Here is a 54749-nt window from a genome sequence, read left to right as displayed (position 1 = left end):
CTCGTGAAGGGCACCCACACCGGAGACCCAGAACTCGACAAGGCCCTCACCTACTCGAAGAAGCATGGATACGAGAACGGCGACCTAAAGGTGGCCATGCGCAACTTCGAGTTTTCCAAGATCGACGTCAAGGGCGGGACGGGGCTAAGCGTCGTGAATCATGTCGAGTTGACAGCGGACTTGAACCGGCCACTGCCAAAGAAGTCTTAGTCACTTCCCGTAGGGAGTTCCCGTCAGCCGATCAGGGAGCCGGAAGTTGTAGATCCGTCCACATTCCTTATCGCTGATGACGTAACTACCGTCAGGCAGGTGCGCCACGCCCCCAGGGTCGGACGCCGCCACGGATGCCAGTGATCCATCGAAGCGATCGCACGGTACGGCCCGTCCGAAGGAGGCCGTCACCACGTCTTCCGTCGGCCGCACCAGTCCAACTCTTGGCTCCTTCTCCTGAGCCGAGTGCCCTCCGAGCAGAAGCGTCGACCCATCGGCGAGCGGGACAGCGGTCGTCCACATTTGGAATCCGCCCACAGTGGGCGGAATCGCCACCTCACGAAGCTCCCCATTGTCGTCGATGCGGATGAGTCCGCCTTCTCCGAGTATCAATGCACCTTGGCGCCCAAGGGGAACGATGTCAGTCGGCCGCAGCTTCGCCTTCTTGGTTAGGCGCCTCAGAGCAGCAGGGTAACCCTTGGGTTCCCATTCCCTGAAGTCGTTCTTCTCCTGCACTTCCAGCAAACGCCCCTCCCCCGAGACGATCACTGGCGTCCCGTCACCTCGAATCATGAATCTCGCGTCACGCCAATCCTTACTCCACTCCTCTCGTATCGTGGTCGCCACAGGCGCACCCTTGGCGTCGAGCATCTTGACCCCGTGCTTGAAGTCACTGAGATTGACGATTTCAGTCTTCGCATGAGTCGCGATGGAAACTCGCGTCATGAGCAGACGGAATGACGATGACATGACCCACAAGCCGTCGCCCTGGAGTGCGATCTCGTCACCCGGGTTCCCACTTCGTATACCCGTGATTCGTCCATCCCGCTCGATTCGCTGCACACGTGGATCATCGTCGTCGAGCGCAGGGAAGTAGATCTGACCGCCAATGGGGTCTACGGCCAGTCCTCCATCGGACCTAGCGCTGGCCTGCACCGCGTATTCGCCGTCACGGGCCGCACCCGCAAGCTCCGGCTGGCCAGCGATCACAACAACCTCGCCAGCCCGAACGGCTCTGGGAGTCGGATCGAAATCGGACCCTCCCTGGCAGGCGGTCAGGGCCGCGACGATGGCTACAGCGGCGATGACCCGGTTGTAACGCACCTGTCGATGATGCCAGCAGCACCCGTCCCGGACGAGCGTTCTGGGCTCGAACCGCTCCTCGGGGCAAGGTTCGCGTGGCGCGGCTGATCAGGGAACTGCTTCCTGAGGGCCGACTCAGAGCAAGTCGTGGTCTCCGCGATTGATCTCGGCCCTCAGGGTGGGCCACGCGGTGAGGCTCATGACGCGGACCGCGCCGTCAGGGTCCTTCGAATCGCAGACCGCCAACGACGGGCTCGCGGCCGCCACCTCGACGTACTCCGTGCCGCCGGCCTGAGAACGGCTGCTCTTACGCCAGCCGAGGCGGGACGGTCCGATGCGGGTCATCCGGTCCCTTCCGACCCACAGTCGTTGGGATCAATTGGATCGCAACGTTGGGGAGGTCTGACATCGTCAGGAGGTGGCGCTGTTGACGCTCACGGATGATGGTGTCCACGATCCTGGCGAGTGCGTTCTCGTCGATGACAACTTCCAGGCGGCACGGGTCCTGCGGCCTGACGAGGATCTCCTGCCGCGTGAGGCGTGCCTCCATGTGTCGCCTGATCTTGGCCGGGTCCTCGATGCCCACGATCGGCGGCAACGCCTCGCAGTACGACTGTTCTTGCAGTAGGCCGGGCAAGAACGTACTGGTAGGTGCGTATGACGGAAGCGGCGATCTCGAAGCCGGGGTACTCGTTGCGGAAGACGTCGTCGTAGCGCGTCCACCACCCGCGCTGTCGTGCCGCACGCGCCAACTCGATCAGGGCGTCTTGGTCCCGCCCTTCGACGCCGTACAACTCGCAGAGGTGGTCTACGGCCTCATCGGTCGGCTCGATCCACTTCGCCTTCTCGATGTAGTTGAGCTTGCTCGGACTCCACCGTAGTTGTCGGCACACCTCCGTCGTCGTGAGCAGGAGTGGAGGAGGTCCGACGCATTGTCCCGACATGTCGCCGTGATCGACTGGGCGGCTGGTTATGGGCGGCTGCGTCGCGTTCCCGCTGCCGGGGGATGAGCGAGGGGCGGCGGTGGCTCTGGGCGTGCGGGGGCGGTGTTGCAAAGCCCGGCGGCGCGGGACGTCGTTGTGGACGATGCCGTCACGATCGTGTCTGAGCTCGCTACCAACGCGTTCGTGCATGGGGTTCCTGGGCGGCCGCCGGACGGCCCGGGCCCGGAGTTGGTGATGTACGTCCGGCGGGCCAGGACGGAGATCGTCACGCAGGTCTTCGACAGTGGGCCTTGGAAGGGGCGGCTGCCTCGGACGTGCGTCCGGTCCGATCTTGCGACGGAGAGTGGGCGTGGGCTGCAACTCGTCGACGCGCTGACCGCCGAGCATGGCGGCTCCTGGGGTGTTCACCGGAGTCGGTCGCGTTTGGCCACGGTTCCCGAGGTCGCCTACTTCGTTCAGCCCGTGCCGGAGGGTGGGCGCAGCGGTCAGGTCGACTTGGATTCGGGGGGGCGGGCGCTGGGGGCTGCGTTGAGGGCGCGTGGGTTGGGGCCGCTGCATGGGTGTGAGGGGTGGGACATGGCGGTTCTGTCTGTGCGGGCTGCGATCACGGTGTGGGTGCGGTCTTCGACGATCTCGTTGATCACGCCCTTGACAGGGACGGTCCGGTATCCGCTCGTCGATGTCGCGGACGTGGTCGAGGGCATCGTCCGGTGCAACGAAGATTTGGACGCTTGTTGAGCGGCGCGGAGGAGTTGCCCGAGTTGCTGACCGTCCGGGAGGTCGCGGGGGTGTTTCGGGTTTGGCGGTCGATGGTGACCGGGTGGTCAAGCGGGGTTGCTGCCTTGTGCTCGGACGCCGACGGGGCGCATCCGCTTCTTGCGGGTGGACGTCTTCGTCACGCGAAGTAAGGCGGGCTAGCGGGGGGAATGGGTGGGTAGGAGGCTGGGGGGAGGGGTTGCGGCGTGGGGTGTGATGTCTGCCACCATGGGCGTTAGCGGCTTTTGTCCCTTACCGGGGCCCGGAGGTCGCTGACACCGGCCGGCGTGCGGCGATCCCGCGGTCCGGCCCCGAACGAGGAGTGTCATCGATGACGATCGACTCCGTGCGCGGCGCGCCAGGCACCCCTGGGGTCGCCGAACCCGAGCTCATCCAGCTGCTCACTCCCGAAGGGGAGCGGGTCGAGCATCCCGACTACCCGCTGGACCTGTCCGCCGAGGAGATCAAGGCGCTGTACCGCGACCTCGTGATCGTGCGGAAGATCGACCTGGAGGCGGTGGCCCTCACCCGGCAGGGGGAGCTCGGCATCTGGGCGTCGCTGCTGGGGCAGGAGGCGGCGCAGATCGGGTCCGGGCGCGCGCTCGGCGCGCATGACATGGTGTTCCCGACGTACCGGGAGCACGCGGTGGCGTGGTGCCGGAACGTGGAGCCGCTGAAGCTGCTCGGGCTGTTCCGCGGCGTGAACCATGGCGGGTGGGATCCCGCGGAGCACGGGTTCCACCTGTACACCATCGTGATCGGCAGCCAGACGCTGCACGCGACCGGGTACGCGATGGGCGTCCAGCGGGACGGGGTGCTGGGCACGCCGTCGGCAGGGGCAACGATCGCGTACTTCGGGGACGGGGCGACCTCGCAGGGGGACGTGAACGAGGCGTTCGTGTTCGCGTCTGTTTTCAACGCGCCCATCGTGTTCTTCTGCCAGAACAACCAGTGGGCGATCTCGGAGCCGCTGGAGCGGCAGTCGCGCATCCCGCTGTACAAGCGGGCTCAGGGGTACGGGTTCCCGGGGCTGAGGGTGGACGGGAACGACGTGTTCGCCTGCCTCGCGGTCACCCGGAAGGCGCTGGAGAACGCGCGGACGGGGCAGGGGCCGACGCTGGTGGAGGCGTACACGTACCGGATGGGCGCCCACACGACGACGGACGATCCCACGCGGTACCGGCTGAAGGCCGAAGAGGAGGCGTGGAAGCTGAAGGACCCGATCGAGCGGGTCAAGGCGTACCTGGTGCGCAACGACCTGGCGGACGCGGGGTTCTTCGAGGGCGTCGAGGACGAGGCGAAGGGGCTGGCGAAGGAGCTGCGGGCGGCGTGCCTGGCGCTGCCGGACCCGCGGCCGCTGTCGATCTTCGAGCACGTGTACGCGGAGCCGCATCCGCTGATGACCGAGGAGCAGGAGCAGTTCGCCGCCTACCTGGCGTCGTTCGAGGACGAAGGGGTGGCGTCGTGACCGCTGAGACGCTGACGCTCGGCAAGGCGATGAACGCGGGCCTGCGGAAGGCCATGGAGAAGGACCCGAAGGTCCTGGTGATGGGTGAGGACGTCGGGAAGCTCGGTGGTGTCTTCCGGGTGACGGACGGCCTGCAGAAGGACTTCGGCGAGGAGCGTGTGATCGACACGCCGCTGGCGGAGTCGGGGATCATCGGGACGGCGATCGGGCTCGCGCTGCGGGGTTACCGGCCGGTCTGCGAGATCCAGTTCGACGGGTTCGTGTTCCCGGCGGCGGACCAGATCATCACGCAGCTGGCGAAGATGCGGATGCGGTCGCTGGGGGCGGTGTCGCTGCCCGTGGTGATCCGGATCCCGTGCGGTGGCGGCATCGGCGCGGTGGAGCACCATTCGGAGTCGCCGGAGGCGTACTTCACGCACACGGCGGGGCTCCGGGTGGTGGCGTGCTCGAATCCGGTGGACGCGTTCTCGATGATCCAGCAGTCGATCGCGTCGCCGGACCCGGTGGTCTTCTTCGAGCCGAAGCGGCGGTACTGGGAGCGCGCGGACGTCGACGTCGACGGGACGGACTGGACGCCGCTGCACGACGCGAAGGTCGTCCGGGCGGGCGAGCACGTGACGGTGCTGGCGTACGGGCCGTCGGTCAAGACGTGCCTGGAGGCCGCGGAGGCCGCGGCCGGGGAGGGGCGGTCGATCGAGGTCATCGACCTGCGCTCGCTCAACCCGCTCGACATCGGGACCGTCGTCGAGTCCGTGGAGCGGACGGGCCGGTGCGTGGTCGTGCACGAGGCGCCGGTGTTCGGCGGGTTCGGCGCCGAGCTGGCCGCGCGGATCACGGAGCGGTGCTTCTACCGGCTGGAGGCGCCGGTGCTGCGGGTGGGCGGGTTCTCGACGCCGTACCCGCCGTCCCGGGTCGAGGACCAGTACCTGCCCGATCTCGACCGCATCCTGGACGCGGTCGACCGGACCTTCGCGTGGTGACGCCGGTGAGCCAGCAGCAGTTCAAACTCCCGGACGTGGGCGAGGGCCTGACGGAGGCCGAGATCGTCAAGTGGCACGTCCAGCCGGGCGACCAGGTCGAGGTCAACCAGACCATCGTGGAGATCGAGACGGCGAAGGCGATCGTCGAGCTGCCGTGCCCGTTCGAGGGCGTGGTGGCCGAGCTCCTGGTCACCGAGGGGCAGACCGTGGACGTCGGGGTGCCGATCATCACGGTGGACGCGGGGGCGGAGGGCGGTGTCGCGACGCCGGTGTCCGAGCCTCCGGCGCAGGCGGCGGCGCTGAAGCAGGATGTCGTGCCGTCGGTCGCCGAGCCGGGCATGGTGTCGCCGGACAAGCCGAAGCGGCAGCCCGTCCTCGTCGGGTACGGGGTGAAGGAGGGTGCGACCAGGCGGCGTCCGCGGAAGGCGGCGAACGGGGCGGCCCCGTCCGCCGCGGCCCCCGCGCCCACGCCCACGGCCCCCGCGCCCGCTCGTCCACAGCCTGTGGACGGCGGGTTGCCGCTGGCCAAGCCGCCGGTCCGCAAGCTGGCGAAGGACCTCGGCGTCGATCTCGCCGGGATCACCGGGACGGGTCCGAAGGGCTCCATCACCAGGGACGATGTGCTGGCGGCGCAGGCCGGGCCCCGGCCGGCTCCGGCGGCTCCCGGCGTCCGCGAGGAGCGGGTGCCGGTGAAGGGCGTCCGGAAGGCGACGGCGGCGGCGATGAGCGCGTCGGCGTTCACCGCGCCGCATGTCACCGAGTTCCTCCAGGTGGACGTCACGCGGACGGTGGAGAGCGTGCGGCGGCTCCGCGAGCTGCCGGACTTCGCGGACGTGAAGGTGTCGCCGCTGCTGCTGGTGGCGCGCGCGCTGCTCACGGCCGTGGCGCGGAACCCGATGGTGAACTCGTCGTGGGCGGACGGTCCGAACGGCGCGGAGATCGTGGTCAAGCATTATGTGAACCTCGGCATCGCGGCGGCGACCGAGCGGGGTCTCATCGTCCCGAAGGTCAAGGACGCGCAGGACCTGAGCCTGCCGGCCCTCGCGCGCGCGCTGAACGAGCTGACCGCGAAGGCGCGCGCGGGCAAGGCGACTCCGGCGGACCTGTCCGACGGGACGATCACGATCACGAACGTGGGCGTGTTCGGCGTGGACACCGGGACGCCGATCATCACTCCCGGCGAGGCCGCGATCCTGGCGTTCGGCCAGATCCGGGACATGCCGTGGGTGCACGAGGGCGAGCTGGCGATCCGCAAGGTCACCACGCTGTCGCTGTCGTTCGACCACCGGATCGTGGACGGCGAGCTGGGGTCGCGGGTGCTCCGCGACGTCGGGGACATGCTGGAGGATCCGCTCCGCATGCTCGCCTGGGGATGAGCGCGTCCGGCGGCCGGGCCGCGGTTCGGCCCGGCCGCCGGGGCGGCGCTCAGAGCTTGGGCGGGTTGTCCCCGTCGTAGAGGCGGCCGCGGCGGTCGTCCTGGCCGGACCGGCTCGCCCGGCTCATCAGCAGGACCTGGAGAACGAACGTCACCCCGCCGACGATGATCAGGATGACGCCGATCACGTGGATGTCGACCGGGTCGTTCATGGCGTCCGGACGGATGGCGAACTTGAGGATCAGCCCGAGCGTGATCGTGAAGATGCTGACGCCGACACCCATGCGATGACCTCCCGGCCGCGGGCGGTGTTCCCTCAACTATCCGTTCAGCCAGGCGGTCACGCCAGAGGAGGCGGCCGGTCGGGAGCCTGTTCAGGAGACCGGGACGCTGTTCACCTTTCCGAAGGGACCGGCGTCAAAGACCACCGAGGAAGGGTTGCCTGGCGGCGCGGGTAGGTACATGAAGCCGCGGGACGGGGCGTTGACCGCCGTTCGGAAGGTCGCGAGGCCGGGGTCGACGTACGGCGCGGCTCCCTGGTCGTCCGGCGTGCCGACGCGTACTGCCCGGTAGACGTCCTTGCCGCCCGAGACGGACACGGAGAACGCGGAGAACACGCCTCCCGGGTAGTCCTTGTGGGCGTAGTTCGCGGTGGGGGGTGTGGTGCCGGGCCCCTCGTTGACGATGTCGAACACGGCGACGATGTAGGCGCCGTCCCGGTAGAAGGGCTTGACCTCCAGGCGGCGCTTGTCGTTGCCGAACTTGGCGCTGCGGCTCGTCACGGTGGCGCCGTCCTGTGGACGGAACGCGGCAGGCGCTCCCACTCCACCGGCGCCGCTGGAGGACGGCGCCGGGCTCGCGCTGCCGGATGCCCCAGGAGTCGCAGTGCTGGACGTCCCAGGCGTCGCCGTGCTGGACGTCCCAGGGGTCGCAGTGTTCGACGATCCAGGGGTCGCTGTCCCGGGGGACGAGGTCGTCTGGGTCACCTTGTAGGAGATCTCGACACGGCGGTTGCGGGCCTTGGCCTGGGCGTCGTCCGAGCCGCCCTCCTTGGCCACGGGGCCGCTCTCGCCCTTGCCTTCGGCGGAGTAGGTGTAGGAGCCGCCGAGCCTGGCCTTCATCTCCTTCTGGACGGCCTCGGCGCGGTCCTTGGACAGCGCGAGGTTGTGCGCGTCGTCACCGCCGCTGTCGGTGTGCCCGGTGAAGGTCAGCGTCCGCTTCGCCGGGTCCACCGCCGACTTGATCTTGTTGGCGGTGGCGTCCAGGATCTGCTTGGCGCGGCTCGACAGGGTGGCGGTGCCGCCGTTGAACAGCACGTCCGTGCGCAGGCTGATGGTCGCGTCGGCATTGCCGGCCGTGACGTCCTCCACCTCGCCCTCGGTGATCTCGTAGAGGTCGGCGGGGTTGCTGCCCGTGGCCTGCGGGATGCTCGGGGTCGCGGAGGCCGTGGTGCCGGGGCTCGGCGAGGACGAACCGCTCGGGCTGGGCGACGAGCCGGTCGTCGACGAGGTGGTCGAGGTCGGAACGGTGAGCGGCTGCCCCGGCGCGGGTGAGGACGAGACGCTCGCGCTCGGGCTCATTCCCGGGACCGTGGTACCGCTGCCCGCGCCGAGCGACGCGCTCGGGCTCGGGCTCGGCGCGCCCGTGCTGGGCGCGTCGCTGGTGACGGGGACGCCCGTGAACTCCCCGGCGGTCCCGGTCGTCAGCACCGTGAGCTTGGTGACGCTCGTGGGGATCTCCGGGAACTCGGCCGTCATCTCGCGCGCCGCGTTCGGCTGGAACTGCTCGCCCGTCTGGCCGCCCTGGGACGTCTGCCGGTACAGCTTGCGCCCGACCGGGTCGAGCAGGCGGACGGTGAACGGCACCGTCTTCGGCGCGGTGTCCAGCGAGGTCACCGTGTAGCGCAGCACCGACCGTCCGGCCAGCCGCTGGACTCCGGCGATCTGGACGCGCGCGTGCAGGCCGTCCGCCGCGCCGAAATAGCCCTCCTTGATGAGCAGGGTCGCGGCCGAGGGGGTCGCGCTCGGGCTCGGGGCGGTCGCGGTGACCGTCGGCGGGTCGGCCTTCTCCGCCTTCGCGGAGTCCGCGCAGCCCGCGGCGAGCAGCAGGATCGCGGCGGACGCGGCCACCGAGACCGGCCAGGGGACGGCACGAACGGCGCCGCGCGGCATGACGTGCGGCACGACGGCGGCGCGCGGGACGACGCGCGGGACGGCGTGCGGGGCGGCGGCGTGCGGGGAGCGCGGTGATCGGCCCGGCATCGGCTTCTCCGGGGGGTGGCTGGAGGAGACGGGAGGAATGCTCCACAGTAGTGATCCGGCCCCGGGAGCGCAGCACCCCGGCTCCAGGCCATCCCGCGAGCGCAGCGGCCCCGTCCCGGGAGCGCAGCGGCCCCCGCCACGTGGGCGTGGCGGGGGCCGACCGCATCCAGCCCGCGGGAGGCGAGGCAGGACTCAGGCGCCGGACGGGGCCCCAGGCGGGCAGGCGAGAGGCCGCGTCCGGCGGACGATCAGAAGGCCTCTTCGGGCAGCTCCATGATGTCCAGGTTGGTGGCCTCGGTGACGGCGCGGTCCGACGCCAGGCGCGGCAGGACGGTCTGGCAGAAGAACTGCGCGGCCGCGACCTTGCCGGTGTAGAACGCCTTGTCGGAGTCGGAGACGTCACCGCCGAGCGCGGTCAGCGCGACGTCGGCCTGGCGGCACAGCAGCCAGGCGACGATCAGGTCGCCGAGGGCGATCAGGAGCCGCGAGGAGTTGAGGCCGACCTTGTAGAGCTCCTTCGGGTCCTCCATGGAGCCGAGCGCCCACCCGATCATCGGGTTCAGGATGCCCTGCACGTCGTCCAGGCCCTTGGCGAGGAGAGCGCGCTCGTTCTTGAGGCGGCCGTTCCCGGCCTCGCTCTCGGCGAACGCCTTGATCTCGCCGGCCAGCACCTTCAGCGCCTCGCCGTTGTCCCGCAGGATCTTGCGGAAGAACAGGTCCTGGCCCTGGATGGCGGTGGTGCCCTCGTACAGGGTGTCGATCTTGGAGTCCCGGATGTACTGCTCGATCGGGTACTCCTGGAGGAAGCCCGAGCCGCCGAGGGTCTGCAGCGACTCGGCGCCGAGCAGGGCGTACGCGCGCTCGGAGCCGAAGCCCTTGACGATCGGCAGCAGCAGGTCGTTGACCTTCTCGGCCTGCTCATCGCGGCGGCCCTCGTGCTCGGCGATCTGCACGGCGTCCTGGTAGGACGCGGTGAGCAGGACGAGCGCCCGCATGCCCTCGGCGTAGGCCTTCTGGGTGAGCAGGCTGCGCCGGACGTCCGGGTGGTGGGTGATCGTGACGCGCGGGGCGGTCTTGTCCGTCATCTGCGTCATGTCGGCGCCCTGCACGCGCTCCTTGGCGTACTCCAGCGCGTTCAGGTAGCCGGTGGACAGGGTCGCGATCGCCTTGGTGCCGACCATCATCCGGGCGTACTCGATGACGAGGAACATCTGCTTGATGCCCTGGTGCACGTCGCCGACGAGGTAGCCGACGGCGGGGTGCTTCTCGCCGAGGGTGAGCTCGCAGGTCGTGGAGACCTTGAGGCCCATCTTCTTCTCGACGTTGGTCACGTAGGCGCCGTTGCGCTCGCCGAGCTCACCGGTCTCGACGTCCACCAGGTACTTGGGGACGAGGAACATCGACAGGCCCTTGGTGCCGGGGCCGGCGCCCTCGGGGCGGGCCAGCACCAGGTGGAAGATGTTCTCGGCCATGTCGTGCTCGGCCGAGGTGATGAAGCGCTTGACGCCCTCGATGTGCCAGGTGCCGTCGGGCTGCTGGACGGCCTTGGTGCGGCCGGCGCCGACGTCGGAGCCGGCGTCCGGCTCGGTCAGCACCATCGTGGCGCCCCACTGGCGCTCCAGGGCCAGCTCGGCGAACTTCTTCTGCTCGGGGGTGCCGATGTGCCAGAGGATCTGCGCGAAGCCGGGGCCGGAGGAGAACATGTAGACGGCCGGGTTGGCGCCGAGGACCTGCTCCGCGACGGCCCAGGTCAGCGAGCGGGGGGCGCCGCTGCCGCCGAACTCGGGGGCGAGGTCCAGGCGGTACCACTCGGCGTCCATCCACGCCTTGTACGACTTCTTGAAGCTCTCCGGCATCGCGACGGTGCCGGTGGCCGGGTCGAACTTCGGCGGGTTGCGGTCGGCGTCCTCGAAGGAGTCGGCGAGCGGTCCCTCGGCGAGGCGGTTCACCTCGTCGAGGATGCTGCGCACGGTGTCCTCGTCCAGTTCCGCGTACGGGCCGCTGCCGAGGAGGTCCTGGCGCCTGAACACCTCGAAGAGGTTGAACTCCAGGTCCCGGAGGTTGCTCTTGTAGTGCCCCATTCGAGACTCCGTCTGCTCCAGCGGCGGCCGGGGGCCCCGCGCTTAGTACTGGTCAGTAACTCGACATCATGCTACCCGCTGGTAACCAGTGGCAACCACCCAAAACCCCCTAACTACGGGAGGCGGGCCACATCCTCCTGGCCGCGCGACCCCAGAGGTGACACAACTCACATTCGGTTGCGGAGGTGTGACCGGAAGGCCGCGGACGCCCGCCCAGGGACACAAGAAAGCTCCCTTTAGGTGACATTCAGGACGAACAGCCATAAAAGGCGTACCGACCATCTGATCGGGCCTTTATGAAACAGGTCGCGGCATGCCCGGGACCCGGCCGGACGTCCGCGATCCGACATCTCCGACAGCTCGGACGGCTCCGGCACGGCACCCGGCGCGGGGCCGCGGCGGGACCGGCCGGGCACCGCTCACGACACCGCCACCTGCGCGACTTCACCCGGCACGACTCCGTCGAGTACAACAAGATCTACAACGCCGGACCGCCTGTGGCGGCGGGAGCCCGGACGCCCGCCCACGACGTGGGGACCGTGCTCCCAGAGCCTGCGGGAGTGCCACTTCCGTCACAACGGAGAAGGAGAAGCGCGAATGAACCCGACAGGGTCCCCGAGGCTCACCGTGATCGGCACCGGTTACCTCGGCGCCACGCATGCGATCTGCATGGCCGTCCTCGGCTACGACGTCCTCGGGGTGGACGTCGACCGGGGCAAGATCGACAAGCTGGCCTCCGGCGAGGTCCCGTTCTTCGAGCCCGGCCTGCCCGAGCTGCTCGCCAAGGCGCTGGAGTCGGGCCGCCTGCGCTTCACCACCTCGTTCGAGGACGCCGGCGCGTTCGGCGACGTCCACTTCCTCTGCGTGGGGACGCCGCAGCAGCCGGGCTCGGACGCCGCCGACCTGTCCTACATCGACGCGGCCGTGCGGAGCCTCGCCCCGCATCTGGACCGCCGCGTCCTCGTCGTGGGCAAGTCGACCGTGCCCGTGGGAACGGCGAAACAGCTCACCGGGCTCCTGCACGAGCTCGCCCCGGCGGGCACCGACGTCGAACTCGCCTGGAATCCCGAGTTCCTGCGCGAGGGCTTCGCCGTGGACGACACGATGCGTCCCGACCGGCTCGTCTTCGGCGTCGCGTCCGACTGGGCCGAGGAGCGGCTGCGCGCGGCGTTCAAGCCCGTCCTGGACCTCGGCACCCCGGTCGTGCGGACCGACCTTGCCACGGCGGAACTGGTCAAGGTCGCGGCCAACTCCTTCCTCGCCACGAAGATCTCCTACATCAACGCGATGGCGGAGGTCTGCGAGGCGGTCGGCGCCGACGTGAAGGACCTCGCCGACTCCCTCGCGCTGGACGACCGCATCGGCGGCAAGTTCCTCAAGCCGGGTCTCGGGTTCGGCGGCGGCTGCCTACCCAAGGACATCCGGGCGTTCGCCCACCGCGCCGAGGAGATCGGCGTGGGGCAGGCCGTATCGTTCCTCCGCCAGGTGGACGACATCAACCGCCGCCGGCGCGCGCGCACGGTGGACCTCGTCCGGGAGCTCCTGGGCGGTGAACTGTCCGGCAAGCGGATCGCGGCGTGGGGTGCCGCCTTCAAGCCCAACTCGGACGACATCCGCGACGCCCCCGCACTGGACGTCGCACGCACGATGCACGGTCTGGGCGCCCACGTACGGGTCTACGACCCGGTAGCCCTCGACAACGCCCGACAGGCGTATCCCGAGCTGCGCTACGGGGACAGCGCGCTGGACGCGGCCGAGGACGCCGACGTGGTCGTCCTGCTGACCGAATGGTCGGACTTCCGGCGGATCGAGCCGGACGCGCTGGCCCGGGTCGTCCGGCACAAGCGCATCGTGGACGGGCGGCACGCCCTCGACGCGGCGCAGTGGCGCGCCGCCGGCTGGGAGTACCGCGCCCTGGGTCGTTCCTGATCAGGAAGGGAACACCGACCGACAGGGGGTCGTTGACGCATGGTGAGGGCCGTGCGGCGTGAGAGCCGGGTCCTCCCGGACGAGGTGCGCCGTACCCGGTAGGCGAAGACGACGCGCGACCGTTGCCGTCTCGTCTTTCCGGAGGAAACCACCATGGCTTGGATCCTCGTCATCGTCGCGGGCCTGTTCGAGGTCGCGATGGCCCTGTGCCTCAAGGCGAGCAAGGGCTTCTCCGCGCCGCTGCCGTCCGTCGGCTTCCTCGTCTTCGCGGTGACCAGTTTCGGCCTGCTCAACCTGGCCCTGCGGACCCTGGAGGTCGGCACCGCGTACGCGGTCTGGGTCGGCATCGGCGCCGTCGGGACGGCGGCGCTCGGCATGCTGGTCATGGGCGACGACGTCTCCGCCGTCAAGATCGTCTCGCTGTCGCTCATCATCGTCGGGGTGGTCGGGCTGAACCTCGCTGGCGGCGGCGCCCACTGACCGGCGGGCCGCCGGGGGCGCCCGACCGTCCCTGATCCCGTCGGATCGCAGGTCATGGAGCCGGACTGGAACGTAACCTCCCGTGAGGGCGTCTAGTGGACGAGAGCGCCCCCGAGGCGCTCGATCACGGGAGGACAGGCCACATGGTCTTCAAGAAGCTGCGGCAGGCGATGGGCATCGGCGGGCCGTCGATCGAAACGGTCCTGCACGACCCGAACACGACGCCGGGGGGAGTCGTCACGGGGGAGATCGCCATCATCGGAGGCCAGTTCAACTCCGACATCCTCGCGGTGAACCTCGCCCTGCGGACGAGGGTCGAGGTCGAGTCGGGCGACAGCGAGTACAGCTCCAACCTGGAGTACGCCAAGATGCCCGTCGCCGGGCACTTCAAGCTGGAGGAGGGCGCCCGGCACAGCGTCCCGTTCCAGTTCCCCATCCCGTGGGAGGCGCCGCTCACCCACATGTACGGGCAGCCCCTGCACGGCACCACGGTCGGCATCGCCACCGAGCTGGAGGTCGCCGGGGCCATCGACCCGGGCGACCTGGACCCGATCGCCGTGCACCCCCTGCCCGCGCAGGAGCGCATCCTGGCCGCGTTCTCCAATCTCGGGTTCCGCTTCCGCAACGCCGACTGCGAGAAGGGGCGCATCTGGGGCGTCCACCAGGAGCTGCCGTTCTACCAGGAGATCGAGTTCCTGCCCCCGGGGCAGTACGCGCGCGGCATCACCCAGCTTGAGGTGACGTTCGTGTCGTACCCGCAGTCCATGGAGGTCGTGCTGGAGCTCGACAAGCGCGGCGGGGTCTTCACCGAGGGCCACGACGCCTTCAGCCGCTTCACAGTGGACTACGCCACGGTCGGCAACGTGGACTGGGAACGGCAGCTGGACGGCTTCCTCCAGGACGCTGGGCGCCGCCGAGGCTTCTTCTAAGACGACCGGTAGAGCCGCCCTGCCACCCGGTGGGGCGGCTCTGTCGCACGTGAGGACGGCTCTGCGCCGTCCGGGGGGTTACCAGGCAGTCACCCCGCCGCCGATCGGGAGCTTGATCGGTAGCGAGGGTCTCACCTAGAAAGGGTCTCCGTGCCCCAGCCCCCCGGACTCAACGACGCCGAACGCCGCCTCTGGGCCGCGTTCCCCACCGGCACCAAGGTCGTGCTCGGCGACGACCGTCCCACCGGACCGCTCCCTGACCGGATCGTCCGCGCCGAGGTCGTCACGCAGCTGCTGCTCGGCGCGGGCGAGACCCGCCCCGGCGCGGTCGCGGCCCTGCGCCTGCGCGGCGCGTACATCATCGGGCACTTCGACCTGAAGGGCGGGACGGTCGAGCACGAGCTCCGCCTGGAGCGGTGCCGCATCGTGGAGGAACCGGACTTCTCCAACGCGCAGACCCGCCAGCTCCGCTTCTACGAGTGCCGCATGCCCGGCTTCGACGGCGGCGGCCTGCGCGCGGACGGCTACCTCAGCCTGTCCGGATCGGTGATCGAGGGCGAGGTGCGGCTGCCCCGCGCCCAGCTCGGCGGCGGGCTCCGGATGAACGAGGTGACGATCACCGCCACCGCGCCGGAGAAGTGGGCGCTGTTCAGCGGCGGGCTCGTCGTGGACGTAGGCGCGTTCATCCGGAATTCGACGATCACCGGCGGGGTCCGCCTCGTCGGCGCCCGGATGAACGGCGGCCTCTTCATGGAGGGGACGACGCTCGACAACCCGGGACGCATCGCCCTGGACGGCCAGAACATGGTCGTCGAGGACACCGCCGAGTTCAGCCACGGCTTCGTCGCCCGCGGCACCGTCCGGCTGCGGAGCGCCCGCTTCAACGGCATCCTGTCGTTCTCCCACGGGACGCTCGACTCCGGCGATCCCGGCCGGATGGCGCTGCACGCCAGCCACCTGCAGGCCGACGAGCTGCTCCTCCTGCCCGAGGAGAAGATCAAGGGACGGATGTCGCTGTCCTACTCCCGGATCAGCCTGATCATGGACGACCGGCGGGCCTGGCCGGACGAGCTCTACCTCGACGGCCTCACCTACGAGACCCTGCGTTTCCACGGCACGTTCAAGGACCGGCTGAGCTGGGTGTCGCGCGACCCGCAGTTCCACCTCCAGCCGTACGAGCAGCTCGCTGCCTGGTACCACAGCGTCGGCTCCGACGACCTCGCCCGGAAGGTGCAACTGGCCAAGCTGCGCGCGCGCCGTCGCAAGCTGAACCCGATAGGCCGCATCTGGAACCACATCCTCGACTGGACGGTCGGCTACGGCTACCGCCCATGGCTGGCGTTCGCGTGGTTCGCCGCACTGCTCGCCGTAGGCACCACCGTGTTCTCCATCGACCCGCCCAAGGCCATCAAGCAGCCGGACGAGCGGCCCGCCTTCCACGCCCTCGTCTACAGCCTCGACCTCCTCATCCCGCTCGACACCTTCGGGCAGCAGCAGGCGTTCGACCCCACCGGCTGGTCCCGCTGGGTGGCCTACGCGCTGGTAGCGACCGGCTGGGTCCTAGCCACCGCCCTTATCGCCGGGGTCACCCGCGTCCTCCGCCCGAACTGACCTGGCACGTCCCCGTCCGGCCCGGAACCGGCGGCCCGGAAGCGAACCGATGGGACGTCCGGTGCGTCCACCCGGTTAGGCGGGCGGGGACGAGATCGACGAGAATGGGGCCTCATGGGCACGTATCTGATCACGGGGGCGACCGGCGGCATCGGCACCGCGATCGCCGAGCTGCTGCGCGAGCGCGGCCACGACCTGATCCTCACCGGCCGCGCTCAGGACCGCCTCGACGCGCTGGCCGGCAAGCTGCGGACCGGCGCGCACGCCGCCACGCAGCTCATCAGCACGGCGCCCGGCACGCGGCCCTCCGCCGCGTCCGGCGCCTCGATCCGGACGATCCCCCTCGACCTGACCGAGCCGCGCCGCCTGGAGGCGTCCCTCGCGTCCGACGTGCTCCCGGACCGGCTCGACGGCGTCGTCCACGCCGCGGGGGTCGTCCACCTGTCGCCGGTCGCCGAGCTGGAGGCCGACGAGTGGATCGACCACCTGTCGGTCAACCTGGTGTCGGCCGCGGAGCTGACCCGGCTCCTGCTGCCCGCCCTGCGCGCCGCCGCCGGGCACGTCGTCTTCGTCAACTCGACCGCCGGGCTGCGCGCCAACCCCGAGTGGTCCGCGTACGCCGCGAGCAAGTTCGGCCTGCGCGCCCTCGCCGACTCGCTCCGGGCCGAGGAGCCCTCGATCCGCGTGACGACCGTCTACCCGGGCCGCACGGCCACCGAGATGCAGCGCAGCGTCCGCGCCCAGGAGGGCCACCCCTACGCCGAGGACGACTTCGCGGCCCCCGCGACCGTCGCCCGCGTCCTGGTCGCCGCGCTGGAGACGCCCCGCGACGCCGTGGTGTCCGACGTCACCGTCCGCCCGAGCTGATCGCCGGCCGGTCGGCGGCCGTGTCGCGGCGCAGGAACCACGCGCCGAGCACGCCGCCGACGAGCCCGAACAGGTGGCCCTGCCAGGAGATCGCGGGGTCGCTCGGGATGACGCCGAGCAGCATCGTCCCGTACACGGCGACCACCGCGACGGCGATCGCGATGTCCAGCAGCCGCCGCTCGAACAGCCCGCGCCCCACCAGGTAGCCGAAGAAACCGAAGATCAGGATGCTGGACCCGAGCGTGTTCGCCGAGCTGGTGAACCACACGCCGAGGCCGCCGACCACGATGACGATCAGGCTCGCGGCCAGGAACTTCGCGATTCCCCGGAACGCCGCGAGGAAGCCGAGCACGAGGAACGGCACCGTGTTCGCCGCGATGTGCGAGATCCCCCCGTGCATGAACGGCGCCGTGAAGATGTCCGGAAGGTCGTTGACGTCCCGCGGCTGGATGCCGAACCTGTCCAGCCGGTTGCCGTCCGCGTAGACGTCGAAGAGCTCCAGCGCCCACATCACCGCGGTCACGATGCCGATCAGGACGATCGCGGACAGCGCCCGCGCGCCGTGCCGGACGATTCCCTCGCTGCGACGCCTGTCGGGGGTATAGCTCATGGAAGCCACCGTAGAACTGCTCGACCCTGCCGTCACCGGGACAACGGACACACGCATCGGAAGGTGCCCATCCGACATATCGGGGATGGGCGTCTTCGGTGCGATCTGACCGTTCGGCATAGTGGTCGGATGCGCGCAGCGATCTGTGAAGAGCTCGGCTCCGTCACCGTCCGGGAGACCGAGCCCCCCGTCCCCGGTCCCGGCCAGGTCCTCGTCACCGTGGAGGCGGCGGGCGTCAACTACGTGGACGCCCTGTTCGTCCAGGGCAGGTACCAGATCAAGCCGCAGACCCCGTTCATCCCCGGCAGCGAGGTCGCCGGGACGATCGACGGGACGCGCGTCCTCGCCATGTGCGGACTGGGCGGTTTCGCGTCCCACGTCGCCGTCCCGGCCGAGGCCGCCGTCCCGATCCCCGACGAGCTGACCGCGGCCCAGGCCGCGACGTTCACGCAGAGTTACAGCACCGCTCTCTTCGCCCTGAAGGAACGGGCGTCCCTGCGCCCTGGGGAGACGATCCTCGTCCTCGGCGCCGGCGGAGGCGTCGGCCTGGCGGCGATCCAGGTGGCTAAGGCCCTCGGAGCACGCGTCCTGGCCGCCGCCTCGTCACCGGAGAAGCGCCGAGCGGCCCTGGAGGCCGGCGCGGAAGAGGCGATCGACCTCTCGGACGTCAAGAAGGCCGCCCGCGACTGGTCGTCCGGAGGGGTCGACCTCGTCTACGACCCGGTCGGCGGATCCCTCGCCGACCCGGCCCTGCGCGCGCTCCGCGAGAAGGGCCGCTACATCGTGATCGGCTTCGCGTCCGGGGACATCCCGTCCCTGCCGCTCAACCAGGTCCTCCTGCGCAATCGCGCCATCATCGGCGTCGACTGGGGAGCCTGGGCGATGGCGAACCCCGCGGAGCAGCGTCCTCTCCTGGACGAACTGCTCGCCATGGTGGCGAAGGGCACGCTCGCCCCGGTCGCCCCCCGCACGGCCCCCCTGGCCTCGGCGGCCGAGATCCTGGACGATCTCCTCGGCCGCCGCATCGTCGGGAAGGTCGCGCTGATCCCCTGAGCGCTCAGGCCGCGGACGCGTGCTCGTTCTCGGAGGCGTCCCCGCGGACGACGATCACCGGCAGCCGCCTCCGGGCCGGCGCCTCGGCCGTCCGGCGCAGGTAGCGGCGCTCCTCCGGCGTCGTCCCGCCCCAGATGCCGTCGGGCTCGCCGACGCGCAGCGCCCACGCCAGGCAGTCGGCGACCACGGGGCAGTTCGCGCAGATCGCCTTGGCCGCGTCCTCCTGCGCCTGGAGCACCGGCGCGGAGTATCCGATCGGGAAGAACAGGTCGGGATCAGCCCCGCGGCAGATGGCGTGGTCGGTCCAGTGTTCCTCGTTCTCATCGTTGTGCATGGCTTCTCCCTGCGGCGGCGCGTCGATGAGCCCACCGGCAGTTCGCGGGTGAGGGGTGGTACCCACACAACGTAGTACTACAGGTCGTAGTACTACAAGTCGGAGTGAGCATTGCAACCTAGCGTGCGGATAGCCTGGTCGTCGTGCAGCGTGATCAAGAAGTGACCTTCCGCGAGGCGACGGCGGACGATCTACCGCGAATCGTCCGGCTACTCGCCGACGATCCCCTCGGAATGACCCGCGAAACACCGGGCGAGGTGATCCCGGAGGCCTACTTCACCGCCTTCGCCGCGATCGACAAGGACGCCAACAACGCCCTCATCGTGGCCGAGATCGACGGCGAGATCGCCGGCACCCTCCAGCTCACCTACATCCCCGGCCTCACCTACACCGGCGGCGAGCGCGCCCAGATCGAGGGCGTCCGCGTCGCCGCCGAGCAGCGCGGCCGCGGCGTCGGCCAGGCGATCATCACCTGGGCCATCGAGCAGGCCCGCGCCCGCGGCTGCCGCGTCGTGCAGCTCACCACCGACCGCCAGCGCCCCGACGCGATCCGCTTCTACCAGAAGATCGGCTTCCGCCCGTCCCACATGGGCATGAAGTACCACCTCAGGTAACGCCCACCCACCGCAGGCCCGCTCCGACCCGCGCACGCACCCGCGAGGTCATGACACGGCGCCAGGGGACTCCCACCCTGGACGACCACGCCCAACTCGACGTACTCGACCCGCCCGCTCATCGACACCACGACCCGCCGCTGTGCTCACCTGGTCACTGTCAGTGAAGCGGTGACGCGTGCCGCAGGTCATCGTGATAATCGCTGGTAAGCGAGGAAGCGGGCCGTCTCCGCGAATATCCGAGGTGCTTCGGGATGTCCGGCAGCAAGCGTGTGGGCGAGCGGCTGCGGGCCGAGCGCAAGAAGCGCGGTCTGGTCGTCTCCGACCTGGCCGAGCTGTTCCGCGAGGTCGCACCGGCCCGGGTAGCGCAACGGCTGTGCCCCGCCGCCGGGACCTCGAACGCACGATCCGCGGCCACGAAGCGGGCGAACACGCCGTCGGCCCCCGCTATCGCTCTCTCTACGCCCGCGCCTTCGACATGGCCGAGGACGAGCTCTTCGGCACCGGCCGGCCGCCTATCGCGGACGGCACCGACGACGAGTTCGAGGCGCTGGAGTTGGCGCGGCGTGCGGCGGCGAGCGATGTGGGCGGGGAGACGCTGGTCACCCTCGAAGGCGTCGTGGACGAGCTCGCGTCCGCCTACCCGCGGTCGGCGCCGGATGAGCTGCTGGTCCGGACGCGGCGGCAACTCGGCTACGTGTGCCGTCTGATGGACGCGCGGATGACGCTGAGCGAGCGGCGGCGGCTCGTGGCCGTCGGAGGATGGCTGTCGCTGCTGGCCGCCACCTGCGACATCGACCTCGGGCGGCGTCCCGAGGCCGCGGCGCGGCTGCGGACGGCGGCCCAGCTCGCCGAGCACGCCGAGCACCCGGAGATCCTCGCCTGGACGCTGGAGACGCACGCCTGGCAGGCGCTCACCGACGGGCGCTACCAGCGGGCCGTCACGCTGGCCCAGGGAGCGCAGCAGGCCGCTCCCAAGCGAGGCTCGGCCTTCATCCAGGCGACGGCTCAGGAGGGCCGTGCGTGGGCGCGCCTCGGCACCGGCCGCGAGACCCGCGACGCGCTCGGACGGGTCGAGAGCCTCGTCGCGCCGCTTGCGACGCCCGAGCGTCCAGAGCACCACTACCGGTACGACCCCGCGAAGAGCGACGCGTACACGGCGACGACGCTCTCGTGGCTCGGCGATCCCGCGGCCGAGTCGTACGCGCGGGGCACCCTGCGGCGCCTTGAGGGCACGGCACGTCCACGGCGGGTCCTCGCGGCGCGGCTCGACCTGGCGCTCGCCCTGCTGGCGGCGGGCCAGCCCGAGGAGGCGATGGACACCACCATGCAGGTCGTGGCCAGCGGTCGGCTCGTGCCCTCCAACCACTGGCGCGCGGCGGAGATCATCATCGCGCTCGAAGCCCTCGGCCTGCCGGAAGCACGCCCCCTCCGCGAAGCCTCCCGCACCACGTACGCCGATCAGAGGAGCGCGGGGCCGCCGCGCGGAGGTGCGGCAGGCGTGCGCTGACCCCCGGTGGCGGTGTCCGGGTGGGTGGGATGTACGTCACTGCTGGTGGGGTTGGGGGTGGTCAGTGGTTCGGGGGAGGGTGGGAGTGTCGCGCTTGGTGGCATGACGTGCGGTTTTGCGGTTTAGATGGCTCTATTCCCTGCCTTCGGACGTTCTGTGGTTGTTCACCTTGCCGTGGAATGCTGGCCACCTGGGTGTGCCCCCACCGCCGTCCGACCCCGTCGCCTGAGGAGTAGATCGTGCCCGTGAAGCATCTGGAGATCGAGCACAAGTACGACGCCGCCGCCGACTTCGAGCTGCCGGATCTGGACGGGCTGCCGGGCGTGACCGCGGTCGGGGAGCCCGCGGTCCACGAGCTGTACGCGAGCTATTTCGACACCGCCGACCTGCGGCTCGCCGCGCACGGGATCACGTTGCGGCGCAGGCGGGGCGGCACGGACGCGGGCTGGCACCTGAAGATGCCGGTCGGGCCGGACAGCAAGCAGGAGACGCGGGCGCCGCTCGGGCGGCCGCGGATCGTGCCGGCGCGGCTGGCGGCGCTGGTGGCGGCGTACACGCGGGGTGAGGAGCTGCTGCCGGTGGCGACGCTGGAGACGCGGCGGACGGTGGTGCGGCTGCTGGACGGGAACGGGGCGATGCTCGCGGAGGTCGCGGACGACCTGGTGACGGGACGGGACGTCCGGGGTGCCGTGGGGGCGCCGGAGATCGTGGCGAACGGGGCGGTGCCGGTCGCGGACGAGCCCGCGCCCGGCGTGCGGTGGCGCGAGGTGGAGGTCGAGCTCGGCGAGGGGACGCCCGAGCTGCTGAAGGCGGTCGGGAAGCGGCTGCGGAAGGCGGGGGCGCGGCGGGCGAAGTCGTCGTCGAAGCTCGGGCGGCTGCTGGACGGGGCGATCGTGCCGTCGGAGGCGGCGGCGGCGCGGAAGGCGGCGCGGGCGCGGATCGTGGCGGCGACGTCCAACGGGAAGGCGCCCGTGGTGACGACGGGCGAGACCGTGACGGCGTACCTGGCGGCGCAGGTGGAGGCCCTCTTGGAGTACGACCCGAAGGCGCGGCTGGGCGAGCACGACGCCGTGCATCGGATGCGGGTGGCCGTGCGGCGGACGCGCAGCACGTTGAAGAGCTACAAGTCCGTCCTCGATGTGGACCGCGGGCTGAGCGAGGAGCTCAAGTGGCTCGCGGACGTTCTGGGCGAGGTCCGCGACCTGGAGGTGCTGCGTATGCGCTTCGAGGGGCGCCTGGACGGGGCCGCGGGCGCGTGGATGGAGGATCTGGCGCGGCAGGAGCGGGGCGCGTACCGGCGGCTGAACGCGGCTCTGAAGGAGCCGCGGTACTTCGCGCTGCTGGACGCGCTGGAGGGCCTGGTCGCGGAGCCGCCGCTGACGAGCGCGGCGGCGAAGAAGGCGCGCAAGGAGCTTCCGGAGTTCGTGACGCAGGCGTGGGACCGGCTGCGGAAGGCGTACAAGGCGATCGCGGTGGCCGAGGACGCCGACATCGCGCGGCACGACGCCCGGAAGGCCGCGAAGCGCGCTCGGTACGCGGCGGAGCTGGCGGTTCCGCTGCTGGGGACGGGCGCGAAGCGGGTCGCGAAGGACGCCAAGCGGATCCAGGAGGTGCTCGGCGACCACCAGGACGGGGTGATCGCCATGGAGCACCTCCAGGCGGCCGGCGCGCGGGCCCGGTCGGTCGAGGACGCGTTCGCGCTGGGCGTGCTCTACGGGACGGAGCGCTGCGAGGCGGAGGCGGCGCGGGACCGGCTGGACGTCACGTGGTCACAGACTCTCGGACCGTCTTTTTGAGCGGCGCGTGCCGTTCGAGGGCGGCGATCGAGGGGCCGGAGGGGTCGATGTGCGCGACCCAGAACTCGGCCTTGCGGAGGCTCGGCTCGTCCGGGACCTTCTCGCCGAGGTCCTTGCAGAGGCCGGTGACGAGGTCGGAGACGATCTCGCCGTGGGTGCACAGGAGGGTCGGGCGGCCGTCCTCCACCAGCTCGCGTAGGCGGTTCACGGCCTGGTCGGCGCCGGTCTCGCCGACGGTGAACGCCGGGTCGGTGGAGATCGGCTCCCGGACGCGCCGCGCGTAGGGCAGCACGGTCTCCAGGCAGCGGGCGGTGGCGGAGCTGACCGGCCGGGCCGGGCCGAAGGCGTGCAGGAGCCCGGACAGGCAGCCGGCCTCGGCGCGGCCGCGGGCGTCGAGGGGGCGCAGCTCGTCGGGCTCGCGCCACTGCCGCTTCTCGCCGGCGCACGCGTGCCGCAGGATGATCAGCGGCCAGGTGCGGGGGGCGCCACGGAGGAACTCGCGGAGCAGGTCGACGTCGTGCCGGTAGCTGAGCCTGCGCTCGGCCTCGGCGGGCGGGAGCCAGTCGAGCCGGTCGACCTCGTCGTTCGGGGTGAACGCGCTCTGCGTCACGGCGCGGGCGACCCAGTAGTCGACCTGCTTGGTCCGGCCCTCGACCGGATAGGTCGTGGTGGGCAGGCGGCGGCCGAGGCGGGGGACGAGGCCCGTCTCCTCCTCGATCTCGCGGACGGCGGCGCGCAACACGTGCTCGCCCTTGTCCAGCTTGCCCTTAGGGAACGACCAGTCGTCGTAGCGGGGGCGGTGGACGAGCGCCACCTCGGTTCCCGCGGATCCCTCCCGCCAGAGGACCGCTCCGGCGGCCCGTACGACGTCCGTCCCCTTCGCGGACGCCTGGCCGGTCCCGTCGGAGTTAGGCATCGACGGTCCTCCAGCGGCGGCTCCGGACGAGGTGCGACTGGATGTCGAGCAGCGTCGACCCCGGTGGCGCCTCGGCCCGCGTCCAGGTGCCGTCGCCGGCGAGGTGCCACGCGTCGGTCCCGTCGTCCATGGCGAGGTCGAGGAGGGTGAGCAGCTCGTCGCGCCGGGCCCGGTCGGTGACGGTGACGAGGGCCTCGACGCGGCGGTCGAGGTTGCGGTGCATCATGTCGGCGCTGCCGATCCACACCTCGGGTTCGCCGCCGTTCTCGAACGCGTACACGCGGGAGTGCTCCAGGAACCGGCCGAGGACGCTGCGGACGCGGATCGTCTCGGACAGTCCGGGCACGCCGGGACGCAGCGCGCAGATGCCGCGGACCCACACGTCCACCGGGACGCCCGCGCGGGACGCCCGGTACAGGGCGTCGATGACGACCTCGTCGACGAGGGAGTTGCACTTGATGCGGATGCAGGCGGGATGCCCCGCGCGGTGGTTCTCGATCTCGTGCTCGATGCGCTTGACGAGGCCGGGCCGCAGGCTGTGCGGCGCGACGAGGAGCCGGTTGTAGGTGCTCTGCCGGGAGTAGCCGGTGAGGTGGTTGAACAGGGCGCTGACGTCCTCGCCGACCTCGGGGTCGGCGGTGAGCAGGCCGAAGTCCTCGTAGAGGCGCGCGGTCTTCGGGTGGTAGTTGCCGGTGCCGATGTGGCAGTAGCGGCGCAGGATGCCGTCGGCGTCCTGCCGGACGATCAGCGCGAGCTTGCAGTGCGTCTTCAGGCCGACGAAGCCGTAGACGACGTGGCAGCCGGCGGTCTCCAGCTTGCGCGCCCAGGCGATGTTGGCGCGCTCGTCGAAGCGGGCCTTGAGCTCGACGACGACCACGACCTGCTTTCCGGCCTCGGCGGCGTTCATCAGCGCGTCCACGATCGGGGAGTCGCCGCTCGTCCGGTAGAGGGTCTGCTTGATCGCCAGGACGCGCTTGTCGGCGGCGGCGTCCTCGATCAGGCGCTGGACGGTCGTGGTGAACGAGTCGTAGGGGTGGTGGACGAGCACGTCCCGCTCACGGATCGCCCCGAAGATGCTCGCATCCGCCGGCAGCGCCTCCTTGGAGGGCACGAAAGGGGGGTACTTGAGCTCCGGGCGGTCCAGGTCGGCGATGGCGGAGAGGCCGCCGAGGTCGAGGGGCCCGACGACGCGGTAGATCTGGCTCTCGTCCACGCCCAGCTCGGACGTGAGCAGCTCCAGGACGCTCTCGGAGATCGACTCCTCGACCTCCAGCCGGACGACGGGCCCGAACCGGCGGCGCAGCAGCTCGCGCTCCAAAGCCTGGAGCAGGCCCTCGCTGATGTCGTCGTCGATCTCCAGGTCCTGGTTGCGGGTGACGCGGAACGCGTGGTGCTCGACGACCTCCATCCCGACGAAGAGCTGGCCGAGGTGCGCGGCGATGACGTCCTCCAGCGGCGTGAACCGGTCGGCGGACGCCTCGATGAAGCGCGGCAGCAGCGGCGGGACCTTGACGCGGGCGAACATCGTCGCCTCGGTCTCCGGGTCGCGGACGATCACGGCGAGGTTCAGCGACAGGCCGGAGATGTAGGGGAACGGGTGCGCGGAGTCGACGACGAGCGGGGTGAGGACGGGGTAGATCCGGTCGCGGAACAGGCGCCGCAGCCGCTCCTGCTCGGTCTCGGCGAGCTCGTCCCAGCGCAGGATCTCGATGCCCTCCTTGCCGAGGGCGGGCCGGATCTCCTTGCGGAACGCGTCGGCGTGCCGGAGCATCAGCTGGTGCGCGACCTCGGCGGTGCGCTCCAGCACCTCGCGGGGCTGCCGGCCGCTCGCGGACTGGACGGCGAGGCCGGTGGCCATGCGGCGGGCGAGCCCGGCGACGCGGACCATGAAGAACTCGTCCAGGTTGCTGGAGAAGATCGACAGGAAGCGGACGCGTTCGAGCAGCGGCAGGTTGGGGTCCTCCGCGAGCTCCAGGACGCGCTGGTTGAATCTGAGCCAGCTCTCCTCGCGGTCGAGGAAGCGGTCGTCGGGCAGCGCCTCGTTCTGCTGGGGGAGATGTCCTGGATTGACGGTCATGTCCCTATTTTCCCTGATGAAGGTGAACGGAAGTAGAACGCGGCCCGCGCTCCGATGTTTCGGACATGGCCGATCATGCCCCCGATTCTCCCTGATCATTCGGCGTCGCGCGCGCCCGCCGCTCAGTGCGCGTCCGCGCCCGCGACCACGCGGTGCCCGAGCACGTGCCGCAGGTCCGCGACGAACGCGTCCGCGAGCCTCGGCCAGTTCCAGAACCGCAGGCCCAGCTCCGCGAACGCGCACGGTACCGGCCACCGCCACCCGTTGAAGCCCGTCCGCGTCCCGCAGCGCGCGCAGACCAGCGAGCCCGGACCGCCCTCCAGCCACTCCTCCACCTCGGCGAAGACGGTCTCGAACGGCAGCCACGCGCCGCATTCGGGGCACGTCACCCGATCCGGCCCGCTGGACGCGCCGCCGAGGGGGCCGTAGAAGGCGCTCCGCCCGACGTCGATCTCCAACCCGTTCGGCCAGACGTCCGGGAAACCGCCCAGTTCGCCGGTTACGGCCGCCTTCCAGGACGGTCCCGGCGCGTACCCGCCGGGAACGTCGCCGAGGACGCAGTCGGACCGCTCCGGGACGACAATCTCCGCGTCCACCAGACGGCCGAGGACGGCCCGCGCGAGGTCCGGGGCCTCACCCGGATGCGCCTCCACGTCCGCGATCCACCGGCTCCGCACCCCCATATCGCTCACAGTAAGACGCCTCGGACGCGGTCGCGCGACGTGAGATGCGGACGGGCAGGAAGGAAAGGCACGAGGTCCCTCTTGTCCCTCTGTGGCCACGTCCATGCGCAGGGTGACCGTCTGGGAGTATCGACCTGTCCGCCAAGGGAGCTACACGGTGCGCAGAGTCGTGGGTAGAACGAGAACCGTGACCCCTCACGAACCTTCCCAGCCGCCTGGCATGACGGTGCTGTGGCCGCGCTGCTCCACCGTCCACGGATGCACGGGCCGGGCCGTCGGCGGCTTCGGGAGCTGCCCCGCCCACCTGCGACCCGCCGAGGTCGACCGGTTCGTGGGCGGGCTCCGTCCAGGCGACGACCTGGACCTGCGCGGCGTCACCGTCCCGGCGTGGCTGCTGGACGCGCTCCTGGACGCGCTGACCGGCCCCGACGGCCGCCCCCACCTCGGCCGGACCCGCTTCGACGGGGCGATCCTCCCCGCGCACGCCGCGCTCCGCGGCGCCTGCGTCGAGGGCGACAGCTCGTTCGACGGCGCCTGCTTCCTCGGCGGCGCCTCGTTCTACGACGCGCGGTTCTTCGGCAACGTGTCGTTCCGCGGCGCCCGCTTCGGCGGCAACGCCTCCTTCCACGGCGCGCGGTTCCACCGGCACGCCTCCTTCGAGGAGGCGGTCTTCGCCAGCGACGCCGTCTTCGGAGAGGCCGGCTGGCACGCCGACGCCTCGTTCCGGCGCGCGGTGTTCATCGGCGCGGCCTGCTTCGACCGGGCGAGTTTCGGCAGGGACGCGGCCATGCAGGGCGCCTGCTTCGGCGCCGCCCTCTCGTTCCGGCGGGTCCACGTGACCCGGCACGCCCGGTTCGAGCGGGCGCGGTTCCGCCGCGGCCTCTGGCTCGGCCCGCTCGTGGCCGGCGGGACCGTCGCGCTCACCGACGCCGCCGCCCACGGCTGCCTGCGGCTGCACGCGACGGCCCGGCGCGTCACCGCCCGCGCCATGACGGTGCACGGCGGCGCCGACATCCGGCTCCGGTACGCCGACGTCGACCTGGAGGGCGCCGCCTTCGACGGGACGCTCCACGTCCGCTCCCTGCCCCAGCCGATCCACGGCCTGGCCGAGCCCGCGTGGACCGGCCCCGCCACCGCGCGGCTCCTGTCCCTGCGCGAGGTCACCGCGACGGGCTTCCACCTGTCCGACGTCGACCTCAGGACCTGCGGCTTCCTCGGGCTCGCACGCCCCGACCTGCTGCGCCTGTCCGGGGACTGCCCGTTCGCGACCGTGCCCGCCCGGCACCGCGGGCGGCGGCGGCCATGGCCGGGCCGCCGCGGCCGCGCCGTCCTCGCCGAGGACCTCGACCGGCGAACCGTCCACGACGGCGACCGGCTGGACGCCCTCTACCTCGCGCTCGCACGCGCCACCGCCGACTCGGGCCGCGGCCGCCTCGCCCGCGACTTCCGCTACGGCGCCCTGGAGATCCGCCGCCACAGCGCGCCCGGCCCCTGGCACCGCCTCGCCCTGCACCTGCTCTGGCTCACCAGCGGATACGGGCTCCGAGCGTCCCGCGCCCTGGTCTGGCTCGCCGTCATCGCCGCACTCGTCTGCGGCGGCGTGACCCTCGCCCGGCACGGCGACCACCACCGCTCCGCGGCCCACTCCCGCGGCCACCGCCCCACCACCGCAACCCGCCACACCTGACCCCGCCCTCCGTCCCCTCTTGGCGAAACCTGACCCGCATCGCCGACAGTCCCCACTCGCTTCTCGCAGGGCCTCGGCGCTGCTCAGCGGGCCCATATCCGCTGGTCAGCGCCTACGAGGCTGTACCGATGGTCGCGTGACGTCCACGCAGCTCCGAGCGGACGTCTGCGGATGGGGCGTGCAGCCGGGTGGGCGAGACCTCATGTCCGAGGGCCCGCAGCGGGGGCGGCGGGCCTTCGATGGGGCGGACGTTCGAGCGGCACCGGCCCTATGTTCGAACGATCGTTTTCGCCCGCATGGCGCTCGGCCGCGCCCTCGCACGGCGCCGGGACGATCTCGATTGCCCGCTCCGGCCCTAGTCACGGCCCTTTTCGCGGCGGGGTCTCGGTTTTGTCAGACCTTTGGGTAATCATTCTTTGTATGAGCAGAGACACCCATCCGGGAGTGCAGTGCCCACACTGCCAATCCCATCTCGCGCTCGTCCCCGTGCCCGCCAACGCCGCCGCCGCGGGGCCGGCGCCGCCCGTCGTCCTCCTCAAGGAGGAATGGACCCCGCCGCCGGTCGCCGAGGTCCTCGCGGTTTACGCCGGGCGCGTCAAGGACACCACCACCGCAATGCGCGGCGCCGCCCGGGTCAGGGAAAGCCTGAACCGCGCCCGAGCGGCCGCGGCGCAGCGCAAGGCCGCCCAGAAAGCCGCCCGCCAGACCCCGAAAAGCGCCTGATCACACCCCGATCACGACCCCCCTCCGCGACGCCCCGCCGCCGCGTCTTCTGATCATGAACCCGCACAAGCGAGACGGCATTCGCTGATCACACGTCCCCGCACCCCCTGAGACGCCGCCCGGGTCTCCCCTAGCGAACACGCGCGAGCGGGACGGCTTTTGCTGATCGCGCGTCCGCATGCCGCGGGGCGGCACCCGGCTCGGGGAGCCATGGCACCGCCCCTTCACTTGCATCTCTCCCGCTGGATCTCTTTCGGGCTCCCTCTGGGTCGGCTCGGTGGTCGTCAGTGGGGGGCCGTGGGGGTCCATTCGGTGGCCGTGACGGCTTCGGAGGCGATCATGAAGCCGGGCGGGCGGGCGTCGCCGGTGATGGGCTTGGCCAGCACCGTCTCGTCGGCCAGGGCGTCGCCGGTGGACGGGTCGATGATCAGCTGGTGCCGGAGCACTCCGACGCGCGTCTTCTCGTTGACCGCGATGGCGTCGCCGGCGCGGCCCTGCGCGTCCCTGATCCGGCCGATGCCTCGTACGCTGTCCAGGCCGGCGAGCATCCGGAAGGCCCCCGCCCGCACCTCGGGCCGCACCGGCATGGTCGTCACGAGGCCCCGGGCGACCTGGAAGAGCCACTGGTCCGAGCCCATCGCGACGCTGGTCGACTCGGTGTCGTGGCCCCCGTACCAGCGCAGCAGCGCGGCCTTCAGCTTCGCCGGGTCGGACGGCAGCGCGCGCAGGTCCTTCATCGTGACGTTCCGGCCGAGCCAGAAGACCTTGTCGCCGTCCACGAGCGGGCTGCTGCTCGTTCGGACGGGCCCGGGCGCCGTGGTCGCCTCCATGGGCTTGAGCGCTCTGCCCCCGTTCAGTGTGCCCCCGGCCCTGGAGATGACGGGCACCTCCAGCTTGAACGTGGTGGGCGACCCCGCGCGGCGCCATGCCGCCTCGTCCGCCGGTGCGGCGGGCCTTGCTCCGAGCTTCTGCTGGCGGCTCACCGCCTTCGCGCCGGGCTTCGCGGGCGTCCAGGTCTCGTCCTTCTGCCGGACGACCACGGTGTAGCGGGCTCCCGCCGGGCCGGTCTGGAAGTAGCCGGACGAGACGGCCGTGCGGTGCCAGTACGCGGCGGTGGCCTCGGTCTGTCCGTCGGCCTTCTCCGCGGCGGCGAGCAGGACGGTCCGCGCGTCCAGTGTCCGGGTCGGGCTGGGCGCCTGGCGGCGGGCGTCCGGCGTCGTCGCGCCGTGGGGCAGGTTCGTCACGACCAGGGCGGCGGCCGCGGCGGCACCGGCGAGTCCGGCGCCCCACATCGGCAGGCGCCGCGATCTCGGTCGGGCGCTGCCGCTCGCGGGAGGGGTCGCCATCGCGCGGGCCAGTTCCGTCCGGCGCACGCCCTCGTCGATCGGGGCGGCGGGGTCCAGTTCGGCGGGGCGGGCCTCCCGGAGCGTCCGCAGCACGTCACTCATGATCTCTCCTCACTGATGATCCCCATCTGCGGACGTCCGGCCCGCCGCAGGGCACCGCCGTCGCCGGGCCGCCGGGTCCCGGCCGGGGGTCCCGCCGGCGTTCCCGTGCCGGACGCGTCCGGGGGCAGCGCCTCCACGGCCCGGACGAGCCGGCGGCGGGCCCGGTGCAGCCGGACGCGCAGCGCGGCGGCCGAGCAGCCGACGACGCGGGCGGCCTCGCGCGGCGCGAGCCCCTGCCAGGCGACGAGGACGAGGATCTCCCGGTCGTCCTCCGGCAGCGCGGCCATGGCGCGGAGCACGGCGAGCCGCTCCGCGACGTCCTCGGCGATGTCCCCGGTGGGCCGCGGCGCCCAGCGGCGCAGCTCCGCCGCGAACGACTCGCGCCGCACCTCGGCGCGGTGGCCGTCGCGCAGGACGTTCCGCGCCACGCCGAGCAGCCACGGCAGCGCCGGGTCGGGCACCTCGCGGAGGCGGCGCCACGCGACCGCGAAGGTCTCGCTCACCACGTCGTCCGCGACGTGCCGGCCCGCGCGGCTGACCGCGTACGCCCACACGCGCTGCCGGCAGCCGTCGTACATCGCGGTGAAGCGCTCTTCGTCGGAGGCCTCGTCTCCCAACGCCCGCCCTCCCGTCCGTCCGGTGTGTCCGTCATGGGGAAGTGGCGCGGGACGGTCCATCGTTACCGGCGGATCGCGCGACATTTCAAGGTGTGGGATCAGAGTCTGTCCAGGAAGCCGGCGATCAGGGGGGCGATCTCCGGGAGCCGCTCCTCCAGCGCGAAGTGGCCGGTGTCGAACAGGTGCAGCTCGGCGTCCGGGAGGTCGCGCAGGTACGCGCGGGCGCCCGGCTCGGGGAAGAACATGTCGTTGCGGCCCCAGACGATGAGGGCGGGCGGGGTGTGCTCGCGCAGCCACGCCTGCCAGGCCGGATAGCGCTCGACGTTCGAGCGGTAGTCGAAGATGAGGTCGATCTGCGGGCGCGTGCGGCCGGGGAGGTCGAGGAAGTGCTGGTCGAGGGTCCAGCCGTCGGGGGCGACGAGCTCGGGATCGCCGGTCCCGCCCTCATACTGCCCGCGCGTGGACGGCAGGGTCAGCAGGTCGCGGATCCGCTGCTCGGCGCCCTCGTCCTCGGGGCGCAGGGCGACGAGGTCGCGCGCCATCGGCGACAGGCCCTCCTCGTAGGCGTTGCCGTTCTGGACGACGAGCCCGGTGATCCGCCCGGGGTGCCGCTGCGCGAGCCGGAACCCGACGGGCGCGCCGAAGTCGAAGACGTACATCGCGAACCGGTCGAGGCGGAGGCGTTCGACGAACCCTTCGACGATGTCGGCGAGCCCGTCGAAGGTGTAGGCGAACGTGCCGCCCGTGGACGCGGGCTCCGGGACGTCGCTGTGCCCGAATCCCGGATAGTCCGGGGCGATCAGCCGGTAGCGGGCGCCGAGCGCGTCGATGAGGCGGCGGAACTGGTGCGAGGCGGACGGGAAGCCGTGCAGGAGGAGCAGCACGGGCGCGTCGGCGGTCTCAGGCACGGACTCGCGGTAGAAGACGCGCACGCCGTCCACGTCGATGTGGCGGTGGAGGGTGCGGGCGATCGGGGGGAACGACATGCCTAATGCCTCTCTCGTCGTATGACCTGTTAGTCCTAACCGATTCTCTCCTAATGTGTCAATCAGGTACTTATGCATTAGTATCCTCTGGCGACTACGTAGAGCGACGCCGGCGTGGTCCAATCCGCCCCGCCGGGGCGCTCGGGCGGGCTCCGGAGGGGCCCGGCGCGCCGGACGCGCCCCCCGCGCAGCCCCTTGTCTGCCCTATATTTGCTTGACGGCAAGAGAGCGCCCGTCACCTGCACGGTCCCCGCCGGGCGAAGGAGCTGAGAGTAATGACCGCGATCCACAGTCGCGGCGCCGAGCGACTCCTGGGTGTGGCCGGCTCGCCGCACCTGCTCCTCGTCGAGGACGATCCCGGAGACGCGTTCCTGTTCGAGGAACTGCTCACCGAGGTGCAGCCGGACATCCAGATCACCGTCGCGCGCACGCTCGCCGAGGCGCTGGAGGCCCTCCGGTCCGACGTCCAGTGCGTCATCGTCGACCTGTCACTGCCGGACGCCGAGGGCCTCGACGCGCTGCGGCAGGTGCTCACCCACGCGCCCGACACCGCCGTGCTCGTGCTGACCGGCCTCGCCGACGCCCATGTCGGCGTCGCGGCCGTCGCCGCGGGCGCGCAGGACTACCTCGTCAAGCAGGACGTCGACGGCGCCCTGCTCACCCGCGCCATCAGCTACGCGATCGAGCGCAAGCGGGCCGACGAGTCCGAGCGGCAGCTCGTCGAGGCGCGGGCGCTCAGCCGCGAGAACGCCCGGCTGGAGCGCGGCCTGCTGCCCGTCCCGATCCTGAACGACGCGGTCCTGCGGCACTGCGCCCGGTACCGGCCGGGCCGCGCCCGGGCCCTGCTCGGCGGCGACTTCCACGACACGGTCGAGACGTCCGACGGCACCGTCCACATGGTGATCGGCGATGTCAGCGGGCACGGCGCGGACGAGGCGTCCCTCGGGGTGCGGCTGCGCATGGCGTGGCGCACGCTCGTCCTCGCCGGGCACACCGGGCAGCGGCTGATGGAGACGCTCGACACGGTCCTGCAGCACGAGCGCTGGGCCGAGGAGATCTTCACCACACTGTGCATGTTCACGATCGCGCCCGACCGCAGGAGCGCCCGGCTGCACCGCGCGGGCCATCCGGCGCCGCTCGTGTTCCGCCCGGACGGCGTGCGGCCCGCGCCGGAGGAGCCGCACGGGCCCGCGCTCGGGCTGTTTCCCGGCGGGCAGTGGCCGGGCGTCGACCTCGACCTCGGCGACGACTGGGCGCTGATGCTCTACACCGACGGGCTCATCGAGGGCTGCGTCGGCGAGAGCGGCGAGCGGCTCGACCTCGAAGGGCTGCTGGAGCTCGCGCGTGCCGCGCACGCCCGCGGCGAGCGGGGCGACACGCTGGTGGACGGGCTGGTCGCCGAGGCCGAGCGGCTGAACGGCGACGTTCTGTCCGACGACCTGGCGATCCTGATGCTGGGACGGGGGGAGGCCTGATGACGGGACCCGCGACGACCGGGCGCGAGACCGCCGAGGAACCGGACGAGCCGTCCGGGAAGGACACCGCCGGCAAGGACGCGGACGAGGCCGGGACGGACGGAACCGGGACGGACGGGGCCGCGGGGCCTGACCTCGCCGGCCCGCCGGTCGTGCTGCCGTCCTCGGAGGTTCCCGAGGCCCGCGGGGTGAGCCGGCTGCGGCTCGTCCAGATCTACCGGGTGGGCTCGATCGTCCTCGGGCTCGTCCTGCTGCTCTCGATCGCGCTGACGGGGGCGGCGGTTCACCGGAACAACGAGGCGCGCGACACGCTGATCAACCGGGTCGACCCGGCCACGTTGCAGCAGTTCCGGCTCTCCTCCGCGATCGGCCGCCAGGACACCGCGATCCGCGAGTACGCGGCGGGCGGCGGGGCCGGCAGCCTCGCCGAGTACCGGGCCGCCATCGCCGAGGAGCGGAACGCCGTGGCGGCCATGCGGCGGCTCCTCGGGCCCGTCGCCCGCAGCGGCGACGTCGTCCGGCGCCTGGACCGCGTCACCGCCGGCGCCGCCGCCTGGCGGGCCGGTTTCGCCGACCCGCTCGCCGCGAAGCCGGGCGGGCGCGACCTCGACGCCGCCGAGGACGCCGCGGCCCGCCGGCTGTTCGCGCAGGTCCGCGGCGACATCACGCCGTTGCAGCAGAGCCTCACGACGCTGCACGGGCACGTCGCCGACCGGCTGCGCGCCCGCGCCACCACCGTGCTGTGGGCGCTGGCCGTCACGATCGGCCTGGTGGTGCTGGCCGCGATCGCGCTGGCCCTGCTGATACGCCGGACCGTCCTCAACCCGGTGTCGTCGCTGAGCGAGCGGGTCAGGGCGGTCGCCGCCGGGGACTTCGCCCACCCCCTCGACATCTCGGGCTCCGCCGAGATCCACGAGCTGTCCGTCATCATCGACGCGATGCGGCGCCGCATCCTGGACGAGTGGCGCGTCAGCACCGAGGCGCGCACCCTGCTCAACCAGCAGACCGAGGAGCTGCGCCGCTCCAATGCCGAGCTGGAGCAGTTCGCCTACGTCGCCAGCCACGACCTCCAGGAGCCGCTCCGCAAGGTGGCGAGCTTCTGCCAGATGCTCGAACGCCGCTACGGGGACCAGCTCGACGAGCGCGGCCGGCAGTACATCGAGTTCGCGGTGGACGGCGCGAAGCGCATGCAGTCCCTCATCAACGACCTGCTCGGGTTCTCCCGCGTCGGCCGGATCTCCCGGTTCGAGGAGGCGATCGACCTGAACGAGGTCGCCCGGCAGGCGGTCGACAACCTGTCGGCGCTGATCGAGGAGACCGGCGCGGAGGTCGACGTCGGCGAGCTGCCCACGCTGCCCGGCGACCGCACCCAGTTCACCCAGCTGTTCCAGAACCTGATCGGCAACGCGATCAAGTTCCGCCGCGAGGGCGTGCCGCCGCGCGTCACGGTCGACGCCCACCGCACCGACGGGGAGTGGGAGTTCCGCTGCGCCGACAACGGCATCGGCATCGAGCCCCGCTACGCCGACCGCATCTTCCTCATCTTCCAGCGGCTGCACCAGCGCGACCAGTACACGGGGACGGGCATCGGGCTGGCACTCTGCAAGAAGATCGTCGAGTACCACGGTGGCCGCATCTGGCTCGACACCGAGGACCGGGACACCCCCGGCACCACGTTCCACTGGACCCTTCCCGCCGGAGAAGCGAATGAATGAAGGACCGCGCCCGATCGAAGTGCTGCTCGTGGAGGACGACCCGGGCGATGTCCTGCTGACCACCGAGGCGTTCGAGCACAACAAGGTGCAGAACAACCTGCACGTGGTCAACGACGGCGAGCAGGCGATGGCGTTCCTGCGCCGCGAGGACCGGTACGAGGGGGCGCCGCGGCCGGACCTGATCCTGCTCGACCTCAACCTGCCCCGCAAGGACGGCCGGGAGGTGCTGGAGGAGATCAAGGACGACGCCGACCTGCGCCGCATCCCGGTGGTCGTGCTCACCACGTCCGAGGCCGACGAGGACATCCTGCGCAGCTACCACCTGCACGCGAACGCCTACGTGACCAAGCCGGTGGACTTCGACCAGTTCATCTCCGTCGTCCGCAAGATCGATGACTTCTTCGTGTCGGTGGTCAAGCTCCCGAACTGACCGTTCCGCTCCCGAACCAGTCGAGGCAGACGATCACCGCGTCGTCGGCGGCCTCACCGCCGGCATGGTGGTCGACGAACTGCCTGATCACCGTCCGGACGGCCTCCGGCGGCTCCTGGAGGCGCGTCTCCCGCAGGGCCTTCAGCAGCGCCCCGGCACCGAACTCCTCGCCGTCCGGCGACCGGGCGGCGTGGACGCCGTCGCTGACGATGACGAGGCGGTCTCCCGGCTCGACGGTGAAGTGCTCCACGGCGTAGAGGGTGTCGCCGAACATGCCGAGCGGGAGCTGCGCCTCGAAGCCGATCGCCTCGGTGACGTGGCCGCGCAGCCGGTAGATCCGCGGCGAACCCGCGTCGACCACCCGGACGCGGCCGCCGATCAGCTCGAAGTCGAGCAGCAGCGTCGGCACGTTCCGCTCGCCCCGGTACTGGGCGAAGAGGGCCTGGTCGGCGAGGGCGGCCTGCTCGGCGATGTCGCTGCCGGACCGCCGCGCGTTCCGCAGCGCGCTGATCGCGAGATGGGTGAGCGCCGCCGCCTCCGTGCCCGAGCCCATCCCGTTGCTGACGGTCAGCGTCAGGCACTCCTCCGACGCGGCCCAGTCGAAGTTGTCGCCCCACACCGCGTACGCGGGTTCGAGCTGCCCCGCGAGGGAGAACGCCGCCGTGCGGCAGGAGGTCGGCGGCAGCAGGTCCCACTGCATCTCGGCGGCCAGCGTCAGCCGCGTCCGCCGCCGGATGCGCCGGTACAGGTCCGTCTCCCCCTCGGCGATCTTCACCGCGCGGGCGAGCACGTCCACGACCGCCTCCAGCCAGGCCGGTCGCGGGTCGCCCTCCCGGAACCGGGCGGTCAGGATCCCGAGGCGCTCGCCCCGCACGGTCAGCGGGAGGTGGACGCGCCGCCCGCCGAGGCGCCCGTCCGGCTCCTCGGTCGTCCGCTGGGCGGCGAACGCCCGCCCGGCGGCGTCCGTGTCGAGCCGGACGGGCTGCCCGCCCGGCGTCGCGGGGACGAGCACCGCGTGCCGGTAGTCGATCAGCGAGATCTCGATCGCCGCCGCGCCCGCGTGCCGTCCGATCAGATCGGCGACGGCGCCGACGAGCTCGTGCGGCTCCGCGGCCCAGATCGCCTGCTCAAGGGCCTGGAACGGGCCGGTTCCGCCCGGTGACCGGGGCATCACGCCCCCGTTCCGGCGCGCGGCCCCCCGCACGCGGCCGCCGTTCCGCCGCGGGCCATGAGATGCCGACCGGGACGTGGTGTGTAACAGTGGAGGGCATGGTCGCCACGCCGGGTCAGGGAGCCGCGGAGTCCGCGGCGATCCTGGACGACGCGGCGTCGACGCTCATGAACGTGTGGTCGCGCCCCCACAACGCCGCCGACGTGCCGGTGCCGTCCACCCAGCTGCGCGCCCTCTTCGTGCTGGAGCGCGGGGCGGTCAACATCAGCAGCCTCGCGGCCGAGCTGGGCGCGCTGGTGTCGTCGGCGAGCCGGCTCTGCGACCGCCTGGAGGCGTCCGGGCTGCTGCTGCGCGACCCCGGGCGGGACCGCCGGGAGGTGTCGGTGCGCCTGTCGCCCGACGGGGAGGCGCTGCTGCACCGGCTCCGCGTCCAGCGGCGCGAGGAGCTCGCGCTGGTGCTGGAGCTGATGCCCGCCCCGGCGCGGGACGCGCTGCTGTGGGGCCTCGCGGAGTTCCACGAGGCGGCGTCCAAGCCGGAGACCGATGGCGGCTCGTTCTCCATGCTCGCCTGAGCACATTCTCGCCTGCCCCTCGTCCGGTGCCGATCGGGGCGAACGGCCCGCGCCGTCGCCGGCGTACCGCAACGGTAGCGGTCCGCGGACCTCGCGGGAGACCGGTTCGGCGACGCGGTGCCTTGGCGCCGGGGACGGCCCGCCGGTCCGCAAGGGCTCGCGCCCGAAGGACAGCGCAACTCCTGAGGGTGGACCCCCAGACCTCCAGGGCTCCCGCCCAAAAGACAGAATCAGTGGGCGGGCAGCAGTGCCTGGTCGAGCGAGTCGTGCAGCGCGAACACCCGCGTGAGCTGGGTGACCCGGAACACGCTGCGGACGGCCGTGGAGCCGCCCGCGCACGACATCGTCCCGTTGGCGGCCCGCAGCCGGTGCAGGACGCCGATCATGACGCCGATCCCGGTGGAGTCCAGGAAGGTGACACCGCCGAGGTCGATCACGAGATGGCGCGCGCCGTCGTCGACGAGGCCGATGAGGAATTCGCGCAGCCGCGGGCTCGTCTCGACGTCGATATCGCCCGCGACGGCCACGATCGTATGGTCGCCGTACCGGCGCTGGTGCACGCTGAAGTCCACGGCCGCTCCCGATCCGCGTGGAGATCTTCCTGGACGATACCGGAACCGCGGCGGGCCGCCGAAGCGACCCGGCCGGACGGCGTGCCCCGGCTTTTCCGATCAGCTCGCCAGCATTCTCTCGAAATGGACGATCGCGCCGTTCCGGGAAACGCGATCGGCGACGTGGAACTCGTCGGTGAACGCGCGCATCAATTGCAGCCCCCGCCCCGATTCGGCCGTGACGGGCGCCTCTCCGCCGTCCCACGCCGCGGAATCGGCCACGGACCGGCTCCTGCCGGACGTCGGCCCCGCGTCCCACGGTTCGATGCCGCCCGCGCCGCCGTCGATGACCTCGACGACGCAGCGCTCCCCCTCCACCCTGGCCCGGACCTCGTACTCCCTGCCCGCCGCCGCATGCTTGATCACGTTCGCGCACGCCTCGCCCAGCGCCAGCGCGATGTCGGCGCGGACGTCGGACGTGACGCCCAGCCCGCACAGGGAGGCGTCGAGCGCGTGCCGCACCAGGGGCGCGCTCTCGGCGCTGCGCGGCAGGGTCATCTCCAGCACGATCGTCATGCGGCACCGTCTCCATTGCTCACGCTGGCAGATTTCCCACTGGCACCCGGAGGAAACTCCAACCTCGCCCGGTTCCCGGACCGGGAGGGGCGGCTAATCGGCGATCGCGGCCATCACCTTCGCGCCCTCGCCCGCCAGCTCGGTGAGCGGAAAGCGCTCCAGATCGTGGTGCAGCACGGTCTCGGCCGCGTCCAGCGCCGCCTTGGCGGTGATCATGGCGTCGTGCGCCCTTTCCACCGCGCCGAGGCCGATGCAGTCGAAAGCGACCTGGGCGTCATGGATCGCCAACCGCAACTGCCTGACGACCTCGTCCATTCCCATCCGCGTCCCCCCGTCCGGCCGATTAACGCGGAATTCTAGCGGCCCGCACAAGGGGAGGCGGAATCCATCCGGCCCGCATGTCATGACGACATGTGGCACAGAAGGCCACATATTGCGCGCCGAGCGGCTTCCCTTTTCCCCGGCCTTTTCCGGGACGCGAACTCCGCCCGGATCGCCGCCCGCGTCCCGTCCGTGTCGTCCCCGCCGGGGGCAACCGGGCGGTTCGCTCCGGAAACGTGCGCTCCAGACGGACTTTCCGGAAGGATGGGGGCATGGCCTCCCCCGAACTCACCCGCGACCTGATCAAGCTCATCGTCGACCTCGCCTGGTTCTTCGAGAGCGCCGACGATGACGCGATCAACGCGGACGACGCCGTCCGCCAGCTCGAACTCATCGCCTTCACGCTGGACGGCCACTCCGACGCCGACCGCGACCTGATCCTGTCGACCGTCGCGGAGATGGCCGACGAGGCGCCCACGCCCGAGGCCGCCCGCTTCATCGCCGACTTCCCCGTCTCCATGGGCCTGATCGAGCCCGCCGACAGCGACGCCTGACCGGACCCCGCCGTGGCGCGCCCCCGCGTCGGCGCGCCACGGCGTCCGGCCCGCATCCCGGTATTACATAAGCAATTTATTTAAGCTAGTGATACATTGCGGGGCATGGCCGCCTCGTCGTGCTTCCCGCTGGAGCCAGCACCGATCCACGTCCCGGACGCCGTCCTCGACGACCTGCGGGCACGCTTGCGCCTCACCCGCTGGCCCGCCCTCCCCGACGACGACGGGTTCTACGGCGTCCGCCGCTCCCACCTCCAGGAACTCGCCGAGTACTGGCTCGGCGAGTACGACTGGCGCGCCGCCGAGACCGCGATCAACGCCTACGAGCACTACCGGGTGGACGTCCAGGGCGTCCCGGTGCACTTAATGCGCAGGCCGGGCGCCGGGCCCGCGCCCACGCCGCTCATCCTCACGCACGGCTGGCCGTGGACCTTCTGGCACTGGAGCAAGGTCGTCGACCCGCTCGCCGACCCCGCGGCCTTCGGCGGCGACCCCGCCGACGCGTTCGACGTCATCGTGCCGTCCCTGCCCGGCTTCGGGTTCTCGACCCCGCTGCCGCCGGACCGGGCGGACATGAACTTCTGGAAGGTCGCCGACCTCTGGCACGCGCTCATGACCGGCGTCCTCGGGCACGCGAGGTACGCCGCCGCGGGCTGCGACGTCGGCGCCCTCGTCACCGGCCAGCTCGGCCACAAGTACGCCTCCGAGCTGCTCGGCATCCACGTCGGCTCCGGCCTGAAGCTGGACTTCTTCAACGGCGACCGGAGCTGGGACCTCAGCGGCGGCAACCCCATCCCGGAGGGCCTGCCCCGGCCGATACACGAGCAGATCGTCGCCTGGGAGCGCCGCTTCGCCGTCCACCTGGCCGTCCACGTTCTCGAACCGCACACCCTCGCCTACGGCCTCGGCGACTCACCGGTCGGGCTGCTCGCCTGGCTCCTGCAACGCTGGTCCTCCTGGAGCGACGACCAGGGCGACGTGGAGAACGTCTTCTCCAAGGACGACCTGCTCACCCACGCCACCATCTTCTGGGCGAACAACGCCATCGGCACCTCGATCCGGTACTACGCCAACGCGAACCGCTACCCGTGGACGCCGTCCCACGACCGCCGTCCCGCCATCGAGGCCCCCACCGGCATCACGTTCGTCGGCTACGAGAACCCGCCCGGCGTCGCCACGACCGAGGAGCGCGTCGAGAACTGGCTGTCCAGCGACCGCGCCGCCTGGTACAACCACGTCAACCTGACCGCCCACGACCGCGGCGGCCACTTCATCCCCTGGGAGGTCCCCGGCGCCTGGGTGGACGACCTCCGCCGCACCTTCCGCTCCCGCTGACCGACGGCCCCGAGCCGGGGGCATACTCGGACCATGCGCGTGGGGATAGCCCATCACCTCGGCTGGGCCGTGGCCGTCACCGCCTCGGCCGACCACCGCGTCGTGGACCGCCGGCGCATCGACCTGGTCGAGCCCGGGACGGCGACGGCGCCCGTCCACCACGAGGGCAAGCCCCTCGACGACGCGGCGGCCGCGGACCTCGTGGCCCGGGTGCGGGCGTCGGCGGCCCGGGCGACCGCGGCCGCGCTGGACGGGCTCGCCGCCGCCCTGCCCGAGCCGATCGTCTCGATCTCGCTCCGGTCCTGGCCGCCGGACTTCCCGGACGACATCGCCGTCCAGCGACGGGTGCCGTACGAGGCGCGGGCCGACTCGGTCATGTACCGCCAGGTCCTGGCCGAGGCCGCCCGCGCCCGCGGCTGGGCCGTCCACCTCTACGAGGCCAAGGACGTCGAGAGCCGAGCGGCCCGGATCCTGGCCGGACGGGCGGACGACGTCCTCCACGGGCCGCGCGCGACGCTCGGCCCGCCCTGGACGAAGGATCACCGGACGGCGCTGGCGGCGACGGTCGTGGCCGCCGGGGGCTGAGCGTCGGTCAGCCCCACTGGCCGGGCTTGTACCCGCCGGCGGGCTGCCTGGTGATCAGGTTGAGGCGGTTCCAGGCGTTGATCACGGCGATGAGGGACACCATGGCGGCGAGCTGCTCGTCGTCGTAGTGCTTGGCGGCGTTCGCCCACACCTCGTCGCTGACGCCGCCGGCGCCGTCGGCGACGCGCGTGCCCTCCTCGGTGAGTTCCAGCGCGGCCCGCTCGGCGTCGGTGAAGACCGTGGCCTCACGCCAGGCCGCGACCAGGTTGAGGCGGTCCTGCGTCTCGCCCGCGTGCGCGGCGTCCTTGGTGTGCATGTCGGTGCAGACGCCGCAGCCGTTGATCTGGCTCGCGCGGATCTCCATCAGGTGCTGCGTCGCGATCGGCAGCGCCGAGTCCGACACGACCTTGCCCGCCGCCTGGAAGTGCTTCATGAGCTGGGCCGCGCCGGCGGTGCCGTAGTAGTCGAAACGAGCTTCCATGGTGATCTCCCTGTCTCGGGTCGAGCGTCACCACCCTGACGAAACGGCCCGGCGGGATGTGACAGGCAGACGCCTTGAATTCGTGCCTGCGTCCGCGACCGGCGCTCGCGGACCGCGCGTCAGCCCGCGCTCCCCGCCCCACCGGTGAGCCTCGCGGCGGCGGCGACGTCAAGCGCGGCGGCGACGTCCGGCTCCATGCCGTCGCTCAGCCACGCGAAGCTCTGGGCGGACAGAGCGCGGTCCCGCGCCTGGCGGATCATGCCCTCAAGCACCTCCCCCACCTCCTCTCTTCCTCCGCCGCCCCACTCATCTCCCACGAGGTAGTACGCGACGTAGTCCGCGAGTTCCTCCATGTCCACGATCTCTCCCACCGTGGAGCCGAGGCCGTCGTCCTTGACGTCGGCCGGATAGTCGACGCGATGCCATACGCCGTCGTACCAGTAGACGAACCCGAGCTCGGCGCCGCGCTGCATGGGGGTGAGCCGATCCAGCGGGAGCCAGTCGGGCGCGCCTTCCAGCAGATCCAGCTCCGGCTCCCGGAACCGCGTCCAGCTCCCCTCGTGATCGCAGCCGTACAGGACGGCCCGGCCGCCGTCGAGCAGCGAGAGCGTCCATTCGTTGCCGCCGCTGTCGTCCCATGTGACGCCGTCGGCGTGGACGGAGTAGCACCCGGAGAAGTCGCGCGACACCAGCGCGGCGGCCTCGATCGCCGCCACCGTGCCGCCGCGTGCCCATAACTCCGCTGGATCGAGCAGTTCGTCCGGCGTTCCCGGCCTCTGCATGATGAGCCACCTTTCGTCGATGTCCGGCCGGAGACCTTACCGAGATCGACTGCGGCCCACCTGAGACATCGGGCGAATTGGCCAGCGGAGGCGCTTTGGGAGGTTGGGGAGGAGGCGCAGGGCGTTTCCTCGGGATATGGCTCGGTGGGTGCGGGAGTCGAGGGCCGGGTCCTTGTCGAAGGCGCGGGTGTTGAGGGACACCTCGCGGGACGAGTTCGCGGGCCAGTCGGTGCCGAACAGGACGCGGTCGGGACCGGCGGCGGCGAGGAGGGACGGGGTGGCGTACGGGGACATGGGCAGGGCCGTGTCGTAGTAGAAGCGCCGGAGGGCGCGTCGGATCGCGCGTGGGTCGGGTCCGTCGTCCTCGCGGCCCCAGCGTTCGGCGCGTCCGGCCATGTAGGGCAGGAAGCCGCCGGCGTGGGACAGGATGATCGACACGTTGGGGTGGCGGTCCAGAGTGCCGGCGGCGATGAGGCTGAGCGCGGTGCGGGTGGTGTCGAGGAGGAAGTCGGCGAGCGAGTCGCCCACTCCGGGGACCTCGATGTTGCCCTTGGGGCCGAACGGGTGGGTGAACACGACGGCGCGGCGGCGGTCCAGCTCGGCGAAGAGGGGCTCGAACATGCGGTCGCCGAGGTAGTGGCCGTCGGCGGAGGTGTTGAGGAGCACGCCGTCCGCGCCGAGCTCGTCGAGGGCGTACGCGATCTGGCGGAGGGCCAGGTCGGGGTGGAGCATCGCCACGTTCGCGAAGAAGCCGAACCGGGTCGGGTGGTCGCGGGTCAGTTCGGCGAGGGACTCGTTGCAGATCCGTACGCCCGACTCGGCGACGGCGCGGTTCAGGAAGATCTCGGCGGGGACGGGGGCTGACGCCACTCCGGCGGCGATGCCGTTGGCGTCCATGGTGGCGAGGGTGCTGGGCAAGGTCCACTGCGCCCAGGACGGTCCGCCCGTGGGCGGGAGGATGCCCTGCTCGATCGCCCATTCGCGCATCTTGGGCGGGACGGCGTGGTGGTGGGTGTCGATGCGGCCGGTGCGGGTCCGGGCCTCGGCCGGGGCCGCCGCCGTGGCGGGCAGTGCGGCGGCGGCCGCCATCAGGCCGGACGCCCGGAGGGCGGTGCGGCGGGTCAGTTCGGGCATGGTGCGTCTCCCATCGGTCATCGCGGTGCCGCCCACAATGTTCTAGATGAGAACGTCTCATATGAGACTATATCAGCCGGGCCTACCATGGGGCCATGCTGGACGACCTGCTCGAACGGATCCTGGCCGGGGACGGCGACGCCGCCGGACGCCATCTGGGGCTCGGCCTGCTGCTGGCCACCGCGCACCAGGGGAGCAGGGCGGCCATGAACGCGGGGCTGCGGCCGCTCGGGATCGAGGTCCGGGAGTTCGCGATGCTCGCCGCCCTGGAGACGTACGGGCCGGTCAGCCAGCGGAGGCTCACCGATCTGACGGGCATCGACAAGTCCACGATGGTGCGGATCGTCGACGGGTTGGAGGACGGCGGGCTCGTCCGGCGCGAGCGGGCGCCGGAGGATCGGCGGGCCTACTCGGTCGTCCTCACGGAGGAGGGCCTGCGGGTCCTCGGCCGCGGGCGCGAGGTGACCGGGGACGTGGGCGAGCGCCTCTTCGGCTGGCTCACCCCGGAGCAACGTGAGCAATTGGTCGAGTTGCTTCGACAGGTCGCCGAGCACGCCAGCGAATAAGAGGGCGCTAGCGGATCGCCGCGCGCGCTGGGCGAGTAGACATGCGCGCTAGTGGGCTGGTGTCAGGCGGTGGGTGCGGCGGTACTCGCTGGGGCTCACGCCCACTTCCCGGGCGAAATGGGCGCGCAGGTTGGGCGCGGTGCCCAGGCCGCATCTCTCCGCGACCAGGTCGATCGGCAGGTCGGTCGATTCGAGGAGGCCGCGGGCGCGGATGACGCGCTGGGCCAGGAGCCAGCGGAGGGGCGTCGTGCCCGTCTCGGCGTGGAAGCGGCGGATCAGCGTGCGGCCGGTGAGGCCCGCGCGGGCGGCGAGCTCCGCGGTCGTCAGCGGGCGGTGCAGCTGGGTCAGCGCCCATTGCAGGACGGGGCCGAGGCCGTCGTCGCGGCGGGGCGGCAGGGGCGTCTCGACGAACTGGGCCTGGCCGCCCGTGCGGTGGGGCGGGACGACCATGTGCCGGGCGACGGCGTTGGCGGCCTCGACGCCGAGGTCCTGGCGGATGAGGTGGAGGCACAGGTCGATGCCCGCGGTCTGGCCCGCGCTGGTGAGCAGGTCGCCGTCGTCGATGTAGAGGACGGCCGGGTCCACCTCGACGGCCGGGAAGCGCTCCGCGAGGAGGGCGGCGTGCCTCCAGTGGAGGGCGGCGCGGCGGCCGTCGAGGAGGCCCGCCGCGGCGAGGACGAACGCGCCGGAGCAGAGCGAGACGATGCGGGCGCCGCGGGCGTGCGCGGCGCGGAGGGCGTCGATCACCGCGGGCGCGGGATCGCCCTCGACGTCGCCGGCGCCGGGGACGATCACGGTGCCGGCCGACGCGAGCGCGTCCAGGCCGTGCGGCGCGGTGATCCGGAACAGCCCGGCGAGGTCCTCCCGGTCGGACGAGCCGCGCAGCGACGGCGAGCCGTCGGCGCAGAGCCGCACGTCGTACCAGGGCCCGGTGTGGGAGGGCGGCGGCGTGCCGAAGACCTGGCAGGGGATGGCGACCTCGAAGACCGGGGCGCTCTCGACGACGAGCACGGCGAGCGAACGGAGGGACATGTCCGGAATCGACATGGCAGAAATCTAGCGCACATTGTCATTCCTGCCACTCGTGGGCGCGGCGGCGCGCTCGGAGCATGGACGCATGACTTCACCGACGTTGGAGCGGACCGCCGTCCGCGTCCCGGCGGGCCGGGGGCGGTGGCTCGTGCTCGCGGTCGCCTCGGCCGCCCAGTTCCTCGCGATGCTCGACCTGTTCGCGGTGAGCGTCGCGTTCCCCGCGATGTCCTCGTCGTTCGGGGACCCGGCGCTGCCGCGGGTGTCGTGGGTGCTGAACGCGTACACGATCGTGCTGGCGGCGCTGCTCGTCCCGGCGGGGCGGCTCGCGGACGACACGAGCCGCAAGAAGAGCTTCCTGGCCGGGATGGCGCTGTTCGGGCTGGCGTCGGCGGCGTGCGCGGCGGCGCCGACGCTGGGCGTGCTGATCGCGGCGCGGGTGGTGCAGGCGGCGGCCGCCGCGGTGCTGGTCCCGACGTCGCTCGGGCTGGCGCTGCCCGCCTTCCCGAGCCGGGAGCATCCGACGGCGATGGGCGTCTGGACGGCGGTGGCGGCGCTCGGCGCGAGCTGCGGGCCGGTGCTCGGCGGCCTGCTGCTGATCGCGGGCTGGCGGTGGATCTTCCTGATCAACGTGCCCGTGACCGTCCTCGCGATCGTGGCGGGACGGCGGCTGCTTCCGGACACGCCGAAGCGCGCGCGGCAGCGGCTCGACCTGCCGGGGTCGGCGCTCGTGCTCGGCGCCGCGACCGCGCTGACCACCGCGATCGTCCAGGGGACGGGCTGGCCGTTCACCCCGTACGCGGCCGGCGCGTTCGCCGTGCTCGCGGTCCTCGGCGTGCGGCACATGCGGCGGCATCCGAACCCGGTGATCGGCTTCGACCTGTTCCGGCACCGGCGGTTCGCGGTGGCGGTGTCCGGGGTCTTCCTCTACTACCTGGTATTCGCGGCGTCGCTGCTGGCGGCGACCCTGTACTTCACGGAGGTGTGGCACTACTCGGTGGTGCGGGCCGGGCTCGGCATCGCGCCGATCCCGCTCGCGTGCGTGCTGCTCTCGCCGCTGTCCGGACGGGTCGTCGCGCGGATCGGAGGGCGGGCCTCGGCCGTCCTGGGCGGCCTCACGCTGGCCGTGGGGTGCGGCTGGTGGGCGGTCGCCGCGTCGTCCGAGCCGTCCTACTGGCTGATGTTCGCGCCCGGCGGCATCCTGGCGGGCGCCAGCACGGCGCTGCTCCAGCCGCCGCTGTTCGGCTCGGCCGCGACGCTGCCCGCCGACCGGCTGTCGCTCGGGTCGGCGGTGCTGATGATGGCGCGGCAGATCAGCTCCGCGCTGGGCGTCGCCGCGCTGACGGCGCTGCTCGGCGGCACGGCCGCGCCGGCCCTCGCCGACTTCCGGGAGGGCTGGGCGTGCATGGTCGGCGCGGCCCTGCTGTCGGCGCTGGCCTCCGTCCGCTACCGCTGACCGCGCTGCTCCGCCATCCGGTCGCGCACGCGGTCGCCGGCGCGGCGGCCGAGGCGGGCCAGGGCCCGGTTCGCGGACGGGGAGACGCGGGCGAGGGCGCGGGCGGCACGGGCCTCCGGGGCGACGGGCACGACCGCCGCGTCCCGCCGGACGGCCCGCAGGATCGCCCGCGCGACCCGTTCCGGCGGGTAGTTCCGCCGCTCGACCAGCCGGGCGGACCGGGCCTGCAACTCCTCGCCCGTCCCGGCGTCCATGCCGACGAAGCGGGTGTTCCCGGCGATCGGGGTGTTGATGATGCCGGGGCAGACCGCGGTCACGCCGACGCCGTGGCGGTCCATGTCGAGCCGCAGGCACTCGCTCAGGCTCAGCACGGCGGCCTTGGTGGCGGTGTAGGCGGCCATGTCGGCGGTCGGGGCGAACGCGGCCATCGACGCCACGTTGACCAGGTGGCCGCCCTCGCCGCGCTCCGCCATCTGCCGGCCGAACAGGCGGCAGCCGCGGTAGACGCCGTCCAGGTTGACCGAGCGGATGCGCGCCCAGTCCTCCTCGCCGGTCTCCAGCAGGGAGCCCGCCATGGCGATGCCCGCGTTGTTCACCACGATGTCGGGGATGCCGAACGTGTCGCGGACGTAGTGCGCGAACCGCTCCATCCCCTCCGCGTCGGACACGTCCACCCGGTAGAGGTGGGCCTCGCCGCCGGCCACGCCGATCTCGTCCACGGTGCGCTTGGCGGCGCCCTCGTCGACGTCCGCGACGACGACGCGGGCACCGGCCGCGGCGAACGCGGCGGCGGTGGCGCGGCCGATGCCGCTGCCCCCGCCGGTCACGACGACGAGGTCGCCGCCGAACTCCTTGCCCGGCTGCCCGGCGGCGCGGGCGCGCGCGAGCCCGGCCGTCTCCGGCCCGCCGTCGATGTGCTCGACGAACTCGGCGATCCAGCGGGCGACGAGGTCCGGGTGGCTGCGCGCCACCCAGTGCCCGGCGGGGACGCGCCGCACGTACAGCCGGGACACCGGGCCCCGCGCGGACAGCAGCAGCGGCTGCGAGCCGTACCGGTCCCTGGTCGGGACGATGAGCTGGACGGGCACGTCCGTTCGCCCTTCGCCGGACGGGAGCCCGGCGCGCCGCATGTTGGCCCGGTACAGGCCGAGCCCGTTGCGGGCGTCGCGGGCGAGCGTCCCCGCCGGGTGGCCGGGGCGCGGCTCGGCGCCCTCCCGCCACCGCATCCCGCGCGCGAACCCGGCGGGCAGCAGCAGGGCCGCGAGCTCGCCCGCGCGCGGCGCCATGAACACCGGCATGTAGACGCTGCGGCGTGCCTGGCCGAGGACCTCCGCGACGCCGCGCGGCCCGGACCGGAGCGACTCGCGGACCCAGCGGGCCATGTGCCGCCGGTCGGGCCCCGAGATCGAGGTGAACGACGCGATCCGGCCGCGCAGCCGGTCGCCGATCACGGCCTCCCAGCCCTGGAGCGACCCCCAGTCGTGCCCGACCAGGTGCACGGGCTCGCCGCCGGCGGCCTCGTCCAGGACGGCTTCGAGGTCGTCGACGAGCGCCTCCAGCCGGTAGTCGAGCGGGTCGTCCGGGCTCGTGGACGCGCCCGCGCCGCGGACGTCGTAGGCGACGACGTGGAACCGGGCGGCGAGGAGCTCGGCCACCTCGTCCCACACGGCGCCCGTGTCGGGATAGCCGTGGATCAGGACCACCGTGGGCCGGTTCCCCTCGCCGCGCTCCCGGACGGCCAGCTCGATCTCACCCGACGTCACACGGAAGTCCCGCATCGCGCTCACCCCGCCGTTCGTAGGTGCTCCTTGAACGAGAACCTACGCCGCTGAGACCCGCTGTCCAGCCGCCCGCAGAACGGCTCAGCGGGGTCCGGTCCCGTTCGGTCCGGGATCGAGTGCCGCGCTTGCCATGGTCAGATGATCGATATATAAAGATCGCATGAGTAGGGCGATGCAGGAACCGACGTTCCTGATCCTGACCGCGCTGGCCGACGGCGCCCAGCACGGCTACGGGATCATCACCGACATCGAGGGCATCTCGGCCGGGCGGATCCGCATGCGCGCCGGCACCCTGTACGCGGCGCTCGACCGGCTGCGGGCCGAGGGGCTGATCGCCGCCGACCGCGAGGAGGTCGTCGACGGCCGGCTGCGCCGCTACTACCGCCTCACCGACGACGGCGCCGCCGCGCTCGCCGCCGAGGTGGACGCGCTGCGCCGCCGCACCGAGACCGCGGCCCGCCGGCTGGCCGCCCGCCCGCGCCTGGGCGGCGCCGCCTCCGCCCTCTTCGCCCCGGCCTTCACCGGGCCTCACTTCCCAGGGGGACTTTTGTGAGCACGCTCGAAGACCGCTACCGCCGGTTGCTGGCCTGGTACCCGGCCGCCCACCGCGCCGTCCACGAGCGCGAGATGCTGGACGTCCTGCTGTCGGCCGCACGGCCCGGGCAGACGCGCCCGTCCCCGGCCGACACCGCCGACCTGCTGACCGGCGCGATCCGGATCCGGCTGCGGAACGCCGCCAGCGGCGACGGCCCGTCCGCCTGGCCCGCGGGCCTCGCCGTCGCCGGGTTCCTGGCGATGCTCCAGCTGCTGGCCGACGGCGTCCGGTTCGCCGCCGACATCCCGGCCATGGCATCGCTCGCCGCGCACGCGCCCCGCGCCTGGTCGACGCCGCACGTGCTGGCCGCCCACTTCGGCAGCGGACCGTACTGGCTGGCCTGGGCCGCCATCGCCGTCCTGGCCTGGCGCGGCAGGCGGCGCGCCGCCGCCCGCGCCGCCTGCGCGGTCACCGGCGCCCAGATCGTCCTCGCCGGCTACGGCGAGGTCTTCGACGACCGCGTGTTCGGCTCGCTGGCGGCCTCCACGGCGGGCACGGCGCTTCCGCTCGCGCTCCTGGCCACCGCGTCCCTCGTCGCCTCCCCCGGGCCGCGCCACGGCGCCCGCGTCCTGGGTCGGGCCCCCGTCGCCTGCGCTGCGGCGACGGCGGCCGTCCTCGCCGCGATCTCCTGCCGCCAGGCCTTCACCCTGCTCTTCAGGTACCCGCTCACTTCCACGGACGTGCCCGCGGATCGCTTCCTGCACGACGTCGCCGGCTGGGGCCGGCTGCAACTGGCCGGAGTGCTGGTGGCCGCCGTCCTCGCCGTCGCGGTTCTGGCGCGGACCCGCGAGACCCGCCGCGCCTGCGCCCTGCTGGCGATCGCCGCCGTCCCGGCGATCGGCCTGCTCGCCGTCCAGGCGGCGGGCTCACCGGGCGAGACGTTGCCCATGGAACTGAACGGCCTGGTCAATGACGACGGCGGTGTCGTCCCGTCCTACTCGATCACCTACGGCCTGGTCGGATTCGCCCTGGCCATGCTGTGCGTCCGTCTTGTCGAGATGCCTTCCCGGAGCCGGACGCACAGCGAGCAGACCCTCAGCTGAACGGGGATCCCCCACTGACCGGTCGCCCCGGGCGGACGGGCTGGCGGAGGATCGCGCGGATCTTCGCCGGGTCCGTCTCGTCCGGGGACGTCAGGTAGATCTCGTGGTGGAGGCCGTTCACGGTCAGGCCTTCGGCGCGCATCAGCGCGTCCATGCGGGCGAGGGTGGCCGGTTCGTCCGCGAAGGCGCCGTGGTGCATCACCTGCACGCAGCGCCCTTCCGTGAACATCACCTCCTGCACGCGCGCGGCGGCGGGCACCCCCGGCCGCACCTCCTCCCGGGCACGGTCGACCGCGCCCGGCTCCGTCTCGTCGGGGAGGCGGACGAAGAGGTGCCACCACCACTCCTCGCGCGGGACCTCGAACGGCGACCGCTCGTCCTCGATCCACCAGCGCCCCTCCAGCGGGACCATCGGCGCGCCGAGCGCGCCCAGCACCGCGAAGAGCGCGCCCACGCTCACGCTGTAGGCCCCACCATCGGCAGCGGCACGTCCAGCGACCGGAGCAGCCCGATCGACAGGGCGTCCCGCGCCTGCGCGGGCCGGTAGTACCGGTAGCCGGACGCCGGATCGACCCGGGCGGGGACCAGCAGGCCCAGGTCGTCGTAGTGCCGCAGCTGCTTCACGCTCAGGCGGCACAGCCGGGCGAAGCGCCCGATGGGCAGGAGATCGTCGCTCACGGGCCCAGCCTGCCCTCTCCCCTTATGGGAGAGTCCAGCGCGGGGTGGCCCGGCCTAGGGGCGGGCCTTGAGGCCGGTGCAGGCGCGGAGGCCGTTCCAGCGCTTCGCCTCGGACGCCGCGGCCGCGCCGGTCAGCGGGATCGGGAGGCCGCCGGAGATGCGGGCGGGCTTCCACTTGTCCGCGGTGACCTTGCCGTTCTGGACGCGCAGCAGCAGCACGCCCGAGTTCGCCGTCTGCCCGTTGGCGGACGAGAACACGAAGTTGCCCATGCCGTAGTGGACGTACTTGCCGTTCATGTAGCCGCCGCCCAGCGGGACGTGCGCGTGCCCGCCGACGACGATGTCCGCGCCCGCCGCGACGAGCTGCCTGGCGAGCTCCTGCTGCCGCGGCAGCGGACACGCCTTCAGCTCCTGCCCCCAGTGCAGGTGCACGATGACGATGTCCGAGCCCTGCCGGGCCTCCTTCACCGCCTGCACCATCCGGGGCACGTCCTTCGCGGACGCGAGGCCGCCCTTGGAGCCGGTCGCCGTCCACGCCTCGATCAGGTTGTCGTCCAGGACCTGGGTGGCGCCGACGATCGCGATGCGGTTGCCCTTCACCGTGGTGCGGTACGGGCGGTACGCGGCGTCGGCGTTCTTGCCGATGCCGACGATGGGGAAGCCGCTCTTCCTGATCGCCGCGAGGGAGTCGCGGAGCCCGCCCTCCATGTAGTCCATGCCGTGGTTGTTCGCCATGGACGCCACGTCCACGCCCGCGCCCTTCAGCGCCGTCAGCGCGGACGGCGGGGCGCGGAAGGTGAACTCCTTGCCGGGCGCGGGCGTCCCGCCCGTGGTGATCGCCGTCTCCAGGTTGACCATGGCGAGGTCGGCGCCGCGCAGCGTCTTCGCGACCGGGCCGAGCGCGGTCCTCGGGTTGGCGAGCCGCGACCGCAGCGAGCCCTCGAAGTGGGTGTCGCCGCCGAAGGCGATGATGATCGGCTGCTTCGCGGCGGTGGACGGCTCCGTCCCGCCTCCGCCCCGGGCGGGGGCGGACGTCGCGGCCGGCGAGGTCGCGCCCTTCGCCTCGGGGTCGCCCGAACCGCCGCACGCCGCCGCGACCAGCGCCGCCACCCCGGCGACCGCGGCCATCGCGACCGTGTTACCGCGCATCCGACCTCCCTTTTCGGCTCGGCCAAGCATGCCATGGCCGAAGCCATGCCTCGCCATGGCTTGCGCGGCCGCGACCTGCACCCCGCGAGACGATCCGCAGGGCGGGCCGTGGGGCCGTCGAAGGATTCACGTGAAACCACGGTCAGGCGGCGGACGGCTTCACGTCGGCGCAGCGGCGCAGGGCCTCCCACCCGGTGCGGGCCTGCTGGGCCGCCGCGCCCGTGAGCGGCTGCGGGATCCCGTCCGCGATCTCGGCCGGGGCCCAGTCGGCGCGGGTCACGCGGCTGCCCTTCGCCCGCGGGTCGAAGGTCAGCGTGAGGACGCCGCTCTGCGCCGTCCGCCCGGAGGAGTTGTAGAACACGAAGTTGCCGAGGCCGTAGTGGACGTACTTGCCCTTCAGGTAGCCGCCCGCGAGGAGGACGTGCGCGTGGCTGCCGACGATCGCGTCCGCGCCAGCGTCGGCGAGCTGCGCGGCAAGCTGCCGCTGGACGGGGGTGGCGCACTGGTTGAGCTCCTGCCCCCAGTGCAGGTCCACGATGACGACGTCCGCGTCCTTGCGGGCGTCCTTCACGGCCTGGACGAGGCGCGGCGCGTCCTTCGCGGAGGCTAGCCCGGCCTTGGAGGGCGTCGCCGTCCACGCCAGGACCAGGTTGTCGTCCAGGACCTGGGTGGCCCCGATGACGGCGACCTTGGCGCCCTTGACGGTGAAGCGGTGCGGGCGGAACGCCTCGCCGGCGTTCCGGCCGATGCCGACGACGGGGAACCCGGCCTGCCCGCTCGCCGCCAGGGAGTCCTGGAGCCCGGCCTCGCCGTAGTCCATCCCGTGGTTGTTCGCCATGGTCGCGACGTCCACGCCGGCGGACCGCAGGGCCCGGAACGCCGCCGGCGGCGCGCGGAACGTGAACTGCTTCGGCGCCGGGGTGCCGCCCGCGGTGACCGCGGTCTCCAGGTTCACCATCGCGAGGTCGGCCCGCTTCAGCTGGGCGGCCACCGGCCCCAGCGCGGTGTCGGGGGACGTGTCGAGGCGCGTCCGCAGCACGCCCTCGAAGTGCACATCGCCGCCGAACGCGACGGTGAACGGCTGGGCCGCGGGCTTCTCGCCGCCCGTGGCGGAGCCGAGCGCGCCGCATCCGCCCACCGCCAGCACCGCCGCGAGCACGGCCCCTCCCAGCGGGACGAGCGCCCGTCCCGTTCCGCGTCCCGTGCCCATGGCGGCCTCCCCGCTCGCGTCCGTCAGCACCCCTTCGACTCGGGTGATCATGCGGAAGTTCGCGCCGCGCGAGGCGACGGGGCGTCAGCGGGTCCTGGCCGGTAGCGGTCGCATTGTCACGGGGTGTCCGGTACGGAGGGTGAGCGTCAGCCCGCCGCCTTGCCCTCGGACCGGCTCGTGCCGCGCGCCGACGCGTACCCCTCGCCGGGCGGCAGCTCGTAGGGCGCCATGACGGGGTGCTCCCCGGCGGACAGTTCCGGCTGCTCGGCCGGTGCGGGCACTTCCACGGCGGACGCCCGCCGTGGCTGCGACTCGGACGCGGAACCCTCCGCCCCGGACGTCTCCTTCTCCGGGGCTTGCGCCGTTGCGCGTCCGAGGGCGGACGTGGCCTCGTCCAGCGAACCGCCGAACGCCTTCGAGACGGCCTGGAGCGCCGTCGTCACCTCGCTCGGGATGACCCAGAACGTGCTGCCCTGCCCCTCGGCGAGCTTCGGCAGCGTCTGGAGGTACTGGTACGCGAGCAGCTTCGGGTCGGGATCGGCGGCGTGGATCGACCCGAAGACCTGCTCGATCGCCCTGGCCTGTCCCTCCGCCTCCAGCACCGCCGCCTGCTTGGCGCCCTCCGCGCGCAGAATCGTCGACTGCTTCTCACCCTCCGCGGTGAGGATCCGCGACTGCCGCTGCCCCTCCGCCGTCAGGATCGCGGCGCGCTTCTCCCGCTCGGCGCGCATCTGCTTCTCCATCGCGTCCTTGATGGACGGCGGCGGCTCGATCGCCTTGATCTCCACGCGGGTCACCCGGATGCCCCACTTGCCGGACGCGTCGTCCAGGACGCCGCGCAGCGCCGTGTTGATCCGGTCGCGAGAGGTCAGCGTGGCCTCCAGGTCCAGCGTGCCGATGACGTTGCGCAGCGTCGTCGCGGTCAGCTGCTCGATCGCCTTGATGTAGTCGACGATCTCGTAGTCGGCGGCGCGCGGATCGGTGACCTGGAAGAACAGCACGGTGTCGATGTGGACGACCACGTTGTCCTCGGTGATCACCGGCTGCTTCTTGAAGGAGACCACCTGCTCGCGCAGGTCGATCAGGGCCTTGACCCGGTCCACGAACGGCACGACGTAGCTGATCCCCGGCTCCAGCGTCCGGTGGTAGCGGCCGAGGCGCTCGACGTTGCGCGCCCGCGCCTGCGGGACGATCCACACCGCCCGCATCACGGTCAGCGCCGAGACGAGCACCCCCGCCACGAGGACGGCGAGGACGGCGATGGCGATCTCGGTCATGGCGACTCCTCGTCCGGTGCGCCCGGGAGCGGATACAGCAGGGCCGTGGCCCCCTCGATGGCGAGGACGTCCGCGGGCCGTCCGGCGGGGATGACCAGGTCGGGATCGTAGGGGCGCGCCGTCCACTCCTCGCCGCCGATCCGCGCCCGCCCGCCCGCGCGGCTCACCTCGGTCAGGGTGAGCGCCTCGCGCCCGACGAGCGCCGCCGTGCCGCTGCGCAGCGCGGGCGGCTGCCGGACGTGGCGGCGCGCGACC

General features: G+C 72.1%; 56 protein-coding genes, 1 pseudogene and 1 riboswitch (1 of these 58 running past the window's edge). Of the genes and pseudogenes, 27 read left to right on the top strand and 30 right to left on the bottom strand.

Annotation, left to right across the window (positions count from 1 at the left end; genetic code table 11):
* Positions 1–210 carry the end of a hypothetical protein gene (locus E1300_RS08265; protein WP_131756276.1) on the top strand. The gene continues 2178 nt to the left of window position 1, outside the view, so 210 of the gene's 2388 nt are visible here — the last part of the coding sequence; the start codon falls outside the window, past its left edge; it ends in the stop codon at positions 208–210.
* On the opposite strand, the gene E1300_RS08260 is transcribed toward E1300_RS08265, so the two are convergent.
* The 4 genes and pseudogenes from E1300_RS08260 to E1300_RS53885 form a co-directional block, all read right to left on the bottom strand.
* Positions 211–1314: a glycoside hydrolase family 20 protein gene (locus E1300_RS08260; protein WP_131756275.1), complete on the bottom strand. Its 1104-nt coding sequence runs from the start codon at positions 1312–1314 to the stop codon at positions 211–213.
* 114 nt (positions 1315–1428) lie between these two features.
* Positions 1429–1638 carry a DUF397 domain-containing protein gene (locus tag E1300_RS08255; protein WP_131756274.1) on the bottom strand — a complete coding sequence of 70 codons (210 nt, stop codon included), beginning with the start codon at positions 1636–1638 and terminating at the stop codon, positions 1429–1431.
* The gene (locus tag E1300_RS53890; protein WP_370784536.1) at positions 1601–2038 is read right to left on the bottom strand and encodes a Scr1 family TA system antitoxin-like transcriptional regulator; all 438 of its coding nucleotides are present in this window, start codon (positions 2036–2038) and stop codon (positions 1601–1603) included. The genes E1300_RS08255 and E1300_RS53890 overlap by 38 nt, the downstream gene beginning before the upstream one ends.
* 25 nt (positions 2039–2063) lie before the next feature.
* A pseudogene (locus E1300_RS53885) lies at positions 2064–2237 on the bottom strand (helix-turn-helix domain-containing protein); the annotation flags it as partial.
* Between the two features lie 102 nt (positions 2238–2339).
* On the opposite strand from E1300_RS53885, the gene E1300_RS53880 reads away from it, so the two are divergent.
* From E1300_RS53880 to E1300_RS08235, 4 genes are all read left to right on the top strand, one after another.
* On the top strand, positions 2340–2975 hold the full coding sequence (locus E1300_RS53880) for an ATP-binding protein (RefSeq protein ID WP_370784534.1): 636 nt from the start codon (positions 2340–2342) through the stop codon (positions 2973–2975).
* Positions 2976–3324: 349 nt separating this feature from the next.
* Entirely contained in the window at positions 3325–4461 is a 1137-nt protein-coding gene (gene pdhA / locus E1300_RS08245) for a pyruvate dehydrogenase (acetyl-transferring) E1 component subunit alpha (RefSeq protein ID WP_131756272.1), read from the top strand.
* A gap of 29 nt (positions 4462–4490) precedes the next feature.
* On the top strand, positions 4491–5441 hold the full coding sequence (locus E1300_RS08240) for an alpha-ketoacid dehydrogenase subunit beta (protein ID WP_242619017.1): 951 nt from the start codon (positions 4491–4493) through the stop codon (positions 5439–5441).
* The gene (locus E1300_RS08235; RefSeq protein ID WP_131756270.1) at positions 5435–6817 is read left to right on the top strand and encodes a dihydrolipoamide acetyltransferase family protein; all 1383 of its coding nucleotides are present in this window, start codon (positions 5435–5437) and stop codon (positions 6815–6817) included. Before E1300_RS08240 ends, E1300_RS08235 begins: the two co-directional genes overlap by 7 nt.
* A 49-nt stretch (positions 6818–6866) precedes the next feature.
* On the opposite strand, the gene E1300_RS08230 is transcribed toward E1300_RS08235, so the two are convergent.
* The 3 genes from E1300_RS08230 to E1300_RS08220 form a co-directional block, all read right to left on the bottom strand.
* Positions 6867–7100: a DUF6458 family protein gene (locus E1300_RS08230; protein WP_131756269.1), complete on the bottom strand. Its 234-nt coding sequence runs from the start codon at positions 7098–7100 to the stop codon at positions 6867–6869.
* Between the two features lie 90 nt (positions 7101–7190).
* Positions 7191–9077, bottom strand: coding sequence for an OmpA family protein (locus E1300_RS08225; RefSeq protein ID WP_131756268.1), 1887 nt, complete (start codon positions 9075–9077; stop codon positions 7191–7193).
* A 248-nt stretch (positions 9078–9325) separates the two neighbouring features.
* Positions 9326–11158 carry an acyl-CoA dehydrogenase gene (locus tag E1300_RS08220; protein ID WP_131756267.1) on the bottom strand — a complete coding sequence of 611 codons (1833 nt, stop codon included), beginning with the start codon at positions 11156–11158 and terminating at the stop codon, positions 9326–9328.
* 597 nt (positions 11159–11755) lie between these two features.
* Between E1300_RS08220 and E1300_RS08215 the strand changes: the two genes are divergently transcribed.
* From E1300_RS08215 to E1300_RS08195, 5 genes are all read left to right on the top strand, one after another.
* Positions 11756–13087 (top strand): UDP-glucose dehydrogenase family protein, encoded by a 1332-nt coding sequence (locus E1300_RS08215; RefSeq protein WP_131756266.1) that lies wholly within the window; start codon positions 11756–11758, stop codon positions 13085–13087.
* A gap of 55 nt (positions 13088–13142) precedes the next feature.
* A riboswitch (guanidine-III (ykkC-III) riboswitch) is annotated at positions 13143–13205 on the top strand.
* A gap of 35 nt (positions 13206–13240) precedes the next feature.
* Positions 13241–13567 carry a DMT family transporter gene (locus E1300_RS08210; RefSeq protein ID WP_131756265.1) on the top strand — a complete coding sequence of 109 codons (327 nt, stop codon included), beginning with the start codon at positions 13241–13243 and terminating at the stop codon, positions 13565–13567.
* 143 nt (positions 13568–13710) lie between these two features.
* Positions 13711–14496: a sporulation protein gene (locus tag E1300_RS08205; protein WP_131756264.1), complete on the top strand. Its 786-nt coding sequence runs from the start codon at positions 13711–13713 to the stop codon at positions 14494–14496.
* Positions 14497–14646: 150 nt separating this feature from the next.
* Complete coding sequence (locus E1300_RS08200; RefSeq protein WP_131756263.1) at positions 14647–16107, top strand: hypothetical protein; 1461 nt, start codon at positions 14647–14649, stop codon at positions 16105–16107.
* 114 nt (positions 16108–16221) lie between these two features.
* The gene (locus E1300_RS08195; protein WP_131756262.1) at positions 16222–16974 is read left to right on the top strand and encodes an SDR family oxidoreductase; all 753 of its coding nucleotides are present in this window, start codon (positions 16222–16224) and stop codon (positions 16972–16974) included.
* Here E1300_RS08195 and E1300_RS08190 read toward each other — a convergent pair.
* Entirely contained in the window at positions 16955–17584 is a 630-nt protein-coding gene (locus E1300_RS08190; protein ID WP_131756261.1) for a rhomboid family intramembrane serine protease, read from the bottom strand. The genes E1300_RS08195 and E1300_RS08190 overlap by 20 nt on opposite strands.
* Positions 17585–17713: 129 nt before the next feature.
* Here E1300_RS08190 and E1300_RS08185 point away from each other — a divergent pair, with 129 nt between their 5' ends.
* Positions 17714–18637, top strand: coding sequence for an NADPH:quinone oxidoreductase family protein (locus tag E1300_RS08185; RefSeq protein WP_131756260.1), 924 nt, complete (start codon positions 17714–17716; stop codon positions 18635–18637).
* A 4-nt stretch (positions 18638–18641) separates the two neighbouring features.
* On the opposite strand, the gene E1300_RS08180 is transcribed toward E1300_RS08185, so the two are convergent.
* Positions 18642–18971, bottom strand: coding sequence for a WhiB family transcriptional regulator (locus E1300_RS08180; RefSeq protein ID WP_131756259.1), 330 nt, complete (start codon positions 18969–18971; stop codon positions 18642–18644).
* A gap of 161 nt (positions 18972–19132) precedes the next feature.
* Between E1300_RS08180 and E1300_RS08175 the strand changes: the two genes are divergently transcribed.
* The 3 genes from E1300_RS08175 (at position 19133) to E1300_RS08165 (ending at position 22891) form a co-directional block, all read left to right on the top strand.
* A complete protein-coding gene (locus E1300_RS08175; RefSeq protein ID WP_131756315.1) occupies positions 19133–19585 on the top strand; it encodes a GNAT family N-acetyltransferase in 453 nt (150 codons plus the stop codon).
* Between the two features lie 178 nt (positions 19586–19763).
* Entirely contained in the window at positions 19764–21095 is a 1332-nt protein-coding gene (locus tag E1300_RS08170; protein ID WP_503104931.1) for an NsdA family TPR-like regulatory protein, read from the top strand.
* A gap of 239 nt (positions 21096–21334) precedes the next feature.
* Complete coding sequence (locus E1300_RS08165) at positions 21335–22891, top strand: CYTH and CHAD domain-containing protein (protein ID WP_242619012.1); 1557 nt, start codon at positions 21335–21337, stop codon at positions 22889–22891.
* Here E1300_RS08165 and E1300_RS08160 read toward each other — a convergent pair.
* From E1300_RS08160 to E1300_RS08150, 3 genes are all read right to left on the bottom strand, one after another.
* Positions 22857–23807 (bottom strand): NUDIX hydrolase, encoded by a 951-nt coding sequence (locus E1300_RS08160; RefSeq protein WP_131756257.1) that lies wholly within the window; start codon positions 23805–23807, stop codon positions 22857–22859. The genes E1300_RS08165 and E1300_RS08160 overlap by 35 nt on opposite strands.
* A complete protein-coding gene (locus E1300_RS08155; RefSeq protein ID WP_131756256.1) occupies positions 23800–25884 on the bottom strand; it encodes an RNA degradosome polyphosphate kinase in 2085 nt (694 codons plus the stop codon). Before E1300_RS08155 ends, E1300_RS08160 begins: the two co-directional genes overlap by 8 nt.
* A 122-nt stretch (positions 25885–26006) precedes the next feature.
* Positions 26007–26567 carry a hypothetical protein gene (locus E1300_RS08150; RefSeq protein ID WP_131756255.1) on the bottom strand — a complete coding sequence of 187 codons (561 nt, stop codon included), beginning with the start codon at positions 26565–26567 and terminating at the stop codon, positions 26007–26009.
* Between the two features lie 220 nt (positions 26568–26787).
* Between E1300_RS08150 and E1300_RS08145 the strand changes: the two genes are divergently transcribed.
* The gene (locus E1300_RS08145) at positions 26788–28254 is read left to right on the top strand and encodes a pentapeptide repeat-containing protein (RefSeq protein ID WP_165502733.1); all 1467 of its coding nucleotides are present in this window, start codon (positions 26788–26790) and stop codon (positions 28252–28254) included.
* A gap of 486 nt (positions 28255–28740) precedes the next feature.
* Positions 28741–28977 carry a hypothetical protein gene (locus tag E1300_RS08140; protein WP_242619011.1) on the top strand — a complete coding sequence of 79 codons (237 nt, stop codon included), beginning with the start codon at positions 28741–28743 and terminating at the stop codon, positions 28975–28977.
* 284 nt (positions 28978–29261) lie between these two features.
* On the opposite strand, the gene E1300_RS08135 is transcribed toward E1300_RS08140, so the two are convergent.
* The 3 genes from E1300_RS08135 to E1300_RS08125 form a co-directional block, all read right to left on the bottom strand.
* Entirely contained in the window at positions 29262–30425 is a 1164-nt protein-coding gene (locus E1300_RS08135; RefSeq protein ID WP_131756252.1) for a CU044_5270 family protein, read from the bottom strand.
* Positions 30422–31042, bottom strand: coding sequence for an RNA polymerase sigma factor (locus E1300_RS08130; protein WP_242619010.1), 621 nt, complete (start codon positions 31040–31042; stop codon positions 30422–30424). The genes E1300_RS08135 and E1300_RS08130 overlap by 4 nt, the downstream gene beginning before the upstream one ends.
* 98 nt (positions 31043–31140) lie before the next feature.
* The gene (locus E1300_RS08125; protein ID WP_131756251.1) at positions 31141–32028 is read right to left on the bottom strand and encodes an alpha/beta fold hydrolase; all 888 of its coding nucleotides are present in this window, start codon (positions 32026–32028) and stop codon (positions 31141–31143) included.
* A 275-nt stretch (positions 32029–32303) separates the two neighbouring features.
* On the opposite strand from E1300_RS08125, the gene E1300_RS08120 reads away from it, so the two are divergent.
* Genes E1300_RS08120 through E1300_RS08110 form a run of 3 tightly spaced genes read left to right on the top strand, consistent with a single transcriptional unit; the run spans position 32304 to position 35648 of the window.
* Positions 32304–33503: a PP2C family protein-serine/threonine phosphatase gene (locus tag E1300_RS08120; protein ID WP_131756250.1), complete on the top strand. Its 1200-nt coding sequence runs from the start codon at positions 32304–32306 to the stop codon at positions 33501–33503.
* Positions 33503–35218, top strand: a complete 1716-nt coding sequence (locus E1300_RS08115) for a sensor histidine kinase (RefSeq protein WP_207399556.1) — start codon at positions 33503–33505, stop codon at positions 35216–35218. The genes E1300_RS08120 and E1300_RS08115 overlap by 1 nt, the downstream gene beginning before the upstream one ends.
* Entirely contained in the window at positions 35211–35648 is a 438-nt protein-coding gene (locus E1300_RS08110; protein ID WP_131756249.1) for a response regulator, read from the top strand. Before E1300_RS08115 ends, E1300_RS08110 begins: the two co-directional genes overlap by 8 nt.
* On the opposite strand, the gene E1300_RS08105 is transcribed toward E1300_RS08110, so the two are convergent.
* Entirely contained in the window at positions 35632–36819 is a 1188-nt protein-coding gene (locus tag E1300_RS08105; protein ID WP_131756248.1) for a PP2C family protein-serine/threonine phosphatase, read from the bottom strand. The two genes, E1300_RS08110 and E1300_RS08105, sit on opposite strands and share 17 nt — an antisense overlap.
* Before the next feature lie 98 nt (positions 36820–36917).
* Here E1300_RS08105 and E1300_RS08100 point away from each other — a divergent pair, with 98 nt between their 5' ends.
* Positions 36918–37391: a MarR family transcriptional regulator gene (locus tag E1300_RS08100; protein WP_131756247.1), complete on the top strand. Its 474-nt coding sequence runs from the start codon at positions 36918–36920 to the stop codon at positions 37389–37391.
* Positions 37392–37621: 230 nt separating this feature from the next.
* Here the strand turns inward: E1300_RS08100 and E1300_RS08095 are convergent, their stop codons facing one another.
* From E1300_RS08095 to E1300_RS08085, 3 genes are all read right to left on the bottom strand, one after another.
* The gene (locus E1300_RS08095; RefSeq protein WP_131756246.1) at positions 37622–37963 is read right to left on the bottom strand and encodes an STAS domain-containing protein; all 342 of its coding nucleotides are present in this window, start codon (positions 37961–37963) and stop codon (positions 37622–37624) included.
* Between the two features lie 99 nt (positions 37964–38062).
* A complete protein-coding gene (locus tag E1300_RS08090) occupies positions 38063–38518 on the bottom strand; it encodes an ATP-binding protein (protein WP_131756245.1) in 456 nt (151 codons plus the stop codon).
* Between the two features lie 93 nt (positions 38519–38611).
* Complete coding sequence (locus E1300_RS08085) at positions 38612–38833, bottom strand: hypothetical protein (RefSeq protein ID WP_242619009.1); 222 nt, start codon at positions 38831–38833, stop codon at positions 38612–38614.
* Positions 38834–39111: 278 nt separating this feature from the next.
* Here E1300_RS08085 and E1300_RS08080 point away from each other — a divergent pair, with 278 nt between their 5' ends.
* The 3 genes from E1300_RS08080 to E1300_RS08070 all read left to right on the top strand — a co-directional run bounded on the left by E1300_RS08080 (position 39112) and on the right by E1300_RS08070 (position 41313).
* Positions 39112–39393 (top strand): hypothetical protein, encoded by a 282-nt coding sequence (locus E1300_RS08080; protein WP_131756243.1) that lies wholly within the window; start codon positions 39112–39114, stop codon positions 39391–39393.
* Between the two features lie 105 nt (positions 39394–39498).
* Positions 39499–40728, top strand: a complete 1230-nt coding sequence (locus E1300_RS08075; protein ID WP_131756242.1) for an epoxide hydrolase family protein — start codon at positions 39499–39501, stop codon at positions 40726–40728.
* Between the two features lie 33 nt (positions 40729–40761).
* The gene (locus tag E1300_RS08070; protein WP_131756241.1) at positions 40762–41313 is read left to right on the top strand and encodes a hypothetical protein; all 552 of its coding nucleotides are present in this window, start codon (positions 40762–40764) and stop codon (positions 41311–41313) included.
* Positions 41314–41320: 7 nt separating this feature from the next.
* Here the strand turns inward: E1300_RS08070 and E1300_RS08065 are convergent, their stop codons facing one another.
* From E1300_RS08065 to E1300_RS08055, 3 genes are all read right to left on the bottom strand, one after another.
* The gene (locus tag E1300_RS08065) at positions 41321–41794 is read right to left on the bottom strand and encodes a carboxymuconolactone decarboxylase family protein (protein ID WP_131756240.1); all 474 of its coding nucleotides are present in this window, start codon (positions 41792–41794) and stop codon (positions 41321–41323) included.
* A 119-nt stretch (positions 41795–41913) separates the two neighbouring features.
* On the bottom strand, positions 41914–42576 hold the full coding sequence (locus E1300_RS08060; RefSeq protein ID WP_131756239.1) for a hypothetical protein: 663 nt from the start codon (positions 42574–42576) through the stop codon (positions 41914–41916).
* Positions 42577–42612: 36 nt separating this feature from the next.
* Positions 42613–43710: an amidohydrolase family protein gene (locus tag E1300_RS08055; protein WP_165502732.1), complete on the bottom strand. Its 1098-nt coding sequence runs from the start codon at positions 43708–43710 to the stop codon at positions 42613–42615.
* A 95-nt stretch (positions 43711–43805) separates the two neighbouring features.
* Here E1300_RS08055 and E1300_RS08050 point away from each other — a divergent pair, with 95 nt between their 5' ends.
* Positions 43806–44276 (top strand): MarR family winged helix-turn-helix transcriptional regulator, encoded by a 471-nt coding sequence (locus E1300_RS08050; RefSeq protein WP_131756237.1) that lies wholly within the window; start codon positions 43806–43808, stop codon positions 44274–44276.
* 48 nt (positions 44277–44324) lie between these two features.
* On the opposite strand, the gene E1300_RS08045 is transcribed toward E1300_RS08050, so the two are convergent.
* Positions 44325–45323, bottom strand: coding sequence for a GlxA family transcriptional regulator (locus tag E1300_RS08045; protein ID WP_242619008.1), 999 nt, complete (start codon positions 45321–45323; stop codon positions 44325–44327).
* 70 nt (positions 45324–45393) lie between these two features.
* Here E1300_RS08045 and E1300_RS08040 point away from each other — a divergent pair, with 70 nt between their 5' ends.
* On the top strand, positions 45394–46761 hold the full coding sequence (locus E1300_RS08040; protein ID WP_131756236.1) for an MFS transporter: 1368 nt from the start codon (positions 45394–45396) through the stop codon (positions 46759–46761).
* Here the strand turns inward: E1300_RS08040 and E1300_RS08035 are convergent.
* Positions 46752–48539 carry an SDR family oxidoreductase gene (locus tag E1300_RS08035; protein WP_131756235.1) on the bottom strand — a complete coding sequence of 596 codons (1788 nt, stop codon included), beginning with the start codon at positions 48537–48539 and terminating at the stop codon, positions 46752–46754. The genes E1300_RS08040 and E1300_RS08035 overlap by 10 nt on opposite strands.
* Positions 48540–48702: 163 nt before the next feature.
* Here E1300_RS08035 and E1300_RS08030 point away from each other — a divergent pair, with 163 nt between their 5' ends.
* Complete coding sequence (locus E1300_RS08030) at positions 48703–49095, top strand: PadR family transcriptional regulator (protein ID WP_242619007.1); 393 nt, start codon at positions 48703–48705, stop codon at positions 49093–49095.
* A complete protein-coding gene (locus E1300_RS08025) occupies positions 49092–50180 on the top strand; it encodes a hypothetical protein (RefSeq protein ID WP_131756234.1) in 1089 nt (362 codons plus the stop codon). The genes E1300_RS08030 and E1300_RS08025 overlap by 4 nt, the downstream gene beginning before the upstream one ends.
* Here the strand turns inward: E1300_RS08025 and E1300_RS08020 are convergent.
* The 6 genes from E1300_RS08020 to E1300_RS07995 form a co-directional block, all read right to left on the bottom strand.
* Positions 50173–50634 carry a GyrI-like domain-containing protein gene (locus E1300_RS08020; protein ID WP_131756233.1) on the bottom strand — a complete coding sequence of 154 codons (462 nt, stop codon included), beginning with the start codon at positions 50632–50634 and terminating at the stop codon, positions 50173–50175. The two genes, E1300_RS08025 and E1300_RS08020, sit on opposite strands and share 8 nt — an antisense overlap.
* A gap of 2 nt (positions 50635–50636) precedes the next feature.
* Positions 50637–50858, bottom strand: coding sequence for a MerR family DNA-binding transcriptional regulator (locus tag E1300_RS08015; protein ID WP_131756232.1), 222 nt, complete (start codon positions 50856–50858; stop codon positions 50637–50639).
* A gap of 54 nt (positions 50859–50912) precedes the next feature.
* Positions 50913–52007 (bottom strand): CapA family protein, encoded by a 1095-nt coding sequence (locus tag E1300_RS08010; RefSeq protein ID WP_242619006.1) that lies wholly within the window; start codon positions 52005–52007, stop codon positions 50913–50915.
* Between the two features lie 142 nt (positions 52008–52149).
* Positions 52150–53268, bottom strand: a complete 1119-nt coding sequence (locus tag E1300_RS08005; protein WP_242619005.1) for a CapA family protein — start codon at positions 53266–53268, stop codon at positions 52150–52152.
* 95 nt (positions 53269–53363) lie between these two features.
* Positions 53364–54494 (bottom strand): SPFH domain-containing protein, encoded by a 1131-nt coding sequence (locus E1300_RS08000; RefSeq protein ID WP_131756231.1) that lies wholly within the window; start codon positions 54492–54494, stop codon positions 53364–53366.
* Positions 54491–54749 (bottom strand): NfeD family protein (locus E1300_RS07995; RefSeq protein WP_207399555.1); only part of this gene is annotated, 259 nt, incomplete at its 5' end. The genes E1300_RS08000 and E1300_RS07995, both read right to left, overlap by 4 nt.

Origin of the sequence: Actinomadura fibrosa (genome assembly GCF_900659615.1) — a bacterium.
GTDB classification, from domain to species: domain Bacteria; phylum Actinomycetota; class Actinomycetes; order Streptosporangiales; family Streptosporangiaceae; genus Spirillospora; species Spirillospora fibrosa.
This window is presented reverse-complemented; position numbering and strand designations above follow the sequence as displayed.

Coding starts and splice junctions, on each gene's coding strand:
- E1300_RS08255 (WP_131756274.1), bottom strand. CDS start 1,638: ATGACCCGCATCGGACCGTCCCGCCTCGGCTGGCGTAAGAGCAGCCGT.
- pdhA (WP_131756272.1), top strand. CDS start 3,325: ATGACGATCGACTCCGTGCGCGGCGCGCCAGGCACCCCTGGGGTCGCC.
- E1300_RS08240 (WP_242619017.1), top strand. CDS start 4,491: ATGAACGCGGGCCTGCGGAAGGCCATGGAGAAGGACCCGAAGGTCCTG.
- E1300_RS08230 (WP_131756269.1), bottom strand. CDS start 7,100: ATGGGTGTCGGCGTCAGCATCTTCACGATCACGCTCGGGCTGATCCTC.
- E1300_RS08225 (WP_131756268.1), bottom strand. CDS start 9,077: ATGCCGGGCCGATCACCGCGCTCCCCGCACGCCGCCGCCCCGCACGCC.
- E1300_RS08220 (WP_131756267.1), bottom strand. CDS start 11,158: ATGGGGCACTACAAGAGCAACCTCCGGGACCTGGAGTTCAACCTCTTC.
- E1300_RS08215 (WP_131756266.1), top strand. CDS start 11,756: ATGAACCCGACAGGGTCCCCGAGGCTCACCGTGATCGGCACCGGTTAC.
- E1300_RS08210 (WP_131756265.1), top strand. CDS start 13,241: ATGGCTTGGATCCTCGTCATCGTCGCGGGCCTGTTCGAGGTCGCGATG.
- E1300_RS08205 (WP_131756264.1), top strand. CDS start 13,711: ATGGTCTTCAAGAAGCTGCGGCAGGCGATGGGCATCGGCGGGCCGTCG.
- E1300_RS08195 (WP_131756262.1), top strand. CDS start 16,222: ATGGGCACGTATCTGATCACGGGGGCGACCGGCGGCATCGGCACCGCG.
- E1300_RS08190 (WP_131756261.1), bottom strand. CDS start 17,584: ATGAGCTATACCCCCGACAGGCGTCGCAGCGAGGGAATCGTCCGGCAC.
- E1300_RS08185 (WP_131756260.1), top strand. CDS start 17,714: ATGCGCGCAGCGATCTGTGAAGAGCTCGGCTCCGTCACCGTCCGGGAG.
- E1300_RS08180 (WP_131756259.1), bottom strand. CDS start 18,971: ATGCACAACGATGAGAACGAGGAACACTGGACCGACCACGCCATCTGC.
- E1300_RS08160 (WP_131756257.1), bottom strand. CDS start 23,807: ATGCCTAACTCCGACGGGACCGGCCAGGCGTCCGCGAAGGGGACGGAC.
- E1300_RS08155 (WP_131756256.1), bottom strand. CDS start 25,884: ATGACCGTCAATCCAGGACATCTCCCCCAGCAGAACGAGGCGCTGCCC.
- E1300_RS08150 (WP_131756255.1), bottom strand. CDS start 26,567: ATGGGGGTGCGGAGCCGGTGGATCGCGGACGTGGAGGCGCATCCGGGT.
- E1300_RS08145 (WP_165502733.1), top strand. CDS start 26,788: ATGACGGTGCTGTGGCCGCGCTGCTCCACCGTCCACGGATGCACGGGC.
- E1300_RS08135 (WP_131756252.1), bottom strand. CDS start 30,425: ATGAGTGACGTGCTGCGGACGCTCCGGGAGGCCCGCCCCGCCGAACTG.
- E1300_RS08125 (WP_131756251.1), bottom strand. CDS start 32,028: ATGTCGTTCCCCCCGATCGCCCGCACCCTCCACCGCCACATCGACGTG.
- E1300_RS08120 (WP_131756250.1), top strand. CDS start 32,304: ATGACCGCGATCCACAGTCGCGGCGCCGAGCGACTCCTGGGTGTGGCC.
- E1300_RS08115 (WP_207399556.1), top strand. CDS start 33,503: ATGACGGGACCCGCGACGACCGGGCGCGAGACCGCCGAGGAACCGGAC.
- E1300_RS08110 (WP_131756249.1), top strand. CDS start 35,211: ATGAATGAAGGACCGCGCCCGATCGAAGTGCTGCTCGTGGAGGACGAC.
- E1300_RS08105 (WP_131756248.1), bottom strand. CDS start 36,819: ATGCCCCGGTCACCGGGCGGAACCGGCCCGTTCCAGGCCCTTGAGCAG.
- E1300_RS08100 (WP_131756247.1), top strand. CDS start 36,918: ATGGTCGCCACGCCGGGTCAGGGAGCCGCGGAGTCCGCGGCGATCCTG.
- E1300_RS08090 (WP_131756245.1), bottom strand. CDS start 38,518: ATGACGATCGTGCTGGAGATGACCCTGCCGCGCAGCGCCGAGAGCGCG.
- E1300_RS08085 (WP_242619009.1), bottom strand. CDS start 38,833: ATGGACGAGGTCGTCAGGCAGTTGCGGTTGGCGATCCATGACGCCCAG.
- E1300_RS08080 (WP_131756243.1), top strand. CDS start 39,112: ATGGCCTCCCCCGAACTCACCCGCGACCTGATCAAGCTCATCGTCGAC.
- E1300_RS08075 (WP_131756242.1), top strand. CDS start 39,499: ATGGCCGCCTCGTCGTGCTTCCCGCTGGAGCCAGCACCGATCCACGTC.
- E1300_RS08070 (WP_131756241.1), top strand. CDS start 40,762: ATGCGCGTGGGGATAGCCCATCACCTCGGCTGGGCCGTGGCCGTCACC.
- E1300_RS08065 (WP_131756240.1), bottom strand. CDS start 41,794: ATGGAAGCTCGTTTCGACTACTACGGCACCGCCGGCGCGGCCCAGCTC.
- E1300_RS08060 (WP_131756239.1), bottom strand. CDS start 42,576: ATGCAGAGGCCGGGAACGCCGGACGAACTGCTCGATCCAGCGGAGTTA.
- E1300_RS08055 (WP_165502732.1), bottom strand. CDS start 43,710: ATGCCCGAACTGACCCGCCGCACCGCCCTCCGGGCGTCCGGCCTGATG.
- E1300_RS08050 (WP_131756237.1), top strand. CDS start 43,806: ATGCTGGACGACCTGCTCGAACGGATCCTGGCCGGGGACGGCGACGCC.
- E1300_RS08045 (WP_242619008.1), bottom strand. CDS start 45,323: ATGTCGATTCCGGACATGTCCCTCCGTTCGCTCGCCGTGCTCGTCGTC.
- E1300_RS08040 (WP_131756236.1), top strand. CDS start 45,394: ATGACTTCACCGACGTTGGAGCGGACCGCCGTCCGCGTCCCGGCGGGC.
- E1300_RS08035 (WP_131756235.1), bottom strand. CDS start 48,539: ATGCGGGACTTCCGTGTGACGTCGGGTGAGATCGAGCTGGCCGTCCGG.
- E1300_RS08030 (WP_242619007.1), top strand. CDS start 48,703: ATGAGTAGGGCGATGCAGGAACCGACGTTCCTGATCCTGACCGCGCTG.
- E1300_RS08010 (WP_242619006.1), bottom strand. CDS start 52,007: ATGCGCGGTAACACGGTCGCGATGGCCGCGGTCGCCGGGGTGGCGGCG.
- E1300_RS08005 (WP_242619005.1), bottom strand. CDS start 53,268: ATGATCACCCGAGTCGAAGGGGTGCTGACGGACGCGAGCGGGGAGGCC.
- E1300_RS08000 (WP_131756231.1), bottom strand. CDS start 54,494: ATGACCGAGATCGCCATCGCCGTCCTCGCCGTCCTCGTGGCGGGGGTG.